Here is a 57,671-nt window from a genome sequence, read left to right as displayed (position 1 = left end):
AAATTGCTGCTGTGACGGAACTCTATAATCAGATTGGCGTAAAAGCCATCTGCGAGAATCAAATGTTGGAGTATAGTAATCGTGCGATGGAAAGTCTGGCAGCTGTCAGTGTTGCAGAAGAAAAGAAAGAAGAACTTAAAAGGATAATAGAGAATTTGATGCATAGAGAGGTTTAATAGTGTCTTTTTAGAATTATGCCTTATAGAAGATTACCAAATACAGATCAGGCGAGAATACGGGCACTGAAAGCAGTGGTTGCAAAAACTGATGTCCAGAACCTTTATGATTTGGCAGTTTCTCTGAAGACGTTGACAGAGGCCCGGAATTTTTTGACAAGATTTGAAGCAGCCCAGTCTTATTATTTGCAATGTTTTGAGCGTCAGTCGCAGGCTGGTCATAAACATCAGGCTAATGTAAAGATGGCGCGTTTGTATGTTTCTCATTTTATTCAGGTCTTGAATTTAGCGGTAATACGTTCGGAAGTGCGTGCTGCCCATAAAGCATATTATGGTCTGCCGGGAGATAGCACAAATGTTCCGGACTTATCAACGGAAACAGCATTGGTAGAATGGGGACGAAAAATCATAGACGGAGAAGCTAAAAGAACTTCGCAGGGTGGTATTCCTATATATAATCCCACAATTGCCAAGGTTAGGGTGCATTATGATATCTTTACAGATAGCTATGACCGACAAAAAAATCTGCAGACTTTGACTGCGCGTAGTTTAGAGTCTCTTTCTGCTATGCGAGCTACAGCAGATGAATTGATTTTGGATATTTGGAATCAAGTGGAAAAGAAGTTTGAAGATGTTTCTCCAAATGAGAAACGTTTGGATTTGTGCCGTGATTACGGTTTAGTTTATTATTACCGTACTGGTGAAAAACGAAAAGAAGAAGTAAACGAATGAGATTGATAGATACACATTCCCATCTTTTTTTAGAAGAATTTTCAGAAGATTTGCCACAGGTTATTGAGCGTGCCCGTTCTGCAGGAATCACTCATATCTTTATGCCTAATATTGACAGTACGACAATCGACTCAATGTTGTCTGCATGTAATACCTATAAAGGTTACTGCTTTCCTATGATAGGCCTGCATCCTACTTCTGTCGATGCTGGTTATGAAAAAGAGCTGGAGATTGTGGCTCGTGAACTTAAGTCTTCCAATAAGTATATTGCAATAGGGGAGATTGGTATGGACCTTTATTGGGATAAAACTTTTCTGAAGGAACAGCAAATTGTATTAGATAAACAGATTAATTGGGCTTTGGAATATGATCTTCCTGTTGTCATTCATTGCCGGGATGCCTTTGATTATATATATAAGGTGCTGGAACCTTACAAAAATACTTCTTTGAAAGGAATCTTTCATAGCTTTACGGGGACTTATGAGGAAGCTGTCCGAATTCTGGAGTTTTCAGATTTTCTAATTGGAATTAATGGTGTGGTCACTTTTAAAAAGTCGCACCTTCCGGAAGTTTTGACTAAAATATCTTTGAATAAGATTGTTCTTGAAACGGATTCCCCTTATCTTACTCCGGTTCCAAATCGTGGTAAGAGAAATGAAAGTGCCTATGTGAAGGATACTTTAATGAAGGTTTCTGATATCTACCGGATGTCTCCGGAGGCTGTTGGAAGCGTAACTTCCGAAAATGCTTTAAAAGTGTTTGGAATGCTCAAATAACATCGTAAAGATTTTAAAGTTTATTAATTTTGAGATTTTATTAAAGATAAAACGGAGAGAATGAAGGGCAAGAACGAAAAAAAGAATACATTTGTAGCTGAAAACGCTTGTGGTTCGCATTTTTTTTGTAATTTGCAGCCGTTTTTGAAAGAGGCGTCTATTGGAGAGATGCTCGAGTGGTTGAAGAGGCACGCCTGGAAAGCGTGTATACCTCTAAAGGGTATCCGGGGTTCGAATCCCCGTCTCTCCGCAGTATGAAAGAAGAAAACAAAAATAGTAAATGAATATAATAAACAATTTAATTAATTAATCTTAAAAATTAGACACACAATGAAAAAGTTATTTGCAATTGTTGCTGTGATGGGAGTCTTAACATTTGGCTCAACTCAACTTGCTCAGGCTCAAGATGCTCCTGCAGCTGAACAAACAGAACAAGCTGCTCCTGCAGCTCAAGCAGCTCCTGCTGGTGATGCTACTGTAGAGGCAGAAGAAGGTGGTATTCACAAGGAAATCAAAACTAAATTTATTGAAGGTACTGCATCTTTCATGAGTTTGGTTGCTATCGCTTTGGTTATCGGTCTTGCATTCTGTATCGAGCGTATCATTTATCTGAGCTTGGCTGAAATCAACACAAAGAAATTCTTGGCTGCTATTGAAGCTGCTTTGGAAAAAGGCGACGTAGAAGCTGCTAAAGACATCGCACGTAGTACAAGAGGTCCTATCGCTTCTATCTATTACCAAGGCTTATTGAGAATTGATCAAGGTCTTGACGTAGTTGAGAAGTCAGTAGTATCTTACGGTGGTGTACAAGCTGGTTACTTGGAAAAAGGTTGCTCTTGGATCACACTGTTCATCGCAATGGCTCCGTCTTTGGGATTCTTGGGTACTGTAATCGGTATGGTGCAAGCATTTGATAAGATCCAACAAGTAGGTGATATCTCTCCGACGGTTGTAGCAGGTGGTATGAAAGTTGCCTTGATTACAACTATCTTCGGTTTGATCGTTGCTTTGATTCTGCAGGTATTCTACAACTATATCCTGTCTAAGATCGAGGCTCTGACCAGCGAAATGGAAGATTCTTCTATCACTCTGTTGGACATGGTTATCAAATATAACTTGAAATACAAAAAATAAGAGAAATGGCTAAATTATCATATAGAGTATCATATTACGTACTGTATGTTTTGTTCGCCGCTATTTTAGTAGTATTGGGCATATTCTACTTCGGTGGAGATGCTCAGGGCGATGCAGTATTGGCGGGTGTTGATCCCGAAATGTGGCAGCCTGCCCAGACAGAAAGTCTGTTGTACTTAATGTATGGTTTGTTTGCTTTGACTGTTGTTGCGATGGTAGTTGCATTCATCCTGCAATTTGGTAGCGCATTGAAAGATAACCCTGTAAGAGCACTGAAATCATTAATCGGTGTTATTTTACTGGTTGTTGTAATGATTGTTGCATGGTCTATGGGTAGTGGTGAACAAATGAATATCCCAGGCTATAGTGGAACTGATAATGTTCCGTTCTGGCTGAAGGTAACTGATATGTTCTTGTATACTATTTATTTCTTACTGGGAGCAACTGTTCTTGCAATGCTTTTCAGTAGTATTAAAAAGAAATTATCATAATCGATTGAGGAAACTCAGTCTAATGGAGTAATTACAATGGCAAAAGGAAAAAGAAAAGTTCCTGATATAAACTCAAGTTCTACAGCGGATATCGCTTTCCTATTGTTGATCTTCTTCTTGATTACGACTTCTATGGATACGGACCGTGGTTTGGCAAGACGTTTGCCGCCGCCGCCTGAACAAGACCAGAAGAATGATGATTCAGATAAGGTTAAGGAGCGTAACGTGATGACAGTCTTCTTGAACATGAATGACCAACTCATGGCCAATGGAGAGTACATCAATGTAGATCAATTGAGAGATAGGGCAAAAGAATTTATTGCTAACCCGTATAATGATGAAACCAAACCGGAAAAGCATGCAAAAGAGATACCTTTCTTTGGCACTATGCAGGTTACGGAAAAGCATGTAGTTTCTTTGCGTTGCGACCGTGGATCTTCCTATAAGGCATATTTGGCGGTTCAGAATGAACTGGTAGCTGCTTATAATGAGTTGAGAGAAGAATTGGCTCAGGAAAAGTTTGGTAAGAATTATGCTGCTTTGGACGAAGACCAACAAAAAGCAATTCGTGATGTATATCCTCAGAAGATTTCTGAGGCAGAACCTAAAAAGTACGGAGAAAAGAAGTAATGGGAAAATTTAATAAGACTGGTAAACGCGAAATGCCTGCGTTGAATACTTCTTCTCTACCTGACCTTATCTTTACTCTGTTGTTCTTCTTTATGATTGTAACAACGATGCGTGAGGTAACATTAAAGGTTGAGTTTAAGGTTCCGCAAGCTACAGAATTGGAAAAACTGGAAAAGAAATCTTTGGTTACGTTTATCTATGTAGGAAAACCTACAGCTGAGTTTCGTAAGAAACTAGGTAATGAAAGCCGTATCCAATTGAATGATAGCTATGCTGAAGTTGCTGAAATTCAGGACTACATTATTGGTGAACGTGCCAGTATGAAGGAGGAAGATCAGCCTCAGATGACTGTTTCTTTGAAAGTTGACCAAGATACGAAAATGGGTATCGTAACAGATATCAAAGAAGCTCTTCGTAAAGCTTATGCATTGAAACTTAACTATTCTGCGCAACCGCGTCAGTAAAAAGTTAATCAAACTATAAAAAAATAAAGGGTGCTTATTCAAAATAGGCACCCTTTATTTTTTATCCCTTTACATTATATACTTCTCTGTATATAGAGTCTTTTACTGTTTCAAAATCCCTTTCACACTCTAAATCTCCATGGACCATAAGCAACATAGGAAGATATCCATCTGTAGGTCTGTATGGAGGTTGAAGATATGGTTTTTCCCAGAGCACGAATCCTTGGCGCTTATAGAAATTAATACGTCTTTGGGCCATTTCTTCTTCCGGTATTTCCACTTCCAGGACAATAGGGTGTTGAAGCAACTGGCATAAATGGTTTAAAACCTTCTTTCCATGTCCGCCATTACGCTGGGCTGGATCTACGGCGAAATGTTCGACATAGTAGAATTTGCCGAAATTCCAATAGGTAATGAATCCTACAGGAGTATCATGATGGAAAATAATATTGTTATAGAAGTGAGGTCTGCTATCGGTGTACAGGCGCAGCTCCTCTAACGGTCGGTGTTCTTCCGGTGGGAAGGCAGCGGTTATCAACTGTTCCATGTACTCATACAAAAATCCATCAGCGGTGCTGATACGTTGAAGTCTGATCATAATGTGGTCTTTAAAGTTTAGTTCTCTTATTATTTTGTATAAAAATCAATTAGTCTTTGCAATGCTCGTTGGCATACCGGACAAAATGTAGGATGTTCATTGGTACGCATGCGGCAGTTATCAGCAGGACGGAATATCCCTTTGGCAGAATATCCACCTCCTTCATACACTCCTACCGGATACTTTGCCTGTTCGTTGACAGGAGTAGGGACAGGAGTACCTTTGACAAGCATATCTTCCCATTTTGAAGCAAAATCTACACGAGTACTTATGTTTTGTTCCCAAGGTTCTGTATCCAATGGGTAAGTATCTGTCATAACGTCATCATCGTAGAAATATTCATCGGCCAATCCTCCGAAGCTGTGCCCAAATTCATGCACAACTACAGGGCGGAACATCGGATGGTGTGCAGTGGTCAAAGTATATGCATTATAGATACCGCCACCACCATATTCTTCAGTATTGGCGAGAATAATAATGTGTTCATAAGGTATTCCGGCTAAAGCATCGTGTATGGATTTGACACGGCGGGTAGTCAGGTAACGATCAGAATAGAATGTGCTGAAATGCGAGTTAAAAGCCGTATGCTTCCATTCTCCTAAGCGGGGGACACTTACACCACTGTCATCAGAAGGACTGGCAACTGCTACGATATTGAAGCGATCTTTCATACTCTTGAATGGTTCGTGTGAAAATAGACTCTTACAGGCGATTTCTGCATCCTGATAGAATACCTCCATCTCGGCAGGCATATATCCTTCGGCAAGGATGGCTACATCGATGCACTTGTCAGTTTCACCACTTTTTAACAGGTATTTATGCGGAGTGATATGTGCAGTTCCTTTTTGATGAATAAGTACATCATCCGGGCGAACAGTGTGTTTCAGACGTGTGCGCACTTCTTTTCTCGGACTTAACAGTGTTATTTCTATTTCCACAGGGCGGAGTGGGTAGGGGAGTAAGAATGTATTTTCAAATCCTTTGCTGATGACCTTAGCTTCATCTGTTTCCAGCCATTCTTGAAAGAGAGAAGAAAAAGAAGTCGTATAGATTGTCTTTCCGCTTTCCAAATCCTTCATGATAATTTGTCCGTTACCTTGCAAAGGTAGTTCGGCCAAATGATGGCGTCTTCCGGCCCATGATGGAAGTACGGATAGTTCATCCAGACAAACATTCTGGGAAGAAGCGTCTCCAGTAAAGATATAATCAACACGCAATGTCTTATCGGCAAAATACTCAGTGTAGTTTTGCGCATGGCCTACTGTTAGTATCAGCAAGCATAATGCAAGTACAAGATATTTTTTCATAACAATCTTATTTTATAGTTATAGGCAAAGATAATGCAAATTGAGCGCAGAACTTTCATGCTTGCATGAAAAAGTTATGCCGAGATGCAGCTTATCTTCTTTAAAGATAATGCAAATTAAGCGCAGAACTTTTATGCTTGTATGAGAAAATAATGCCGAGTGTGGGTTTATTCATTTTTTAGCAAGAAAAGTAATAAATCGTATTTTAATTGGGAAAGATTTTGCTAACTTTGCATATTACTGTATGAGAATACGGTAAAGCAATCGTTATTTATTAATCATAAATTAAGAAATGGGACATCATCAATTGGATACTTTAGACGAGCAAATACTGAAATTGATTGCAGATAATGCCCGTATTCCTTTTCTGGAAGTGGCAAGAGCTTGTAATGTTTCCGGCGCAGCCATACATCAACGCATACAAAAACTGACGAATTTAGGTATCTTAAAAGGATCGGAATACGTTATTGATCCGGAAAAGATCGGTTATGAAACTTGTGCCTATATTGGCATTTACCTGAAAGATCCGGAATCATTTGACGCAGTGACAAAGGCGCTTGAAGCTATTCCGGAAATTGTGGAATGCCACTTTACGACAGGTAAATATGATATGTTTATCAAACTTTACGCACGTAATAACCACCATTTGCTGAGCATTATCCATGATAAATTACAGCCATTGGGGTTAGCGCGCACTGAAACACTGATATCTTTCCATGAAGCCATTAAGCGGCAGATGCCGATCATGGTGGAGGTCGATGAAGATTAGGATTACTTACGGATATAATCCACAAATGCATAGGAGCAGGGATGTTTCTCGTCAACAAGATGAGATTCCCTGCTTTTTTCATGCCATATCGCAAGATCCACAGCCGGGAAATAAGCATCTACCTGAGGTGCTTCGGCAGCGATTTCTGTCAGACAAAGCATATCAGCCAATGGCATTGCCTGCTTATAAACACTTGCACCGCCAATAATATATACTTGTTCCTCCGGTTGACAGCTCTGCAAAGCTGCTTCGAGAGTGGGAAATACTTCTGCGCCGGGGCACAGAGTTGCAGGATTGGATGAAAGTACTACGTTCCTACGATTGGGCAGTGCACCTTTAGGCAGGGATTCAAATGTTTTTCTTCCCATGATTATTGTGTTTCCAGTGGTTAATGCCTTGAAACGCTTCAAATCATTGGGAAGCCAGAATAACAGTTTATTTTGAAAGCCGATCCCTAAGTTGCGGTCTACGGCGGCGATGATACTAACCATGATTGGATTTATGATTTGTTAAACAGAAACTTTACCGGCAATATGCGGATGCGGGTCGTAATTTACCAATTCGAAATCTTCATATTGGAAATCAAAGATACTCTTCACGTCCGGGTTTATTTTCATTTGTGGCAATGGGCGTGGTTCACGGGAAAGTTGTAGTTTCACCTGCTCCAGATGATTCAGATAAATATGCGCATCACCAAGCGTGTGAATGAAGTCTCCTGCCTTCAATCCGGTTACCTGTGCCATCATCTGCAACAGTAGAGCATAAGACGCAATATTGAAAGGCACACCAAGAAAAATGTCCGCACTACGTTGATAGAGTTGAAGGCTTAACCGTCCATTTGCCACATAGAATTGAAAGAACGCATGGCAAGGAGGGAGATTCATATTGTCAAGATCCCCCACATTCCAAGCACTGACAATGATGCGTCGGGAATCCGGATTATGAAGAATTGTTTCTACAGCCTCACTGATCTGGTCGATGGAACCACCTTTATAATCAGGCCAGGAGCGCCATTGATAACCGTAAATATGTCCTAACTCACCATTCTCATCCGCCCATTCGTTCCAGATACGAACGCCATGATCTTGCAGATACTTGGCATTGGTATCTCCATTCAGGAACCATAGCAATTCATATATAATTGATTTGAGATGTAGTTTTTTGGTAGTGAGGCAGGGAAAGCCTTCGTCCATATTAAAGCGCATTTGATGTCCGAATACGCTGATAGTACCGGTTCCGGTACGGTCTTCCTTGTGTACGCCTTCGGTTAATACCCGATTGAGCAAGTCTAAATATTGTTTCATGATTGCAGATTACGAATTATAAACAACAAAAGTGGCCATCTTTTTAGCCTCGCCAAAGGTAATTAAACTTCGGCAGATAGCATAAATTATTTCTAATTAAAGGAATGGTGTCATCAGGTTACCCACCCAACCTACAAACTTCTTCCATCCGGAACGTTTCTTCCAAACTTCGGGAGTCAATAGCGTACTATTCTTTTTGTCCCGTTCAAACATATCATTCAACTGATGAGTGACGGTGGGATCGAAAATAAATGCGTTTGTTTCGAAGTCATAGCGCAGGCTACGGCTATTCAGATTGGCTGTGCCTACAGTACAGAAGTTCTGGTCCACCATCATAATCTTGGAGTGGTGGAAACCTCCGTTGAAGAGATAAACTTTTGCTCCTTTCTTCATCAGTTTGTGCACAATGTAGAAAGACGCTTCCGGTGTAAAAGGAATATCAGAAACAGAAGGTATCATGATTTCAACTTCAGTACCTTTCTTTAATGCATGCTTGATGGCTTGCCGGATGGATTTGGTTGGTACAAAGTAAGGATTCACAATCTGTATACTGTGTTGCGCCGCTGCAATGGATGCTGCATAGGCGTGACTGATAGAACGGGGAGTCTCCCGTGGTGTACGGTCTACTATTGCTATTTCTTCAGATATACTGTCGGGCAGTTGCGGTATGTCCGGAAAGTAAACTGGTCCACCGATGTGCTGTTTAGTCTCCTGGTTCCACATAGTGAGGAAAATGCCTTGCAGATAACGTACTGCATCTCCTTCGATGCGCATGTGCATATCGTGCCATTGACCTATTTTAGGCCGCCCGGTGATGTAATAGTCGGCGATGTTCATACCACCGGTATATCCTATTTTCCCGTCAATTACTACAATCTTCCGGTGGTCGCGGTGCATGGCATGATTGATCCACGGGAAGGTAATCGGATCGAATTTCACAATTTCAATACCTCGGTCACGGATTGCTTTCAGATGGTGCTTCTTTAGCGGCTTATTATTCGACCAATTGCCGAAAGCATCGAAGAGGGCACGGACTTCCACACCTTCCTGCACTTTTACAGCGAGCAGGTCGAACAGGGCATTGGCAATGGAGTCATTGCGGAAATTGAAGTATTCCAGATGGATGTGATGTTTGGCGTGGCGTATTTCTTCGAAGAGGTCAAGAAACTTCTCCCGTCCGCTCATCAGTAGCTTTACTTCATTGTTGGCGGTGACCGGAATACCTTGTTGTTGTAGATAATGCATCACGAGCGAGTCACTGGTAGCAACTTGCGCGTGAATATTTCCTATAAAAAATAATGCAGATGATAATATGATGAATAATATTCTTCTCAAAACTTCTTACGCTTAGTTAGTTTTCTAATTGAGTCGACAAAGATACAATTTATTGGTGAGAAATGTTTGCTCAGTTAAAAAAAATTAGCCCTTGACCTGCAAAAAGCAGATAAGGACTAACTAAAATTATTGTAAGGGCAAACGGATTTATTGCAAGGGATAAGTGAACTTTATGCTAAAGAACAAATCTTGCGATATCCTAAGTAGACAAGTACTATTGCCGCTATGATCAGTGATTTAGGATCAAGTTCCGCTGCACCGCTTTCTACGGCACTGGTGAAAGTCTCGCGCAAAGCTCCCAGCACCAGTTGCAAACCATCGAGAACAAAGAACAACACCACGGCAAGTGTAAAGCAGAACAAGCTCCACAACTGCGAAATCCGGTAATACCGGTCGGGTAGGTGGTGCATCACGCGACGGCTGAAGCCGTTATCTTCCATCTCTTTCCGATTGTCAGAGAAGAATTGCTGCAAAAGTTTATCATCAGTTGTTTCCGTCATAACCATTTTGTTTTAAGTAGGTAGCCATTTTTTCTTTTGCCCGCGAGAGGTGGCTTTTGACTGTTCCCGCCGGGCATCCCGTGATACCTGCAATTTTTTCGATGCTCTGATCTTCCATGTAGAACAAGGTGATGCAAGTTCGTTCCATTTCTTTTAGTGTCGCCAGTGCTTGGTAAACGTCCATTTGTTGTCCTACGTCATCCTGACTGGTATTCCAGTGAGTATCCACTTCCCGGGTGTCGAGGTCGGCTGTATCCTTCCGACTGCGAAGATAATCATAAAATACATTATATGCAATACGGTAAAGCCAGGTGGAGAAATTGGACAGGTTTTTGAATGAAGCCAGGTTGGTGTAGGCTTTGATAAATGTGTCCTGCGCCAGGTCGTCACTCAATTCGTTGTCGCCGCAAGTTAAGTTGAGGAAGAACCGTCGCACGGGCGACTGGTACTTCTTCACTAACTGGTCGAAGGCCCTGGTGTTGCGAAACACCACGACCTGTGCGACTAACGATATGTCATTGAGTTGGCTCATCTATCCCGATTGTTCTTTTTATTAGAGTCTTGCGTATAGTAGATTACTAATTGTCCGAATCCGGTGAACATGATCAGTAGTCCGACACAGCCTACTCCGAAGTTCTCGGTGATGGCCCAGAGGAAGATGAATAATCCGACACCGATAAAGATGTTCTTGATGCCTTTGGTACGGATATCTTCTGTTTTCTCCGCATTCTTGAAGAAGTCTTCAGGCAATTGTTGACCACTGGAGAGTGCTTGCTCTGCAAGGCGGTATTTGGCTTTTCGATTCTTGTAGTTGAAGAAGAATACTGTAAAGACGATGAGTAGCGGCAAACCGAAGATGAAGACGATGGCAGTCACTGAAATAATGGTTTCAGAGGTTTTGCCGTCTAAGTCGAAGCCCCAGTCCCAACCACTGCTGTTGTGGTGTTTCCATCCCTTATCGCTTTTGCTGTCTGAACTACTGCCTTCGTAGGTCATGATGCTGAGCGTATCGGTTACAGTCTTTCCGTCGATGGTAGTATCGCGCAGTTCAATTACACGTTTTTTGTTCCCCAGACTGTCGTTTTCTGTAACCGTTCTGTTGCTTGCCTGTACCAGTGAGCATAATGTCATGGCGGCGACGAGTGCTAAAATTATTCGTTTCATAATCATATTTTGTTTTATCTTTTATTGTTTCTTTGTGTGTTAGACGTATCATGTTAGTTAGAAAGTTGCAAAGAGACGATATTTTTTTTAGAAAATCAGTATTATCTGAAATTATTTGCCGGATATTGTAGGTTTATGCAAGGTGGGGGATATTAAGTATTCATTTCTTTCGGGTTATGAACTAAAAAACAGGATAGTGGTGTATATTGTTTACAAATGATATATGTTCCTAAAATAGTCGTATACTGAACCTAATTCAGTCGTATAGTGAATGCCATTCAGTCGTATACTTAATAGAGTTCAGTCGTATACTGAATAGGGCATGGTTTAACAATGCTGATAATCAGAAAGTTACAAAAGTTCATGTTGCTATTGATAAATTCTGACAAATCCCTGCGATATATAGCGCAGCCACTTTATCACTTTATCACCCTATCACTCTTTTATTCCTTCCTTTTCCAATATGAGTCTGCTTTGCTTAATGCCAATGTAATATCGGACTTCTTGTACTCATCAGTTATAGGTATTTTACTCCATATCCGGTTAAAACACCTAAATCCGGTTGCTTCTTATTGTAATTAGTGTTACTTTCGCAAACTTATATTAAAAACGCTTTTGGAGAAGTTACGGAATATACTGAAATGGTTCCTTCCTTTATTATTTATTGCATATTTAGGGGGAATTACGCTGTTTACTCACTCGCATGTGGTAAATGGGGTAATTATTGTGCATTCCCATCCCTTCAAAGGTGAACATAGCCATACCGAAGCACAGGTTGAAACGATATTCTTCCTTTCTTCTTTTGTAGCTTCTTCTCTGCCTGCTATTCTTTTTGTCGCATCGGCTCTCCTTGTTTTATTGCGTGTACTGAGTGTTCCGGCTGTGGAACATATCAAGTGCGTGCGAGTTCGTTGCGGCATCAGCTTGCGTGCACCACCTGTAGTTCATTGACAATAGGAATCCCCCCTTTATTAAAATCCATTAAAAATTAGAACTACATGAAAAAATATATCTTTTTCGTGGTGGGAGTAATGTGTACATTGCTCTCCCACACCGTTTATGCCATTGATTTAAATAAATCCGATGCCAATATCATCGGCCACGTACTAGAGAAAAAAACAGGAGAACACCTTCCTTATATGACAGTAGCCCTGAAAGGGACCACTATTGGAACCATGACTGATGGCACCGGACACTACTTTTTGAAGAACCTTCCGGAAGGTGAGTTCATACTCTCCGTCAGTGCCGTAGGTTATAAGCCACAAGAACGAAAAGTAACCCTGAAACGAGGCAAGACACTGGAAGAAAACTTCGAACTGGAAGAAGACATGGTAGCTCTGGATGGCGTAGTTGTTACAGCCAATCGTAATGAAACTGCCCGCCGACTGGCACCTACCTTGGTAAAAGTCGTTACACCGAAACTATTCGATATGACCAATTCGCACACCTTATCACAGGGACTCGTATTCCAGCCGGGTGTACGTGTAGAAAATGATTGCCAGAATTGTGGTTACTCTCAGGTACGTATCAATGGTATGGACGGAAAATATACACAGATATTGATCGATTCCCGCCCTATCTTCTCTGCATTGGCAGGTGTCTACGGTCTGGAACAAATTCCCGCCAACATGATAGAGCGTGTGGAAGTGGTGCGTGGAGGTGGCTCGGCCCTATTCGGTTCTTCCGCCATTGCCGGAACGGTGAATATCATTACGAAAGAACCTCTCCGCAACTCCGGTTCGTTTGCCCACTCCATCTCCAATTTCAATGGCTCCGGTTCGTTTGATAATAATACCACGCTCAACCTTTCCCTTGTGTCTTCGGATAACAAAATGGGAGCCTACATCTACGGGCAGAACCGCCAGCGTTCGGCATGGGATTCCAATGGGGACGGCTTCTCCGAATTGCCCAAGTTGAAGAACCAGACAGTAGGCGTAAACGCTTATTATAGATTGAGCCCCTATTCCAAACTGAATCTGGAATATCATCACATGGAAGAGTTTCGTCGTGGTGGTAACCGCTTTGATCTGCCACCTCACATTGCCGAAGATGCCAATCTGAATGGTTCCGGCAAGCCCGGACTGGTGGAACAGATTGAACATTCCATCAATACGGGCGGATTGAAATTCAGTGCCTTTTCCAAGGATCAGAAACATTCGTTCAATGCTTATGCCTCTGCCCAGCATATCGTGCGCGACAGTTATTACAGTGCCTATGGGCATACCACAGACTTTACCGGCGTATTGGGTGCTCAGTATATCTATCATTTTGATAAGCTCTTCTTCATGCCTTCCGACTTGACGGGGGGTGTGGAATTTAATCATGATAATCTGGATGACAAGGCAACAGACATGCAAAAATACCGCGATGCTGCCCTGGCGGAAGATCCTACTGCAACAGGAGACCGTCTGCAACAGTTGATTGATAAGTATACGCCCGATCCCTTGAAGCAAATAGTGAACATAGCAAGTGCCTACGCGCAGAATGAATGGAAAAGTGAGCAATGGAGTTTCCTGATAGGCGGACGTCTGGATAAGAACAGTATTATGAATAAAGCCATCTTCAGTCCTCGTGCCAATATCCGCTACAATCCTACACAAGATATAAATATCCGTTTCAGTTATGCCGAAGGTTTTCGTGCTCCGCAGGCTTTCGACGAAGACCTGCATATTAGCAACGTGGGAGGCGAATTGATTTCCATCGTCCGTGCCAAAGATCTGAAAGAGGAACGTTCGCGCAGCGTGAATGCTTCGATGGACTGGTATCACTATTTCGGTGACTTTCAGGCAAATCTGTTAGTAGAAGGTTTCTTTACGAAACTCTCCGATCCGTTTGTACTGACAGCACCGGTAGAAGATCCGAACGGTAGCGGATATCTGATACAAACCCGTGTCAACGGTTCCGGTGCAAAAGTATATGGCGGTACATTGGAAGGAAAGATTGCCTGGCGTGATAAAATCCAGTTGCAGGCGGGACTGACCGTGCAACGCAGTCTGTACGACTCTCCCGAGGAGTGGAGCGCAGACAAAGAGCACCTGTCTGACAAAGAACGATATAGCGACCGGATATTGCGTACCCCCGATGTTTATGGCTATTTTACTGCCACTTTCAATCCCACAAAGGCATTGTCGGTGGCCTTGAACGGTAATTATACCGGGCGAATGTATGTGCCTCACCTGATGTCCGAAGTAGATGGTACGGCAGACTTATTGGTGAAAAGCCCGGATTTCTTTGAACTGGGTGCCAAAGTCGCTTATGATATAGATTTCTCCGGCATGTGCCTGCAATTCAACGTAGGAGTACAAAATATATTCAACTCTTATCAGAAAGATTTTGATAAAGGAGCCACTCGTGATTCCGGTTACATTTATGGCCCGGGAGCGCCCCGTTCCTACTTTGCGGGCGTCAAGCTTAGTTTTTAGTGCCCGGCGGGTTTGTCTTGTATTGCCTTTTTATGTTCCTTTGAAGAAGATAAGCTACATCTCAGCATAACTTTTTTATGCAAGCATGAAAGTTATGCATTCGATTTGCATTACCTTTGCGGACATAAAACAATTTGGCACATGGACTTACCCGTATCTTTTGCAGACCGTACCCGTCCCCTCTTGGGAGATGAAGAATATAACAAACTGGCTGATGCCTTGAATGACGAACAGCCCGTAAGCATCCGACTGAATGAAGAAAAACTACCCGGTTCTTCATTCAGTCTTTTTCATGCCTCTTCCGACCGTGTGCCTTGGTCGGCAACAGGTTACTATCTCGACCGTCGATTGACGTTTACCTTTGATCCGTTGTTTCATGCCGGATGTTATTATGTACAGGAAGCATCTTCCATGTTTGTGGAGCAGGCACTAAAGCAATATATCGGCGAAACACCTTCCGTAATGCTTGACCTTTGCGCTGCTCCCGGCGGGAAATCTACTCATGCTTGCAGTGTACTGCCCGAGGGTAGCCTGCTGGTAGCAAACGAAGTGATTCGTAACCGTTCGCAAATCCTGGCGGAGAATCTGACGAAGTGGGGGCATCCGGGTGTCGTGGTGACCAATAATGATCCGGCAGACTTCGCCGGTCTGGAAGACTTCTTCGATGTTATCCTGACCGATGTACCCTGTTCCGGTGAAGGCATGTTCCGTAAAGATCCTGTTGCCGTCAGCGAGTGGAGTCCGGAGAATGTGGAAATCTGCTGGCAACGCCAGCGACGTATCATCTCTGATATATGGCCCAGTCTGAAACCCGGTGGGTTGCTTGTCTATAGCACTTGTACGTATAACACGAAGGAAGATGAAGAGAATATCCGTTGGATGCACGATGAATTCGGTGCAGAGATACTTCCTGTAGATGCTCCGGTAGCGTGGAACATTACCGGAAACTTGCTTGCAGGTGAAGATTTTCCTGTATATCGTTTCCTGCCTCACCGTACAAAGGGTGAAGGCTTTTTCCTTGCCGTGCTTCGTAAACCGGAAGGAGAGGAAACACAAATCCGCTACAAATCCGTTTCTTCACAAGGAAAGAAAAAAACGGGTAGCTCTAAAGTTAACGCCGGAGCATCTAAGGAACAATTATTGGCTGCACGTGCCTGGCTCCTTTCGGCAGAGGACTATGAAGTTTCTGCAAATGGAATGAATATTACAGCTTTCCCTAAAGAATATATATCCGAATTATCCGTCCTCCAACAATCGCTTCGTGTTGTTCAGGCAGGTGTTACCCTTGCCGAAGTGAAAGGAAAAGACTTGATTCCCAATCATGCTCTTGCCATGAGTACTGTACAGGTTTCCGATGCTTTTCCCCGTGAAGAGATCTCTTATGAACAGGCTATTGCTTATTTGCGTAAGGAAGCCATTGTACTTTCCGGCACTGCTCCACGTGGTTATGTGCTGTTGACGTATAAGGATGTTCCTCTGGGCTTTGTGAAGAATATCGGTAACCGGGCTAATAACCTTTACCCGCAGGAGTGGCGCATCCGGAGCGGATACTTGCCGGATGAGATACTGATGCTACTGAAATCTTAATCAGATGTTTGCAAGCAACTGTTCAAAAGAATGATATTCGTTCTGTTCCTCTGTGTGTAATATGAAGTGGTCGGCAGCTAAAACCTGCAAACGCGGTGATTCGTTGGTTTCCGGTGAAGAAACAGGATGACAAGCGTATCCATGACGATTGAGTGCGTTTGTTGTCCAGTGCAGCAATACTTCATCATTGGCTTCTACACTGATACGGCGGTGGCTGTCCACTCTGGGATAATATACCCCGTGCGCATAATCAAACCGGATATCGTTACGGGAGAACAGGCCGTCCATCCGGTGACTCAGAATCATATCTTCTGTTACTCCGCATTGCAGTCCGTTTTCTTTGGAAAGTAACCAAAGTTTATCTGCCAGTACCAATGCCTGTTCTATATCATGAGTGGACAGCAGAATTGCTTTCTTTTGTTCTACTGCCAGACGATGAAGCAACGTCATAATTTCGATGCGACTTACTACATCCAGGAACGCTGTCGGTTCATCCAGCAGAATGAGCGGACACTCTTGTACCAATGCCTTGGCAATCATGACCTTTTGCCGTTCCCCATCTGATAGCTCTGCGGTATAACTGTGGGATTTATGGCTGATGCTTACGGCTTCCAGAGCTTCTTCAATGATAGAATGATCCGTTTTGCTCAGTCTTCCGAAGAAGCCCGTATGAGGTTGTCGTCCTAAGGCTACCAACTCATATACAGTCAGTCCGCCTGCCTGTGTTTTGTCTGTTAGTACTACGCCAATGGTACGTGAACGTTCTTTCTCGGAATAGGCTGACAAAGGCTTTTCCTGTACAAGTAATTCTCCCGACAGCACTGGTTGTGAAGCAGCCAAAGTGCGGAGCAGAGTTGATTTGCCGGTTCCGTTAGCTCCCAGCAGACAAGTCAGTTCTCCTGGGTAGAGCCGGAAGGAGAGATGCTCATGTATCCGTTTCTCTTGCTTTCCTTGGCGGTAGCCGATGCATAAATCGCTTGCGGTGATAACAGCTTTCTCCATCAGTTGAAGTATTGTATTTTACGTTGGTTGACAATGACATAAATGATAACAGGCGCACCCAGTACTGGGGTTACCGCATTGAGAGGAATAATACCTGCTTCGCCCGGAAGAATGCAGATCAGATTGCAGAGCAAAGCAATCACACCACCTGTCAGCAAAGTGACGGGAAGCAGTGAATTATGATTGGACGTGCCCAACATCAGGCGGGAGATATGAGGAACGGCCAGACCGATGAAAGCAACAGGTCCGCAGAAAGCAGTGGTGACAGCTGTCAGTAGTCCGGTAGCAATCAGTAGCAGATTTCTTGTGCGACGGATGTTTACTCCTAAGTTTTCAGCATAGCGCGTACCCAGTAGCAGGGCATTCAGAGGTTTGATAAGCAAGATGGAAAGTAACAAACCTGCCAGACAGAAAATAGAGAAATAGGGGAGTTGTTGCAACGAGACCCCTCCAAAGTTTCCCATGCCCCATATCATATAAGAATGTACCCCTTCGGCAGTCGCAAAGAAGTTGAGCAATGAAATAGCGGACGAAGTGATATAACCGATCATGATACCTGTAATCAGCAGCATGATATTGCTTTTTATCAGTGTAGAAAAGAAGAGGATAAGTCCCATTACCACCATCGACCCGATGAAGGCACCGAGTATCACGGAGAAGAAACCGGATAAGGTGAATACCCCTGTAGCAATGCTTCCTCCACCGGCCAGCATCACCAATGCGACGCCAAGGCTTGCCCCTGAGTTAATACCCAGGATGGACGGACCTGCCAGTGGGTTGTTGAATGCCGTTTGCAGCATTAGTCCCGAAGCTGCGAGTGCGGCACCACATAGTAGTGCCGTGACGGCTTGTGGCAAGCGAGACTCCCAGATGATAAAAGTCCAGCTGGCTTTTTCTACTTCATTTCCTGTGAGGGTATTCCACACTGCTCCGGCGGGGATATTGATTGAACCGAACCAGAGATTGGCAGCCATCAATACGAGAATGAGGACCGACAGTGCTATACCATATATATATCCTTTTGCTTTCATTCTGAAATAGAACGCAGATTTTACTCTGCTAATTTATTGTAATATCTCAGTTCATACCCCTCCAACAGTGAAGGATGAAATATCTTAATTAAATCTTTCAATAACCAGTCCGGATGGAAAGGTGTTTCTTCATAAAAAGGAACCCGGTTAGTATTGCATCCGTAGATATTCCGTTCTTTGAAGGGACGGAAACCTGCATAAGGGGCAAACTCTTTTTCAAGTTCTCCGTATGTTTTATCTACGGGTTGATTGTAGCGTATCAGCCAGAAATCCGTTTGTTGACCTTTCTCAAAGATAACTTCGAAAGGATAGGGGAGTGAGCCGCTATGTGTATCTTCTCTGAAAATATAGTTGGCACCTGCATCAGAGTATAGTTTGGCGATGGTACTGTTACCACCCGGAGTGTACCAGGTAGAGCTTGTTTTCAGATCACACATCACGGAGGGGGCAAAAGAGATAGGCTTTACTAATTCTTGCAAATCCTTATAGTTTCTTTCTACCGCAGCAAACATAGCATCTGCTTCTGTTTTCTTGCCAAATAATAAACCGTAGAAACGTATCCATTCGGCACGTCCCAATGAAGAGGTTTCCATATAGTCGGCACATTCAATGATGGGTACATTCAGTTTCTCTACGCGTCCGTATCCACCGCTGTTTTCAAAAGGAGAAAGGAGGATGGCATCGGGATGCAAGTCTATGATTTTCTCAATATTGGGATTCATTCCATCACCTACATCAGCGATGGTTCCGTTTCGACATCCCTCCTCTATTTCCGGTAGTTTGATATACTTCAAGTCGCATACGCCACCGATGCTATTCAAAGCACCAAAGTCTTTCAGCAAGCTGCAATGAACGGATGAGTAAATGATGGCTTTACTAAGTGGAGTTCGGACAAGGGTGCCTTGAGGCAGTTCTTGGGGTAACGGCTGGTTTTTGTCTACTAATACATAGGTGTGTAGTATCTTTGCTGTATCCCAGGGATTGCGTAGCTGCGCAACGATGTAATCTTCGTAATCTATCAGAGAAAGATTAGAGGAGTAGTGCAGCGGGATGGTGTCTCCTTGTGCAGAACCGGAAGCAGTGCTGTTCTTTCCGCCACAGGCGGAAAGAAGTAACACTGTCACCCAAAGGGTTAGAAAGAAAGAAATTTGTTTCATGCTGTTATTCAGTTACAAAGCGCATATTAGTGGTATAGTATCCGGTTTCCAATTTCTTTTTGAGTACGCCGTCACTACCATAAACATATATGTCGTTGAGAACAGAGAAAGGTTGATCGATGATAATTACATCTCCTGTAGCCGGGTCGACTACAATATTACCAGGATTGGAGAAATCGCTGTAGTTGGCAAACTGCGTAGTTTGTTTGGTATTCATGTCATATACAGAAATGCTTTTAGGAGCAGCATTTTCGTAATATTCTGCATAAATGATGTAAATCTTGTTATCCTTCATTGCCATTTTGCTGGCCGGACATATTTCCGTAACTTGATCTGTTTGCGGGTCGATGCATTGCAAGGTCTGAGCTGGATTTCCACTGAAATCTCCACATGAAATGAAATATACCTTTCCGTCTTCTCCGGTTGTACAAACATCATAAGGATTGAGAAGTACTTCTATGTTTTTTGTCTTCTTGAAAGTAGCGATATCGACAACTGCCACGTATTTGCCGGTGCCATCTCCGTTATAGTTTGACAGATTTACATAAAGTTTTCCATTTGCAGAAGTCAATGCTTCCGGATGATCTCCTATTTCTATCTTTCCGGTGATGGAGAGGCTCGTGGTGTCCAAGCGTGATACGGTGCCATCATATGCGGTGAAATAAACATTTCCTCCGGTAGCTGTCATGTATCGTGGATTGATGGGTTGTACGCCATTAGAGAGAGCCAAAGTCTGGATGCGGGTAAAGTCAGCTCTGTTTACCACTTCAATCTTGGCAGAATTGGTACATGTGATATAGATTTTAGAACCGTATATACACAAGTCTTGTGCATCGCCGATACCTGCTCCGTTGGCAGCTGCAAACAAGTCTGCACTAACTGTCTTTAGATCCCTGTCATACCATTGTATAGTACCATTATTCTCTCCCCAGTTTCCTGTATTAATAACATATGCTCCATTAACAGGCGCTATAGGTCCTTCCGGAATTTTTGGTCCGTCATCATCACTACATGCGGTAAATGCTCCTAATGCCATAACCAGCATGGCGGTTTTATACCAATACTTCTTCATAGTTTCTGTTTTTAGTTTATAATTTATAGTTGATTGTTACTTTGTAGTTGCGTCCGGGCATCGGGTAGAAGCGGACTATTTCGTAGTTCTTATCACTCAGGTTCAAGGCATCCAGCTGTATGCGTAGAGACTGCTTCTTCCATTTAAAGGTATGCGAGAGTGATATACTGTGGTCAGTGTAAGATTTAATACGATTTTCCGGAATGTTTTGGGCAATCGAATAGCGTTCCGAAGCGTACATTATGTTATAAGTCAGGTTGACATATGGGTTCTCAAAAGTCAGACTTCCTGAACCTGAATGTTTCGGAGTATATATAATCTGATTCCGCCATATTTTAGAATTACGGTCGGTAATATCTTCCGCTTGCATGAAGTTGTAAGTTCCTGTGAGATATAACTTATAATGTTCTGCTAATTCTTTTTCAATTGCTAGGTTAATGTCCGTACCAATGGTTTCGACTTTACCTAAATTCATCATCTTCCAGATAAACATAGTGGGTACTGCTACGATTTTATCTTTCACCCGATTATAATAAGCATCTACTGAAAGGCTTAGATAGTCGATAAATTCCAATGAAGTAGAACTCCACGTTATACCTACATTGAATTGTCGGGTAATTTCAGGCTTTAAATTATGGTTGCCAATTACCAGATAATACAAATCATTGAATGTCGGCGTACGGAAGATATCTTTGTATGAAGCTCTGAAACGTAGACCAAAATCAAAAGGTTTCCACGACAGGCTGACAGCGGGGGAAAGGCGTTTACGGTCTGCAGCAGCTTTTCCTGTCCGTACATTCTCTGTAATATAAGTATTCAGCAGGGAAGCGGTAGCAGAAAATCGGTTGCTTTTATAGTGTGTGGCTATTGCTGTTAAATAGGTGAAACGTTCCGGATATTGATTGTTCTGTAAAGTCGTTGACAAATAGTTATAGGCGAAATCCTGTGCTAATGAGAAAGATAACCCTTTCACTGGTTCGCTCCATAAGGTCGCGGATAAGTAAGTCTCAGTCTGGCGGAAACGATTGTCTGTAATACCGGAAGATTCATTATTATAGTCCCGGTTCCAGCTGAAGTTAAATTTTCCACTTGCTTGTAGCTTCCATTTCTCAGAGAATCGGTTCTCATACTTCAATTGGCCGAAGTAATTACGGTCATATAGTCTTTCGGCAGCATATGGATTGTCATAAATCACTCCGCCGGGTAACCCTCTTTCCGAATCAAAGAGATAAACTTTGGCTTTCAAATCCTGTTTCTCATTCAGAGTTACAAACAAATTTAATTCTGCCCGATAAGTCTCTATATCACTATTGTTTCGTTTAGAGTCAATCAGTTTATTCCCATTCCACATTTTGAAAGGATAGTTACCGTCAGCCCGTAAATAATCAGCATAGGCAGAAAGACTGAAACGGTTACTTAATTTCTGAGCATAAAATAGAGAAGGATTAGCAAGCCCGTAAGAACCGGTTTTCATATTTGCAAGCAACTGGAAAGGTCTATCACTGAAATCCGGACGTGCAGTTTCGATACTTAAAGCACCGGCAGAGGCGAACATCTTCGCTGTCTGGTAAATATTATCACTCTGACCAATGCTGAGTGCCAGTTCAGAAACATTGTCTAACGAGAAACGGGAGATATCTACCTGACCTGACTGACAATCACTGACAGTTACTCCATCATAGCTGACCGCTGTGTGTTGTGCTCCCAAACTGCGTACAGAAACAGTCTTTAATCCACCAATTCCACCATAATCCTTAACGCTGACTCCCGAGAAATGACGAACTGCATCGGCCACATCCGATACTCCCAAACGTTCCATATCTGTTTTCTTCATCTGTTGGAGCGGGGCGGTTGCTGAGAGAGCCGGTGGCACACGCCGCCCTTTTATCCTCACTTCCGGAATGGCATGCACTTTTCCAGTAATGGAGTCTCCCACTTGTTGTGCTTGCAGGCTGACACAAAGCCAACATACAAAGCAAGACAAATAAAACCGTAGCCGGGCATACCGACATAGATTATCTCTTATCATAAACAAAATGCTATAAAAACTATATACATCTCATGTCCTTTCCTCGAAGACATAAGGAATGATAGGTTTTGCAGGTCTTCTGACTTACTCCTGATTTACCGCCTTCCCACCGTGCGAATACCGGCAGTGGCATAGGTGTTTGGTAAATCTTTGACTTTGAGTTCACAGCAGCGGGACTGTTTGGGAGTTACACCCAATTCCCTTTTCATGAAGCATACTGAAAAGCATACTCCAACAAAACCGAGGGGCAAAGATAGAAAAGATTTATGTTTTATTTATTATAGGATGCAGTATTTCATAAATTTATGCATTTATTCTAACAGAGTAACTTAATAGAAAACTAATACTATAATGCTTATGCTAAAGAAAACTATTGTTGCGCTAAGCCTACTCGGTATCCTCGCAGCCTGTCAGAATGATGAGACCCCTTCTCAACCTGAACCTAAACCACGTAAAGACATCAATCTCACCCGTGCAGAGCAAGATTTAATGGACAAAGGTACAGACTTTGCTTTCCGTTTCTTCTATCAGGTGTGCAGTACCGAAAAGGAGAAACCTAATGTTTTTGTATCTCCATTGAGTGCATCCCTTTGCTTATCCATGATTACGAATGGGGCCACTGATAATACGCTTGCCGAGATGCAGGATGTATTAGGCTTCCCTGCTACTACTTTCTCTCTTGATGAGCTGAATAACTATAATCAAAAATTAACTTCAGTTTTATTGGATCTGGATAATACTACCCAACTCGGAATAGCCAATTCTATTTGGATAAAGGAAGGTTTTAAGGTTTACGACTCTTTTATTGATGTGAATAAGAAAATGTACGATGCCCAAGTACAGGAACTTGATTTTACATCTCCGACAGCCAAAGATGTGATAAACCAATGGTGCGCGAATCAGACTAATAATTGTATAAAGGAGGTTATTCAGGAAATGCCTGTGGATGCTCGTATGTATCTGATTAATGCACTTTATTTTAAAGGTATCTGGAAAAGCCAGTTTGATAAGTCGGCTACTGGACAAGAGAACTTTACCAATACTGACGGCGATCAACAGAAAGTAGCTATGATGAACCAGACCGCAACATTCAATTACACTCAGACTGATGATTTCTCTATTGCAGAATTACCCTATGGTAACGAAGCTTTTAGTATGGTGATATTGTTACCATCCGGAGATAAGATCTTGGATGAAAGTTTATCCAGCCTGAATTATGAGAATTGGAAACAGTGGAGTAAGAATATGACAGGAAAAGAGTTACAAGTTAAACTTCCTCGTTTTAAAGTAGAATATGACAAAAAGCTGGAAGAGGACATGATAACTATGGGGATGAAGGATGCTTTTGATCCCAATAAAGCAAAGTTTACCAATATATCCGATGCAGAGTTATATATTGGTCTTCTACAACAGTTTACTTATATAAATGTAGATGAGGAAGGTACCGAAGCCGCTGCGGTTACAGTGGGAGGAATGTTCGAAAATTCTGTCGGTCCTTCTTCTCCCATTCCCTTCTTAGTGAATCGTCCTTTTGCTTTTATGATTAAGGAAAAAAGTACGGGAGCCATACTCTTTATGGGAAAGATTACGAAACTATAATTTATTATGCTATTCATAAAGAAAGCGAAGAATCAACTCTAACAATTGAAGGAATTGATTCTTCGTTTTACTTTTATAATGCAAGAATATATTCTTACAGTTTACTCTTGTATATCTGCGCCATCACCTTCTGATACTGATTTTCCAAAGTAAGCAGATTCTGCTTGCTTTGATAAATCACAGAAACTTCTACAAAATATTCTATCACGCTGATCTGTCCACCTGTAAGGGCTTGTTTCAGCAATGCAAGATCTTGTTGTGAACTGAATGCTTCCCTATATTCCTGTATGGAGGTTTGCAATGATTGTGCTTCACTGTACAGTTTTGCTAAGGTCGCTTCAGCTTGGAAAGTAGCGTTCTCTTTCTGATAATCGAGATTCAGAGATTGTGCTTTGGCTATCTTCACCTTATTGCGGTTCTCAAACAGTGGGAAAGAAAAACCCACTACAATCCCATTGAACGGAGTACCGGATTCAGTATTACGGCGATATCCCAGTTCCAATTTAGGCAACCAGCCTTGCTTGCTTGCAGAAATCTGTTTGCGGGCAGCAGCACTTTCACTACTCAATGACAGCAAAGTCTGATCGGCTGCCAGCACTTCCGAACGTAACTGTTCATAGTTGTTAGGAAGAAGCGGCAACGGATAATCATTGATGGAGCGGAAACTGCTCAGTTCATTGTCTTGCAAAGACTGGTCTCCATTGAGTGCAAGGAGGGATTTCCAGGCATTATCAAGTGCAGTCTGATTAGCACGGAACTCTGTACGTACATTCAGTAATTCCAGATTGATCTTGTTTGTTTCCAATACATTGGCATCACCTGTTTCCAGACGCTTCTTGTAGTATGCGGAGAGTTCCTCAGCCTGTTTCATACGCTCATCCAGAATCACTTGCTGATGCTGTAACATGATGATATCGAAACAAAGCTCCTTAGCCTGCAACAGCAATTGTTGACGGAAAGCGGCAGACTGTGCATCAAGCGCACCGGTTTTTAGTCGGTTTACTTTTCCGCGTGTGGCATATAAGGTAGGGAAATCAAAGCTTTGGGAAACAACAAGTTCACCTATCGTCTCACTCTTATCTTCCGAACCCCATAAATGGGCATACGAGAGAGTGGGATCAGGCAAATTGTTCTCTGATTTGTTTTCCAATTTCTGTGAAGTGATAAGTTGCGCATTGGCCTGCAGCTCCTTATTGTTCGCTTCAATGCGGTGCAGCACTTCGTCTATGTCGACCGACTGGGCACGCATTTCCGCATATAGGAAAAAAGTGATAAAACTAAATATAAGAATTCGTTTCATTGTTTGATATTGTTAATGGTTGTTTTTGGGGGTGCATCATCAGATAAACAATCGGAATGATGAAACCGTTCAAGAAGGTGGAAGTTAAAAGACCGCCAAGGATAACTTTAGCCATCGGGCTTTGAATTTCATTACCCGGCAAATCACCTCCCAGTGCCAGCGGAATAAGTGCAAGAGCAGAAGACAATGCTGTCATCAGAATCGGATTCAAACGGTCCATTGAACCACGAATCACGCTGTCGTACACATTCATTCCCTCTTCCTGTTGTAAATGATTGTAGTGGCTGATCAGCAGCATACCGTTTCGGGTAGCGATACCGAATAGTGAAATGAACCCGATAATAGCCGGAATACTCACCTCTCCGGTTGTCATCAGCAAGGCAAACACACCACCAATCAATGCCAATGGCAGGTTGATAAGTATAATTGCACTCTCTTTGACACTGCGGAATTCATGATAAAGCAGTAAGAAGATCACTGCAATACTCATCAGCGATGTGAGTAATAAGGTGCGGCTTGCCGCCTGTTCACTTTCAAACTGACCGCCATATTCCAGGTGATATCCTTCCGGTAACTTGATGTCTTTGTCCACGCGAGCCTGAATGTCATTCACCACACTGCGCAAATCACGGTCGGCAACATTGGCAGAGATCACAATTTTACGTTTCACGTTCTCGCGGCTGATAGTATTCGGTCCCATTGCAGAACGCACTTCGGCGATGTAGTTCAATGGTATTTTCTTTCCGTCGCTGGTATCTATCATCAAGTTGCGTATCTTCTCCATTTCGTCGCGAAGGTCATCACGTACACGTACAGTGAGGTCAAAACTTTTGCCTTGTTCGTAAACCTGTGATACGGTTTCGCCTGCAAGGCAGACATTCACGAACTCAGAGAATTCCGGTAATGAGATACCAAACTTAGCCAACATTTCCCGCTTGGGCGAAATGATAAGCTGAGGACGTTCTATTTGTTGCTCCACATTCAGGTCGGCAATGCCCGGGATATCCTGGATGGCACCTTTGATTTCATTACCCAAAGTAAACATGCGGTTCAGGTCATCACCAAACAGTTTAATAGCAATGTTTGCTTTCGTACCGCTAAGCATAGCATCGATACGATGACTGATAGGTTGTCCGATTTCTATGTTTGCTCCTACGATAGTACCCAACTTCTCACGTACTTCAGCAACCATTTCACTACGTGAACGGTCTTTCAGTTCGAACGGAGCTTCTATTTCGGAAACATTCACTCCAAGTGCATGTTCGTCCAGTTCGGCACGTCCGGTCTTGCGGGCAACGGTTTGTATTTCAGGAATACTGAGTAGCAATTCCTCTGCACGATGTCCCATCTTGTCACTTTCTTCCAGCGAGATACCCGGCAAAGAAGATATGTTGATAGTAAACGAACCTTCGTTGAAAGGTGGCAGGAACGAACGGCCTAATGTGAAGAAACATACCAAGGCTACTACGAACAAACCGATAGTACTGCCCAATACAATCTTCTTATGTCCCAGTACGAAAGCCAGTGCAGCGCCATACCATTGTTTCATTTTACGTGCTACATACGAGTCACTGCTTTCTTTCTCTTCCTTCTTCTTGTCTTTTCCCAAAAGATAAGAGCAAAGTACCGGTGTAACCGTCAGTGCCACTACCGTAGAAGCAGCCAATGCTACAATAAACGCAATACCCAGCGGAACCAGCATGCGGCCTTCCATACCTGTGAGGAAGAATAACGGCACGAAACTAACTACGATAATCAGCGTAGAGTTCAGGATAGGCATACGTACTTCTTTCGATGCGTTGAATACCACTTCCAATATGGAAAGTCGTTCTTCCACAGGTTTCAACTTGTTTTCGTGGAGTCGTTTATATACGTTTTCCACGTCCACAATGGCATCATCCACTAACGAACCGATAGCGATGGCAAGACCACCGAGACTCATTGTGTTGATTGTGAATCCCATATAATGCAGCGTCACCAGTGAAGTAATCAATGAAAGTGGTAGTGTAACCAATGAGATCACTGTTGTACGTACATTTGCAAGGAACAGGAATAGTACAATCACCACGAAGATACCTCCTTCGAACAAGGACTTCTGTACGTTTCCGATGGAGCTTTCGATAAAGCGACTTTGTCGGAAAATATCTGTGCTGACCTTTACATCCGGTGGCAGATTTTTCTGTAAATCTTTCAGGGATGCTTCCAGTTTATCCGTTAATTCCAACGTGCTGGTGGCCGGCTGCTTGGTTACAGTCAACAATACGGCAGCTTTACCCCGTTCCGATGCTGTACCCAGTTTGGGTAATTTTGCTCCGATGTGTACGTCTGCAATGTCTTCCAACAGAATAGGAGCACTGCCCGAAGCGGTTCCACCACGTACCACAGCACGTGCCAGTTGATCTACCCGATCGGTAGAAAGTACTCCACGTACAATGTATTCGTTGCCATATTCATATAGCACACCACCGTTTGCGTTCAGATTCATTTCACGGGTCACGGTCATAATCTCATTCAACGTAACGCCGTAATGCCGCATCCGTTCCGGATCTAATTGTATCTGATATTCCTTTATATCACCACCCAGTACCGCTACCTGTGCCACACCGCCTGTAGAGAGTAAGCGTGGACGGATGGTCCAGTCAGCTATTGTACGCAGGTCAAGCATAGAGGTAGAGTCGGCAGTCAGACCGATAATCAGCATCTCGCCCAGAATGGACGATTGTGGACCCAGTGTTGGTTTACCTACACCGGTAGGTAAGCTTTCGCTTACAACAGCCAGCTTCTCGCTTACAATCTGTCGGGCCAGATAAATATCCGTATCCCAATCGAATTCTACCCATACTACTGAAAATCCATTGGTAGATGAAGAACGTACGCGGCGCACACCTGTTGCACCGTTCACTGCTGTTTCAACAGGAAATGTGACGAGTTGTTCCACTTCTTCTGCCGCCATACCGTTTGCCTCAGTCATGATGACAACCGTAGGTGCATTGAGATCTGGAAATACGTCCACTTCCGTGTGCATGGCGGTGTAAGTTCCGCCTATCAGTAACAACACCGAGGCCACAAGCACCAGGATGCGGTTATGAAGTGAGAAATGTATAATCTTGTTTAACATGTGATTTAATTATTAATTATGAATTATTAATTATGAATTACCTCACGGCGTGATGGCGCGGTCAATTCATAATTCATAATTTATCATTCATCATAATCTTTAGTGTTCGTGACTGTGTGCCGGTATCGCATTTGTAGCGCTTGCCAGTTTCACCTGATAAGCTCCTTCGGTTACCACGCGGTCTCCTGCTTTTACACCTGAGAGAATTTGTACGCTTTCACCGTTATCGGCTCCAAGAGTGACGAGTTGTTTCTTATATCCTTCTTCATCCAGTTGCAGGTAGACAAAGAAACTGCCTTGCTCTTCAGTCAATGCTGAATGGGGCAGGGATATTACATTTTCTATAGGGGAAGACAATAAGAAGATTTCTACAAACGAACCGGGGATGATATCACCTTTGTTGTCAAATTCAAAGGTTACAGGTACATAATATCCACCGTCTCCGCCCGAAGCCTTGCCATAGGAGAGAAGACGTCCGTCTAAGTCTTTCAATGTGTATACCTTATTATTGTAAGGAGTGCAGAAGTTAGCAGAACCGATAGTACGAAGATATTGGTAATATTTCTCTGAAACGTCAGCACGCAAGAATAATTTGCGGTTTTGCGTAATGCTGACTAACGGTTGTCCCACCGCTACGTAATCGCCTTCTTTCACTAACAGGCTTTTTACATATCCGCTGATGGGGGAAACCACGGCTTGTCCGCTTGCCGAACTGTTTTTGGCTACGGCTTCGTAGCTGATACGTGCATTCTCATACGCTTGTTCAGCCTGAGCGAAATCCTTTTCAGAAACAATCTTATTTCCTACAAGGGATTTCATACGCTCGTATTCTTTTTTGGATACTTCATAAGCGATGCGTGCCCGTTCTACAGGGTCACCATCCGCCATATTTTTAGAAGACAATATAACCAGCGGTGTACCTTTGCTGACACTCATGCCCTCGATAACTTTTCCACGGAAAGTTACTACACCTGCCACTGTTGCTACAGCAACGCTTTCGTCTCCTTGTGCTGCCATTACCTGGCCGCTGGTTTTTATAACTTGATGGAAAATTCCCGGTTCTACAACATTGGATTTTACTCCGGCAGCCTGCGCCTTGGCGGGCGGCAGAATGATTTCGTCACTATGTCCGGCTGCTGCTACTTCACCGTGGTCATGTCCATCGTGGTTGTGTTCGTCACCTTCGTGATTGTGGTCTTCGCCCTCATGATCATGATCACAACCTTCGTGCTCATGCTTTTCTGTTTCATGATTATGACCTTCGTGTCCGTCGCCGGATTTACTATTGCAGGAACCCAATAGGAATAGACCCATGACTCCCATAAAAAGAATTTTTTTCATGATGATATTTTTATGTTCTTACTTTTATCTGTGTGCAAAATTAGAGATAAAAGCCTGCAATAAAGTTGCAGACTTTACGATAAAGTAAGAACACACGGAGGTGCGCGAAGTCCTGTGGCACGTGTAAGATACGTGCCATGAAGTGACTCCTGATATATGCAGTCCTGTCTTTGCCCGCTTTCTTCGGGCAGGACTAATAATCTGAGGAGTGGTTCGGAAAACAGTGTAATAACCAGCGGAAAGTCCGGATGTGCCCATCCATTGTCCGAACTGGGAGTTTGCTGGAAGAAATGAGTCGTTACACATCCCGTATCGCAACAGCAATGTTCGTTATCCGAGTTGTGTTGTTGTCCGCAACAATCGGGAGCTATATCATTCTTCATGCATATCAACCCGTTGTTGTGGTGGTGGTGAGGAATAACCGGTACTACCAGCATAACCATGCTGATGAACATTAGGAAAAATGTTATATACCGTTTCTTCTGCATCTTAATTTTCTAATTGCGGACAAAGATAGAGGTTAACGACTTAATTACCAAATGTTAGTTATTAAAAAGCCTTGAATAATCCATTTAAACCTTCACTCATACTGGGATGGGTGAATATAAAGTTACGTAAAGCAGAAGATTTCTGTCCGGTCTTTATGGCAAATGCTACCAGATTGATAAGCTCCGGTGCATTTATACAGAAAAGGGAACAGCCCAGAATTTTCTCTGTATCCGTATTTACGATAGCTTTTAGCATTCCATCCATATTCTGCAAAGTACGTGCCCGCGGAATAGCTGAGGCTGGCAAACGTGAAATCTTGATGGGATAACCCCGTTTCACAGCATCTTCCTCTGTCAGACCGATATGTGCCATCGGGGGATCTGTGAAGATGGCGTAAGGCACAGGATTGCGGTCGTCGATAGAGCGTTCCTTGTTACCGAATAAATGGTTCAGGATAATGCGGGAGTCATCGATGGAAAGGTAATCATACATTTCTCCACCTCTCACATCTCCCAAAGCCCAGATATGTGGTACAGTAGTGCGTAATTGTTCATTTACAACTATTGCTCCCTGTGCATTGATTTGCACTCTGGCTTTTTCCAGATGCAGATCATCCATCATCGGTTTACGGCCTGTTGCAATGAGCAGGGCATCTCCTTCCAGAAAATAGGGTGTACCGTCCGAGGCATCCGTATAGGCGGCTGTAATACCGTCTGCTGTATCATGCAATGACTGCACACGGGCATTCAGGCGTATCTCTATATTTTTCCTTTTTAAACTTTCCTGCATGTATTCGGCAATCTCCCGGTCTGCTTTCGGCAGAAAACGTTTACCGGCTTCCAGGATAGTGACCTTACTGCCGAATCCGGCATACATGGTTGCGAATTCCAGTCCGATGGCACCACTGCCTATGATTAGTAAATGTTGGGGAAGAACATCTGCATGAAGCAGTGTATCACTGGTATATACATATTTACTATCTCTTAATCCGTCTATATCCGGCAGGATAGGTGTAGAACCGGTATTGATAAATATTTCTTTTCCTTCCAGTTCGAAAGACTCTTCATCCTTTCCGGGTGTAAGAGTTACTTTCACCGTATCTTCGCATACAAAAGAAGCGGTTCCGTCATACAATGTGATATTAGGGTTACCTGTCAGATTCTCGACATTCTTCTCCCGTAGGAACGTGACCAACTTATCTTTGCGTTTCAGGGCAAGGGAATATAACTTGGATTGTTTTATATAGTCGTCCTGATAGATACGTTCAGCAAACTCTGCTTCGTGTATCATGGTTTTAGTAGGGATACATCCTACGTTTATACAAGTTCCACCATACATTTCAGGGGAACGTTCTATAACCGCCACTTTCCAGTTGCGGTTGGCTAATTCGGCTGCCAGTAATTTCCCACCTTTGCCAAATCCTATTATTATTGCGTCATATCGCTTCATTATTCTCGTAGTTAGAGGTTTATGAAAATAAAACAATATGACGCAAGAAAAGTTGCAGAAGCCCTGTTAAGGAACGTTTACCTTTCCAGTTCGCGGAGCGACTCCATTTTCTTCTTTTCCAGGAATTCGTAGATGCCACTCAGGTGTTCTTTCACTTGCTTGTTGCCGAATTCATAGACCTTCGTAACCAGTCCGTCCAGGAAGTCACGGTCGTGGCTTACAACGATCAGTGTACCGTCAAAATCCAGTAAAGCTTGCTTCAGGATATCTTTAGTTTTCATGTCCAGGTGGTTCGTCGGCTCATCCAGAATCAACAGGTTCACTGGTTCCAGCAGTAACTTAATCATAGCAAGTCGCGTACGTTCTCCACCGGAAAGCACTTTCACCTTTTTCATGGATTGTTCAGGGCCGCCAAACATAAAAGCACCCAGCAAGTCGCGTATCTTGTTACGTATTTCTCCTTTTGCCACATCGTCAATCGTCTGGAATACCGTAAGGTTCTCATCCAACATAGACGCCTGGTTCTGTGCAAAATAACCGATCTGTACATTGTGCCCGAGCGTCAGTGTACCATCGTGCTCAATCTCTTTCATGATACACTTCACCAGCGTAGACTTACCCTCACCGTTCTTACCGACAAAGGCTAATTTGTCTCCCCGTTCCACAGTCAGCGTAGCATTCTTGAATACTACATGGTCACCATAGGTTTTACCTACGTTTTCCATGGTTACAGGATAGTTACCCGAGCGTGGTGATGGCGGGAATTTCAATCGCAATGCCGAAGTATCTTCTTCATCCACTTCCAGAAGTTCCAGTTTCTCCAGCATCTTTACGCGGCTCTGCACTTGCAGAGTTTTGGAATAAGTGCCTTTGAAGCGTTCGATGAATTCCTTGGTTTCGGCTATAAACTTCTGCTGTTCGTCATACGCCTTTTGCTGTTGTTCGCGACGGTCTTTGCGGAGTTCCAGATATTTGGAATAATTTACTTTATAGTCATAAATCCGTCCCATTGTCACTTCAATAGTACGGGTAGTGATGTTATCCACAAATTTGCGGTCGTGGCTGATGACGATGACAGCCTTACCATTATTGATGAGGAAATCTTCCAGCCACTGGATACTTTCAATATCGAGGTGATTGGTAGGCTCATCCAGTAACAACACATCCGGTTTCTGCAGCAGCAACTTGGCAAGTTCGATGCGCATACGCCATCCGCCGCTGAAGTCACTGGTCTGGCGGTCGAAATCTTCGCGCGTGAAGCCGAGTCCTAACAAAGCTTTTTCCACATCTTCCTCATAGTTGGTGGAGTCGATGGAGTAGAATTTCTCACTCAGGGCAGAAACTGTTTCAATCAGTTCCATATAACTGTCGCTTTCGTAGTCGGTACGAGTTTCCAACTCCTTGTTGAGGCGTTCTATTTCTGCTTCCATCTCATGCAGATGCGAAAAAGCCTGTGCTGTTTCCTGAAACACAGTCCGTCCGTCTTCCGTCATCAGGTGCTGCGGCAGATAAGCGATTACACTGTCTTTGGGTGCTGAAATTTTGCCCCGGGTAGGTTGGCGTACTCCTGCCAGAATTTTCAGTAAGGTACTTTTCCCCGCTCCGTTTTTTCCCATCAGGGCGATGCGGTCTTTCTCATTAATAACGAAGGAGATATCACTGAATAAGGTGGTGCCGCCAAATTCTACGGCCAGTCCGTCTATTGAAATCATACTCTATTTTTAAATTGAGGCACAAAGATAGTACATTTATATTATTTTTTATATCTTTGCCTCATTAAACAAAAATACATTGGTCATGGAAACAGGGAATTTGTCAGAAGATTACCGTCCGCTGATACTGGTAGCGGAAGACGATGATAGCAACTTTAAACTGATAAAAGCTATTATTGGCAAGAAATGCGAGATATTGTGGGCAAAGAACGGTGAAGAGATGGTTAATCTGTTCAAAGAGAACCGTGGAAAGACAGCTGCTATCCTTATGGATATCAAAATGCCTATCATGAATGGTCTGGAAGCGACTAAAATTATCCGCGAAGAAGAGAAAGAACTTCCTATCATTATGCAGACTGCCTATGCTTTTACGGCCGACCGTGAAAATGCAATGGCTGCCGGTGCCTCGGAAGTATTGGTGAAACCCATTACGTTGAGTGCATTGCGTACTTGCCTGAGCAAGTTCCTGCCGCAATTACAGTGGTAAGTATAAGAAACCCTTTAAGGATTTTATTTATAATATAATAGAAAGCGGAACAACTTCGTAAGAGGTTGTTCCGCTTTATGTTATAAAATTCGGAAATTCTTTATTCCATTTCCTTGTTTTCTCTTTCCTGCATCTTCCGTTTCACGAACTCTACCTTCAGATTCGCCTCTTCCATTTCTTTCTTTATCTGAGTGATGGATGAAAGTATCTGTGCCAGTTCATAAACCCCTGCCAATGCCTGGCGGTCTGCCGGAGTCATCGTGGTGGAGTAGGGGCGTTCGCCCTGATAGTTCACTTTGATATTCTTGTCCTTATTCAAGTAGAGGAATCCCATTACATTACCATCTTCTCCCATTTTGAAGTCCGCCTTTTCTATTTTCTCTCCCAAATCGGTGGTCTCATAACTATCCTTGGAAGCAGGAGTCTCAGCAAAACTGCCATCAGGAGCGACTACTTTTACACTTATATGGTGAATATTGCTGGGACCGCAATAAATGGAAGTCATGCTCATTTGCCCGGTTTCGTTTACCTGAAAACGGAGGTATGAACGGTGCAGGTTCTTTTCTATTACCTGTGATGGATGCAGATAGTTACCTATCTTCTGGTATTCTGCATCTTTTTCAAGAGTGAATTTACCCTTCAGGGCATCCAGTTCTCCTTGTTTTTGTTGAAGTAGGCTATCCAGGTAAACAAGTGTTTTTTCCTGCTCCTTCAGTTCCACCTGCTGCATTAATCCAATGCCCTCCCGACGGGCTTCAAAAGCCTTGGGATATAGTATCTTAATGCTGTCTATTTGCATTTTCGCTTCGCTAAAGTCTCCCCGTTCGAAGGCTGCGCGGGCTGTTTGCAGTTTCTCACTTGCTTTCTTCTCTACATTCTCACAAGATAAGAGCGTGCAGCAGAGGCACGCAAGAAGTGTCACTTTCTTCATAATTACTGTTGTTCTGTTAGTGAGGACAAAATTAGAAATAATATCCGTATCTTTGCACTCTGAAAATATATAAATAGTATTTTAGTTTTCCGGAAATATCGGAAATTTAGAACAATCTAATATCCGGGCCGTACCAACTCCGTATTAAGTCCGTACCAACTCCATACCAAGTCCAAGTGTATAGACACGGAGCTACTACGGAGATGATAGGGTTCAGATAAGGATTGGGAGAGGAGAAGCTGGGAATATAGACCAAAAACAGGGATGCTTTCTCCGATGAAAACTAAATAATTATTTTAAAAAGTATAGTATGATAGAATTGACGGCAGAAGAACTGAAACAGCATTTCAGCGACGATATATTCAAACGGATATCCGAGACAGCAGATGAATTAGGATTGGAATGTTATGTAGTCGGTGGATATGTGCGCGATATTTTCCTGCAACGCCCTTCTAAGGATATTGATGTTGTAGTAGTAGGTAGTGGTATAGAGATGGCCGAAGCGTTGGGTAAACACCTGGGACGTGGAGCACACGTAGCCCTGTTTAAGAATTTTGGTACCGCACAGGTAAAATACCGTGGTATAGAAGTGGAATTTGTTGGTGCACGCAAGGAGTCTTATCAACGCGATTCCCGTAAGCCCATCGTTGAAGACGGTACATTGGAAGATGACCAGAATCGGCGGGATTTTACGATCAATGCATTGGCTGTCTGCCTGAATCAGAGCCGGTTCGGAGAATTGGTAGACCCCTTCGGTGGTATAGAAGACCTGAAAGAGAAGACGATCCGTACTCCTCTTGACCCGGATATCACGTTCAGCGATGACCCGTTGCGCATGATGCGGTGTATCCGTTTTGCCACCCAGCTGAACTTTTATATTGATGATACTACATTTGAGTCTTTGTGCCGTAACTGTGGGCGTATATCCATTATCTCCAAGGAGCGTATTGCCGACGAACTTAATAAGATAATACTTTCTCCGGTTCCCTCTAAAGGGTTTATAGACCTGGATCGTTCCGGTTTGTTGTCCCTTATTTTTCCGGAACTGGCTGCCCTTCAAGGTGTGGAAACACGTAATGGGCGGGCACATAAGGACAATTTCTATCACACATTGGAAGTACTTGATAACATCAGTCGTAAAACGGATAATCTTTGGTTACGATGGGCTGCACTGCTGCATGATATAGCCAAACCCGCTACTAAACGTTGGGAACCTCGTGCAGGTTGGACTTTCCATAATCATAACTTCATTGGTGAGAAGATGGTTCCTGAGATTTTCCGGAAGATGAAGTTGCCGATGAATGAAAAGATGAAGTATGTACAGAAGTTGGTGAGTCTGCATATGCGTCCTATCGTGATAGCAGACGATGTGGTGACCGATTCTGCTGTGCGTCGCCTTCTTTTTGAAGCCGGAGATGATATTGATGATTTGATGACATTGTGTGAAGCTGACATTACTTCTAAAAACATGGAGCGTAAGCAGCGATTCCTGAATAACTTCCAGTTGGTACGCCAGAAATTGAAAGACCTTGAAGAGCGTGACCGCGTCCGCAATTTTCAGCCGCCTGTCAGTGGAGAGGAGATTATGGAAACTTTCAATCTGGAACCCTGCCGGGAAGTAGGGGCTTTGAAAAGTGCCATTAAAGATGCTATTCTGGATGGAGTGATTCCCAATGAATACGAAGCAGCACGGGCTTTTATGATGGAACGGGCAGCAAAAATGGGATTAAAACGTCCTTAACTTCTGAGTTGATAAAAATAAAATGAGCCCTGCAAAACTAACGTTGCAGGGCTCATTTCGTTATGTCTGAAATTGATATTCTGTTATTCAGCCAGTTGGAACTTACGGCTTACCTTCATCAGGTTAATAGTGTAAGTAACAACATTTTGTGCTTCCTGTATCATAGTCAGGTATACCATGCTGACTTTGATACTGCCGGACTGGCTCTGAATGCGTTGCAATTCTTCCCGTTTCAGGTGCGATAGCTGTCCGTTCAGGTCATTCGCTTTCCGGAGTTCATTCTCAAAATCTTCATAATCATTATTCTCCATCTTATGGCGGCAGACTTGTAACAAGTAGACGATGTCTTCCGTTACATCAGAGAATTCTCCTTTCTGAATGGCATCCAGCGGTTTGAAGTTATTATCGATATGTTCGAGGCACGGTTCGCAGAGGCGTCCGATGCTATATACCAGTTCGCTGGCAAAATCGTTGCCTTGATAATAGTAAAGCCCTTTCTCCAATACTGTATTGTTATCCAGGCGGCACATGGCAAGAGTGCCGGTACGTTTCATTTGCTTGATGAGTTGTTTCTCAAATTTCACAGACCCCATGGAACGACGTAATCCGCGCAGGTTCTCGTGTAAGAATGCGGTTACGGTACGTTCTAGGTTTTCTTCGGTAAACGCCAGTATCTTTACTAACTCTTCACGGGTATGTTTACGCAGCAGTTCCAGAATTTCTTCGTTACTGCTACTCTGCATCAGTTGCTTGATGGTTTCGTTACCTTTTTCTTTAGCTTTGCGTTTCTTGTACATCACCTGACTGCGGATCAGAGAGAATACCGCCAGGCCAATCAGGGCAACGATGGCAACCGTGCCGCCGAAATGGATAATCAGAGCAACAAAGAAACAGATGGTAAATGCAGCACCGGCCGTAATGAACCAGCCACCGATAACGCTCAGCACACCTGTTATACGGAATACGGCGGTGTCACGTCCCCAGGCACGGTCGGCGAGAGAGGTACCCATGGCAACCATGAAAGTTACGTAAGTAGTAGAAAGAGGAAGTTTCAGTGAAGTACCCAGTGCAATGAGCAAGCCTGCCAATACAAGGTTTACCGAAGCGCGTACCAGGTCGAATGCGCCACCGTCTGCGATGATAGCTTCATCTTTGCGGAAACGGGTATCGAGCCACCGTTTGCTGCGTTCAGGCATTATTTTGGAGATACCATTGGATAATGTAAGGCTAAATCTTACCAGGGTACGGGCGATAGGGGTACTACCGAAGTTTTCTTCACCTTCATCCTGGCGGGAGAGATCAACGGAAGTCTTAATAACGTTATGCGCTTTTTTAGAAGTGCAAAGGGCGTAAACCATGATGGCACCTGCACCGAAGAGGAAGTACCAGGGTGTTTTAGCCGGACCGAGAAGCGAAGTCATCAGGAAGCCGTCCGGTCCTGCACCTGCTCCATTGGCTGTATAATCTATAAATGAAGAATATCCGGCAAGAGGTACACCGATAAAGTTGACCAGGTCATTGCCGGCAAAGGCGAGGGCAAGGGCGAAGGTACCCAATAACACAACAACTTTGAAAACATTTACCTTCAACCAGTGAAGCACTTGCATCAGTATGGTGAAGAATATAAAGAAACAGCTGATAAGCATTCCAGTGTTGTCCTGTATCCAATGCTTGTTATCAGCTGTCATGAATGAACTGTCTTTTAATCCTTTGATGAGCATGAAGTAAATGATGGAAGTGGCGGCGATACCACCGAAGATTCCGATGCTGTACTTCATCTTTTTGGTATAGTTGAAAGTGAAGATGACACGTGCCAGCCATTGTACCAGCATACCGAAGAAGAAGGCGATGGCTACGGAAAGGAAAATACCCATGATAACGGATAGGGCTTTGTCCGTATTAATCAGATCGCCCAAGCCGATTGCATCATTACTGTGCGCTTTGATAAGTGCCAGGGCAAAGGTACCACCCAGTAACTCGAATACCATGGATACTGTAGTGGAAGTAGGCATCCCCATAGTATTGAAGACATCCAGCAGCACAACATCGGTTAACATGACTGCCAGCAGGATACACATGATCTCGGCAAAATAGAAATGTTGTGGTTGGTAGATGCCGTGCCGGGCAATGTCCATCATGCCGTTGGACATTGCTGCCCCGATGAATACGCCCACTCCGGCAATAAAAAGCATGGTTTTGAAAGAAGCTGCCTTTGCTCCGACAGCGGAATTCAAGAAATTGACCGCATCATTACTGACGCCCACGATGAGGTCGAACACCGCAAGGACGAACAGGAAGATGACAATGCATAGATAAATAGTTTCCATAATGATGTATTTTATTTCTGGCTGCAAAGGAACGGAAACCGTGTTGCAGAGAAGTGTCATACATATTACAGAAATGTTACAATGTTATTCAAGTTTCTCTTTCAAGTATTCATAAAAGGTATACTGCGAACGTACTTTTTCTTTCTGCGGATGGGCCGATTTCCAGCAGTTATGTAGGTTTTCATCTACGAAACAGGCCTTGCGCTTGTCCGAAAGCTGGATGGAAAGCATATCTATCAGCTCCTGCTTGGCATCGGGGTCCAATATAGGAGTGATGGCTTCAATGCGGCGGTACAGGTTACGCCGCATCCAGTCCGGTGAACCGAGGAAGAGCTTCGGATTGCCACCATTACCGAAGTACCATATACGGGCATGTTCCAGAAATGTATCCACAATACGTGTTACACGAATGTTACGACTGTATTCTTGTCCCGGTATCAGGCAGCAAATGCCGCGTACGATCAGGTCTATTTCCACACCGGCCTGTGAGGCTTCATACAGGCGGTCTATCATGGTGGGGTCCTGCAGCGCGTTCATTTTAAGAATGATCCGGCCTTCCTTACCTTTCCTTGCCAGTTGTATTTCATGATCGATGAGGCGGTTCAGTTCCGGTATAAGGTTGAAGCGTGCCACCAGTAACCGGTGGAATACAGGATTCTCTTTCCCCCGCAAGGTGCGGAACAGATTGTGAAGGTCGTTGACGATGATGGGATTGCAGGTGAACAGTCCGCTGTCGGCATACAGTGTGGCAGTCTTTTCATTGAAATTCCCGGTGCTGATGTACGCATAGCTGGTCAGTTTCTTATCCTCTTTGTCACGGCGCAGGACGAGGGCGACTTTGGCATGTACTTTCAATTTGGGTATACTATATATAATATTGATACCCGATGCTTTCATCATTTCGGCGGTGGTAAGGTTGTTCTCTTCATCGAAGCGGGCTTTCAGTTCCACGAAGACCGTGACTTTCTTCCCATTCTGGGCGGCAGCTATCAGGGTATTGATAACAGCGGAGTTTTCCGCCACCCGGTATTGGGTTACCATGATTTCGCGTACGGTAGGTTCGTGCACCGCCTCGTACAGGAAGTGGATGAAGTGCTCGAAGGAGTGGTAAGGGTAATGTAATAACAGATCCTTCTTCTCTACATATTGGAAAATGGACTCCCGTTCGTTGAGGCATGTCAGCTTCATCGGTTGCGGTTTCCGGATGGGATGGATATTCGGATTCGGATTGGGCAGATGCCGCAAGTCTTCCAGGTTCAGGTGTTTATCACCCGGAACCAGTTCACGGCGGTCAATATGGAAAGCGTCTATCAGGTAGTCGAGGAAGTCCTGCGGCATGGCACGGTCGTACACAAAGCGGCAGACATCTCCTATCTTGCGCTTTTTCACCTTGGTCTTCACCTGTTCTATGATTTCGGAAGTATTGGCGGCATCGTCTATCAGTATATCCGCATCGCGCGAAATCTTGATACAATAACTGCTGTCCACATCATAACCGGGAAAGATCACATCCAGATTGGCCTTGATGATATCTTCGATGAACATCAGGTAATAGTTGTTCCCCACTTTGGGCAGTTCGATGAAACGGGGTACTTTGCTGTAGGGCTGCTTCATCACAAAGTACTGAGGGGAGAGTTGACAAGGAGATTCTCCCTTGTCTCCTTCTTCCCTTGTCTCCTTGTCAACTTTTTCCCTTGTTACCTCCTTCCCTTTCGGAAACAGGCGTACGGCCAGATACAGGCGGTTATCTCTCAGGAAAGAGATTACCTTATCTTTGGAAACAGGTACGGGCTGCAGGAAAGGGAAGATTTCTTCCCGGAAAAAGCGCCGTACAAAGTCACGATGAAACGGTTCTACGTTGCGGCTCTGATAAAAGATGATATGGTTTTTCTTCAGGGCAGGAAGTATTTTCTGTTCATAGATGCGGATACGGTCCTCCATCTGGCGGTTCACTTCAAGATTGATTGCGTCTACCAGTTCGATGGTCGATTGTACTGTTTCCTCGTCACTTTGCGCGGCACCGGTAGCTATTGCCTTATGGTCGGCAACGCGTATTTTGTAGAATTCTTCCAGGTTGGAAGAATAAATGGATATAAAGTTAATGCGTTCATATAGTGGAAGAGTATCATCTTCCGCTTCCAGCAGGACACGGTAGTTGAATGACAGCCAACTGATGTCCCGTTTAAAATATTGATATTGGTTTTCCATGGTTTCATCAAGATTTGCCCAAATATAGTTACCTTTGCACAGATAAACAAAAGAAAGATGACAAAAGTTGGTTTATTATCCGATACACACGGCTATTGGGATGAAAAATATCTGCAATATTTCGAGACGTGTGACGAAATCTGGCATGCCGGTGACATCGGCTCGCTGGAGGTGGCCCGGAAGCTGGAGGCATTCCGGCCTTTCCGTGCCGTGTATGGTAACATCGACGGGCAAGACATCCGTCAGGTCTATCCGCAAATCAACCGTTTCACGGTCGATGGTGCCGAGGTATTGATAAAGCATATCGGCGGTTATCCCGGTAATTATGATCCTTCCATACGGGGCAGTATCCTGGTGCGTCCGCCTAAGCTTTTCATCAGTGGACACTCCCATATACTAAAGGTAAAGTATGACAAAACGCTCGATATGCTGCACATCAATCCCGGTGCTGCAGGTATCTCCGGATTCCATAAAGTACGTACCATGGTACGCTTTATTGTGGACAATGGGGTGTTCAAGGATCTTGAAGTGATAGAACTCGCAGGGTGAGAAAGCTCCTAAAAATAATTTAAATTATTTTGTACTGCATTCCGTTTGCATTATCTTTGTAGCCTGAATAGATCACCGAGAGCCGTGGGGCGTTGTCCTCCTTCTTATTTTATTCTATATTTGTATCAACCGAAAAAAGAACTGAAATATGAAAGGAATTATTCTTGCCGGTGGTAGCGCCACCCGTCTTTACCCCTTATCTAAGGCTATTTCCAAGCAGATTATGCCGGTTTATGACAAGCCAATGATTTATTATCCGCTTTCCACGCTTATGTTGGCGGGGATACGCGAAGTGCTGATTATCTCCACTCCACGTGACTTGCCCATGTTTCGCGAATTGCTGGGTACGGGTGAAGAGCTTGGAATGTCCTTTGCTTATAAGATACAAGAGCAGCCTAACGGACTGGCTCAGGCTTTCGTGCTGGGGGCCGAGTTTCTGAACGGTGAGCCGGGATGTCTCATTCTGGGTGATAACATGTTCTACGGACAGGGCTTCTCTGCCATGCTGAAACGTGCTGCCTCCATTGAAAAAGGTGCATGCATCTTCGGATATTATGTGAAGGACCCTCGTGCTTATGGTGTGGTGGAATTTGATGCCGACGGAAAAGCGATTTCCCTCGAAGAGAAACCTGCACAGCCCAAGAGCAACTATGCAGTGCCCGGTCTGTATTTCTACGACTCTACCGTTACTGCCAAGGCTGCCGCCCTGAAACCTTCCGCCCGTGGCGAATATGAAATTACGGATTTGAATCGTCTGTATCTGGACGAGGGCACGTTGAAAGTCGAAATCTTCGGTCGTGGTTTTGCATGGCTCGATACCGGAAACTGTGACAGCCTGCTGGAAGCAAGCAACTTTGTGGCTACCATACAGAACCGTCAGGGCTTCCGCGTCAGCTGCATCGAAGAGATAGCCTGGCGTAAGGGTTGGATAGATGCCGACCAGCTTTACCGTCTTGGTGAACAACTTGGCAAAACGGAATATGGCACCTACCTGATGGAACTCGCCAACTCCCACCGATGAACAATTAATAATTGATAATTAAAAATTAAGTACATGAAGACTTATCTTGTAACCGGTGCTGCCGGATTTATCGGCGCGAACTATATCAAGTACATCCTGGCAAAGCATGATGACGTGCAGCTTGTGATACTTGATGCTTTAACCTATGCCGGAAACCTTGGAACCATCGCTAAAGACATTGATGACGAACGCTGTTTCTTTGTAAAAGGTGACATCTGCGACCGGATACTTGCCGACGAACTGTTTGCCAAATTTAAATTCGACTACGTGGTGAACTTTGCTGCCGAGAGTCACGTAGACCGCAGCATTGAGAACCCGCAGCTCTTCCTGGTTACTAATATTCTGGGTACGCAGAACCTGCTGGATGCAGCCCGCCGTGCCTGGGTGACGGGTAAGGATGAGAATGGCTATCCTACCTGGCGCAAGGGTGTGCGCTACCATCAGGTGTCTACGGATGAAGTGTACGGTTCGTTGGGTGCCGACGGCTACTTCACGGAGCAAACCCCGCTTTGTCCGCATAGTCCGTACAGTGCTTCCAAGACCAGCGCCGACATGGTGGTTATGGCTTACCATGATACCTATAAAATGCCGGTGACCATTACCCGCTGTTCCAATAACTACGGCCCGTATCACTTCCCTGAAAAGCTGATCCCGCTTATTATCAAGAATATTTTGGAAGGAAAGAAACTTCCTGTCTACGGTGACGGCAGCAATGTGCGCGACTGGCTTTATGTGGAAGACCATTGCAAAGCTATCGACCTGGTGGTTCGCGAAGGTGTGGAAGGTGAAGTGTACAACGTAGGTGGCCATAACGAAAAGACCAACCTTGAAATCGTGAAGCTGACTATTGCCACCATCCACCGCCTGATGACGGAGAAGCCCGAATATCGCGAAGTCCTGAAGAAGAAGACGAAAGGCGAAGATGGCCAGATTGACATCAGCTGGATTAATGAAGACCTGATTACTTTCGTGAAGGACCGTCTCGGTCATGACCAGCGCTATGCCATCGACCCGGCAAAGATTACCGCTGCTCTGGGCTGGTATCCCGAAACGAAGTTCGAAGACGGTATCGTGAAGACCATTGAGTGGTATCTGAATAACCAGGCGTGGGTGGAAGAAGTAACCAGCGGCGACTACCAGCACTATTACGAGAAGATGTACGGTAAAAGATGATAATTTCATCTCATGAGACGATCTTAAATAGTCTCATGAGATGATTTTTTTTATCCCGTGAGACGGAATTTTTCGCCTCACGGGATGATTTTTTTTGTCTCATGGGATGAATCCGGATGCCTGCTGCGTTTATGCAGCCAGTGCTACGGCCAGCAGTATGCCCAGAAATAGCATGTTGCGTGAAGTCTCGCCCAGGATACGGTTCAGCCCTTTACCACTGCGGATGTTCACCATCTTGCGCCACGTCAGGGCGTGCATGCAGAGGTAGACGCAGGGGGCCCAGATAAACTCGATCAGCGTCAGTCGGCCGGTATTTACAAACCAGAGACAGAGCAGCGTGGCGGCAATGCCCAGCCCCAAATACATATTTTCACCGAACTTCCGGCCATAGCGCACCACTAGCGTGCACTTGCCACTCACGGTATCTTGCTCGCGGTCGCGATAGTTGTTCACCATCAGCAGGGTGTCTATGGCCAGACCGCTGACGAGCGACAGTACCAACACGTCCATATTCAGCGTGTAGGCTTGCACGTAGTAGGTGCCGCATACGGGCACGAAGCCGAAGAAGACCAGCACCAGCACATCGCCCCAGCCCAGATAGGAGAGCAGCGTGGTGTAGAGGAAGGCAAACAGGATACATACTACTCCCAGTGCCACCAGTTCCCAGCCTCCGTGGGGCAGTTGTCCCCAGACGGTGAAGAGCAGTGCCAGTCCTGCCAGGCACGACAGCAGCAATGCGCAGCCGATGCCAAGTTTCATGGCTCCCGGAGTAATCCAGCCTTCGGCGCAAGCACGTGGCGGACCCAGACGATCTTTACGGTCGGTGCCTTTCTGAAAGTCGAAAAGGTCATTGATGAAATTTGCGGCAATTTGCATGCCGCAGGCGAAGAGGGCGCACAGCAGGGCGGGCAGGGTCTTGAACTCTCCGTCGCTGAAAGCCAGGGCACTACCCAGCAGTACGGGGATGATGGCTCCCGTCAAGGTCTTGGGACGGGCGGCGAGAAACCAGGCATAAGGTGAATTCAGTTTAATCTCTTTCATATTCCGTTTTTAGTTTAGGGTGAATGCTTGTTTACCGATTCTTGCAACAAAGATACTGAAAATGCCTATCTTTGTGTCTGTGTTATGAAGAAAATACTGCTTGTATATGATGAAGAAATTCCTCTATGTGATTCTTGGAGTACTGTTTCTCTCTTCTTGTAGATCGAACCAGTACGTGCTTCCTTCTCTGCCGCCGGAGACTTCGGCAGCGGACAGTATCCGACTCGTCGATACAGAAATAACCTCTTCAAAGGCAGGTTCCGGCTACCGGGGCATCAGCCGGGTGCGGACGTACCAGTTCAGCCACCCCGACGTGCCTGCCGCTTTCGACGGTTTCCGCATTGCTTTCATTTCGGATTTGCACTACAAGAGTCTTTTCAAGGAGAAGGGTCTTGAGAACTTGGTCCGCTTGCTCAATGACCAGCGGGCAGACGTGCTGCTGGTGGGTGGCGACCTGCACGAGGGATGTGAGTATGTGGCGCCCGTCATCTCCGCCCTGGCTGCGGTGAAGGTGCCGATGGGTACTTACGTGGTGCTGGGCAACAACGACTATGAGGCTTGCTACGCCGACATTGTGCGCCAACTGGAGGCACACAACATTCATTTGCTGGAGCACCGCGTGGATACACTGAAGCGGGACGGGGCGGAGATTCTGATAGCCGGCGTTCGCAATCCTTTCGATCTGCAGAAGAATGGTGTATCTCCTACGCTCGCCCTTTCACCTGATGATTTCGTGATTCTGCTGACGCATACGCCCGACTATGCCGAGGATGTTGCCATAACGAATACCGACCTTGTCCTCGCTGGACATACACACGGTGGGCAGGTGACGCTGTTCGGGCTTTATGCTCCCATTCTTCCTTCGCACTACGGACAGCGGTTTCGTGGCGGACTGAAGCGCAATTCCCAAGGAATACCGATGATTATTACCAATGGTCTGGGGACTTCCAATAAGAATATCCGCATGTTTGCCCCCAGCGAGGTGGTGGTGATAGAACTGAATGTCCATCACTAATCATATTCTCTTTGAATGAGAACAGAAATTATTCTTCGGGCATCAGTACTACTCCCAGCTTCTTCTTGCCATCCATCTTTACTGTTACAGGTTGTTCGAAATGTACGTGCCGCAGGTATTTCGTCTCGTGCACGGCAGGTTGGGCATTCAGGAATTCCTGGTTGTATACACCGTCGTTCATAAATGCATTGATGGTGAAATACCCTACGCCGAATGACGTTAGGTTCTGGAAGAAATGGGTTCCCTGACTGGGGTCTACACGGTAATTCGTCAGTCCGGCTTCCACAATGACGCGGGCGGCGCTGATGTGCGGCCACTTCACGGGGATGCCAAGCCAGGTGTCACTACTTCCCCAGCGTCCGGGACCGACGAGGACATAGTTTCGCCCTTCGTCCAGGAATTGCTGGTTCAGCTTCTCTATCTCCCAGGCAATCTCCTGATTGTGCGATGCACTGTAGTCATCCGTCTTCACGTAGACGACGTCATAGATATCATTCATAATGCCATGACCCAGCGAGTTGTTGGAGCGGAGTAGGGTTTTCTCATCCGGTATGGCGGTGAGGTCTTCGTCCAGCATTTCTTTGGTGTCTACGATAGGACGTATTTGCAACAAGTAGAAAGTGCCCGATTTATCTTGTTCGCGGCTCATGGTGGCGGCAAACTCTATCTCGACGGGGCGGCGCATTTCCTGCTCACCGTACTTCAATACCAGTTGCAGGATACGTGCCAACGGGAAAACATCATGTTGCAGGATGTTGGCGAAAGTGATTACCTTGCGCCCACCGGGATAAAGACCGTCGCGGATAATCTGGTCGTAAGGGTCGTAGGTGGAGGCTATGTAGTTCAGTGCTCCATCCTTTTCCGCCTCTTTCACGTGTAGTTTCAGCAGGTTAAAGCCATCGTCCATAGAGAAATCGTGTCCGGCATTGCGCAGGTCGAGGGCGTAGAAACGGGTTTGCGTCTCTTTCAGGGCTATCTCCATTTCGCTGGTTTGCAGAATCTGATGCGGATGATAGGGAGAGAAACGGAGCGTCATGCCACCGTCTACGATGTACTTGCCAAGACCGAGGGCGAGGTTTACTGTACCTTCTTCGGCCTTTTCATCACCGATGGGGTAATAGTTGAGTGAACGTGCCACGCCGGACATACTGGGATAATAACGGTCGCCATATTGGTTGCCGACTACCTCTTGCAGGATGACAGCCATCTTTTCCTGGTCGATGACATTGCTTGTGGCCTGCATATACGCCTTGCTATCGCGGAAATAGACCGAAGCATATACACCTTTGATGGCGTCGGACAGCATCCGGAGCATTTCGTATTTATCATCCAGATACGGAATCATATAAGTATTATAGATTCCGGCGAAGGGCTGATAGTGCGAATCTTCGAGCAAGGAAGACGAGCGGATGGCAAGCGGTGACTTCACTACATCGAAGAAGGTGAAGAAGTCTTCCACCAACCGATCGGGTAGTTTGGCTTTCAGGAAGTAGCGCAGGATTAAGTCGTCATCAGCATCGGAGAGGGCTACCTGATACAGGTTGTTTGTCTCCATGAACTCGTCGAAGACATCGGTACAGAGTACCACTGTCTTAGGGATGGCAACGCGGGCATTATCGAACTCTTCAAATTCGGGATGATGCTTCACCATGTTGTCAATAAAAGCCAATCCACGACCTTTGCCTCCCAATGAACCATCGCCGATACGGGCAAAGTTGGAGTAACGGTCGAAGCGGTCACGCTTGAACACAGCTACCACACCCTGGTTCTTCATCTTGCGGTATTTTACGATGGCTTCGAAGATGATCTTGCGGTGGGCATCCACGTCTTGCAGGCTGTTCCAAGTGATAGGTTTCAGGAACTCTGCCACCGGGAACATGGCGCGTGAGTAGAGCCAGCGGCTGACGTGGTTACGGCTGATATGGTAGAGGAACGACTCTGCAGGTACGGCAAAGAGGATATTCTGCAATTCTTTCAGATTCTTTACGCGGGCTATCTCTTCCAGCGTATCGGGATTGCGGAAAATGAAATCGCCGAAACCGAAGTTGTCCGATACGATGCGGCGCAGGTCCACATCCATCTTCTTGGAGTTCTTGTCGATGAAGGCGGCACCGTATTTGGATGCATACAGTGCATTTTCCGATTCGGACGACTGGATGATGAGCGGCACGAACGGATCTTCCTTACGGATGGCGGCGCACAGCTTGATACCTGCCAGTCCATCCTTTTCGCCACGTTCCACACGCGGGAAGCGAACATCGGTAATCACTCCTAATATATTATTCTTGTATTTCTCGTAGATACCGGTAGCTTCTTCATAGGTACGCGCCAGCACGATCTTCGGACGTCCACGCATACGCAGTGTCCGTTGGTGGGCATTCAATGCTTCGGTACTGAATTCCTGGCTTTGTTTCAGTACGAATTTATACAGGTTGGGCAAGATGGATGAGTAGAACCGGATACCATCTTCCACTACCAGAATCACTTGTACACCGACTTCGTTTACATCGTGTTCCAGGTTCATTTTATCCTCTATCAGTTTGATGATAGACACCAGCAAATCGGTATTTCCCAGCCAACAGAAGATATATTCGAAGGGGCTCAGGTCTTCATTGGCAATACGCTTGGTGATGCCGTGACTGAAAGGAGTCAGTATCACCATGGGGATATGCTCGTACAGGCCCTTGATGTGGCGTGCTACATCGAAACTGTCGTTATCTCCCGTACCCGGCATGCAGATGATGAGGTCGAACGGTACGGTGGAAAGTTGTGCCAACGCTTCTTCACAGGTGGATGCCTGGGTAAAACGTGGTGGATAGCGCAGGGAGAGCGATGTGTATTCGTTAAAGATTTTTTCATCTATACGTCCGTCGTCTTCCAGCATGAAAGCATCATAGGGGTTGGCTATCAGAAGAATGTTGAAAATGCGGCGCGTCATCAGGTTGGCGAACTGCGTATCTTTAAAATAAAGCTGGTTTAATTTAAGCTTGCTGAGCATGGCCTATCACGAATTATTGGTTTGGATGGACAAAAGTAATAAAAAAAAGCCAACCACGATGAGGTGATTGGCTTTAATCCAGGTTGATAAGAGAAATTTATTTCATCAGTTGCTGCCACCCGTATGTTGGCGGTTGTAGGCTCTGGTTGTGACTGAAATATTTCCATATTTCTTGCCCGAAACTGAGCGTTTCAGTGCAGAAACCGTATAAGTGGTTGCAGACTGTGTACCACTGATGCTCAGTGCTGTTCCTATGGATAAAGTTACATTGATAGGATAGTTTTTCTCAATTGTTGTAACGCTTGCGCCTGCCAGACGGGCCAGAATTTCAATCAGATATGCGGTAAGTTTGGTTGTTCCGGAGGAGGTAATTTCCGTACCCACCTTATATTGATAAGAAGAAGTGCCTACAGCCATATCGCCGCTACCATACAAATTGTCAAAAGTGTTTGGATTGAATGTTAAAACTTCGCTGGATGTCTTGGTTGTAATACTTGCGTTCAGGAACAGGGAGTAGGATGTGAAAGAGTCTGCTGTCACGGAAATAGTTCCTTCATTAACTTCAAACGGAGCATTTACCCATAAACCGTTGACCAGCTTCTTGGCAGAAACGCTGCCTGTTATCTCAGCATCCACATTGTATGTCAGGGTCATCGGTGTAGCAAGGGTGGCTGATGCATTAGAGCACTTCAGGTTTGTTCCTACCAGAAGTACGGATTCTTCACTCGCCCGTGTAGATCTGGATTTAGCGGCATCGTCTACACTATAAATCGGAGTTAGTGTAATAGTCGCGGTCTTGTCTGATACGGCATTCTCCGGCACTGTTACGGTAATCTCAATTTTTGCCTTCTCATTACCTTTCACGGTTTCGGTCTCCACTTTGGCTTCACCCGCAACGTCTTCTTTGGTGGTTATGGTTATGCCTTCATTGGCAAGAGTGGCATTCCAGAGGACAATGCTTCCCTTTTCACTGTTTTCCACGCTCACACTCTCTTCTTTGGCAATTTTGCCGTTGGCTTCCGCTTTCAGAGTGTGACTTCCTGCTTTGACGTCTTCAAAGGCATATGTTCCGTCGGCAGCGGTTTTTAAAGTGGTGGTTCCGTCCATTGTGACGGTAGCTCCATTGATACCTTCTCCACTGACACCTGTAATCACACCGCTGATACTGTTGGTAACGGGCACTTCCGGCGGCGTTACGTTCTCGTAGTCCGGATCATCGTCTTTACAATTTGCCATACCTAAAGCGAGGAAGGCAACAAGGAGCATGAAAGCTCCTTTCTTTACAAATTTTCCCATAAAATAAAAGTTTAATGTTATTGATGATGAAAAATAAATAACTATCACAATAGATTCATGCAGAAGCAGATGCCTCCGGTAAAATATCTTCCGTCCTGTAAGGAAGATTGTAGCAGCAGATGCTTCCACAACTTCCAGTCAAAGCCTACATTTACCTCATTACCGGTATATTCTGCTATCAGGCGCAAGTTTTTTTGGAAAGAAGGTTGAAAAGTGATGCCACCAACAGGTCCGTTCCACTTGCTATTGTAGTTGCGCTTCCATTTGCGGTAAGCCAGATGGATGCCTACAACTTGATTTTGTAGAGAGAAATGTTTGGTGGCGGCAATGTAGAAGTTGGCGAATATCTGATTTCGATTCTTTTCCGGTAGATCTGTCCTATCCTTTTTATTGCTAGTAGTAACAGGGTCGTTGCTACCGATAGCAATGCTTGGCCACCACTTGCCTTCATGTTCCCTGATGGGTTGCACTTTGATGGAGAAATAACGATCTTTATGGTAATAGCCATAATCATCCAAGTCCTCATTGTTCTTATATCCCTTCATCAGTGTACAGGTATATGCCAGCTCTATCCAAGAAAAAGGAGTTATACTCAGATAATGGGTGTTTGTATGATACTTGCTTCCGCGAAAGGCAAACGCTTCATTAGGCACAAATTCTTTGTTCAAAAAATGTCCGCCTATACGTGCTTCCCCCATATCATTCATATCCGCAGTAGGCACATGGATAAGTCCGCTCATTCCGGTGTATTGCTGGGCGAAAGCCAAAGAAGACATTCCTACGAAAAGCAGAAAAAGGATATGTCTCATTACTGATTTTGTGCTTAGCATCATTCACGCCCTCCTTTCTTCTTTATCACAAAGTCTGGGTGCATCGTATTCGCACCCCAGTCTAACCGTTCACGGTCAAACCAGCCTTCACGTTCGTTCTCTTCCGGGTCGGTATTGTATGTTTTCACCGCATAGCCTTGTCCTTGTATGTTGTAGGTTAGTCTGAAATTCGATGCCGGGCGCACCTGCACCTTGCGAGTCTTACGCTTGTAGGGTGGAATCATCATCACCACCTTGAATCCACCATTTTCTTTCCATTGGTCGCTATACTGTGCATACACACCCACCGTACAATGCTTAAAGTGCCGCATTGCCTCGGCATACATGCCATAGTCTTCATATATAAATCTGCCACCCTTCAGTCGCATTTCCGTATTCACCTTTTCCAAGTAAACTCTTACACCAGCCCATCCGCTTACGCGCGTCATCTTGCTGCATTCCCAGCCCGCAGCCATAGAGCAGAAGCCCGTCAGTCCCACTTGCGCATCCAGTGCTAACCAGTGGTTCACGGGATACATCCACTTCACATCCAAGCCATAACGCTCCATACCGAACAGACCGCCACTCATCTTCAAGAACTGCTTTCTGTTCCAGTCCCATTCCTTGGAAAGAACCGCCATGTTCAGCCTCACCTTCTTGTATCGGCTTCCATAGTCGTTATATACTGGGATGATAGCCTGTCCCGCCAACATCCACTGCCTGCCCATGTTCCATTTCACTCCCGGAGTGAAGTTCACCAGCACTTCGTAAATCTTTCCGTAGAACAAGTCGCGGTAGTGTAACTCCGCTCCGGTAAATATTTCCACTTTCGACTGTACCAGAGTGGAAGCTTTTTGTGCATAGAGTGAGGATGCCACCATAAACAGCAAGATAGCTATCCATAGCACCATTCCTACCTGTCTTGTCTTCATTTTACCTTCGGGCATTTCTATAGCTCTCTCACTTCTTGAATATTCCGCAGAAGTCCAATATCACCTTGTCGCAACTCCACTCCAATGTCTTAAACTCGTTGTGCGCAGTGAGGAACGCCACGATGTCAGCTTTATTGTATGCCTCGCGGTAGTCGGTCAGTTTAAACACGTTGTGTTCCTTCACATTTGGCTCCACCACAAGGATATTAGCATTGTTACAGCTCTGCATCACTTTGGTCGTGATATACTTCGACGGACTTTCGCGCAAGTCATCGATATTCGGTTTAAAAGCCAGTCCCATCATAGCCACAGTAGGCTTACGATGGTTCTTCAGTTCAAACTCCAGCATGGCATTCTTCACACGCTCTGCACACCAGAAGGCCTTGTAATTGTTAATTTCGCGTGCATTGGCAATCAACTTGCTCTCGGCGGGGAAGTCCGAAGTAATGAAATAAGGATCCACCGCAATACAATGACCACCTACACCGCAACCCGGTTGAAGGATGTTCACGCGCGGGTGCTTGTTGGCAAGATTAATCAGCTCCCATACATTGATACCAGCCTTGTCGCAAATGATGGAAAGTTCGTTGGCGAAAGCAATCTGCACGTCACGACTGGAATTCTCAGTCAGTTTACACATCTCCGCCGTGCGGGCATTGGTCTTGTGTAGAGTACCTTGTACAAACCGGGCATAGAACTCTATCGCTTTATCGGTTGAAGCCTCATTCATACCGCCAATCACCCGGTCATTGTGTACCAATTCATAAATCACATTTCCTGGCAAAATACGCTCTGGGCAGTATGCGATGTAGATTTTATCCTTCAACTCTGGTCGCTCAGCAAAGATGATATTTGCCATCACCTCAGTAGTACCTACCGGCGAAGTTGATTCAATCACATACAAGTCGCCCTCTTTCAAGAACGGAAGCACCGCACGTGTAGCAGCTTCTACGTAGCTCACATCCGGTTCATGATTGCCCTTAAACGGAGTGGGCACCACCATGAAGTAGGCATCAGCGGTTTCAGGAGTAGTCGATGCTTTCAGCATCCCCGAGGCCACCACCTCTTTCAGCATCTCTTCAATACCCGGTTCAATGATGTGCAGACGTCCTGCATTTGTCATTTCCACTACTTTGGGGTTGATGTCAACACCCGTAATCTGAATGCCGTGCTTGGCGGCAATGATGGCTGTGGGCAAACCAATATAGCCCAAGCCCATAAAACAAGCTTTCATACCTTATTTTTATTTTGTTATAATTTCCACAATTCTTCTACAAGCCAGTCCGTCACCATAAGGGTTCACCGCCTTGCTCATTTTCTCGTAAGCGGTTTCATCATCAATCAAAGATGACACTTCACTTACAATCTTATCATAATCCGTACCTACCAGTTTCACCGTACCTGCGTCCAAAGCCTCGGGGCGTTCCGTCGTGTCACGCATCACCAATACAGGCTTGCCTAATCCCGGAGCTTCCTCTTGGATGCCACCGCTATCGGTCAGTACGATGGTCGATTTTTCCATCAGATACACAAAGCTCAGATACTCTAATGGTTCAATGAAGAACATATTGCCCAAGTCTGATAAGTCCTCACCAAACACCTCATGTATTGGCTTGCGCACATTAGGATTCAAGTGCATCGGATATACAAAGTCCACATTTGGGTACTTCTCTGTCAAATCATTGATGGCTGTACACATATTAATGAAACCGTTCCCAAAGTTCTCGCGGCGATGGCCGGTAATCAGCACCAACTTCTTACCATTGTTCAAACGGTTCACATCATAACCTGCTTTGCTTAGTACACTTTCCAGTTCATTATCCATTGCCTTGTTGCTCTTTATTTTCTCCACCACCCAGTAGAGCGCATCAATTACGGTATTACCCGTCACATGAATTTGTTCCGTTTTTACCCCTTCATCCAAGAGGTTCTGACGACTCAATGGGGTTGGTGAAAAGTGATACGTAGCGATACGCCCCGTGATCAGTCGGTTCATCTCTTCCGGCCACGGACTATATATGTTATGTGTACGCAGTCCCGCTTCAATATGCGCCACCGGAATCTGCTGATAGAACGCCGCCAAGGCAGAAGCCGTGGAAGTGGTGGTATCACCATGCACCAGTACCACATCAGGTTGTGCTTCTTTCAGCACGTCACGCATACCCGTCAGCACACGAGCCGTCACATCATAGAGGTCTTGCCCTTGCTTCATAATGTTCAAATCATAATCAGGCTTGATGTCAAATATCTCCAGCACTTGGTCAAGCATCTCCCGGTGTTGTCCGGTCACGCATACCACAGTCTCCACCCGTTCCGACTGCTTCTGGAATTCTTTCACCAGCGGAGCCATCTTGATTGCCTCCGGACGGGTACCGAAGACCAACATTACTTTCTTCATCTTTATTTACTTATAGTTTTTTAGCCATCAGCCACCAGGCATACTTCACCAGGTAGATCTGACGCTTGATTCTTTTCGGTTCCTTTATTAGCCGGTAGGCAAACTCAATATTATGATCCACCCACCATTTCGGCGCACGTTGCACGTGTCCGGTATACACATCGAAGCTGCCACCCAATCCTTGGAAAATGGCGCGGTGCTTCTGCTGTATTTCTTCCATCAGCAGTTCCTGCTTGGGAGAGCCCATCGCCACGAACACCACATCGGGCTTCTTTTCCGCAATGTCGGCTATCAGCTGTTGTTTCTTCTCCTCAGTCTTGATATATCCGTCACGATAACCTACAATACGAATACCTTTGTATTCATGGCAGAGCTTGTCTATAGTTTCCTCTATCACCTGCGGCTTGCTGCCTACCAGATAGAATGTTTTTTCCCGGTAGAAACAGGCTACAATTTTCAGCCATAGTTCACATCCGGGAACCTTGCATGCACTCTCGTATCCTTTTTGTTTCAAAGCCATCTGCACACCCGCTCCGTCACAATATCCGATGTTCCGGTTGATGATGGCACGTGTCTGTTCCGTGGCGTGCAGTATCTTTTCGGCATTGATGGCCACAAGGATACCTTTATGTGTGTCCACATAATGCAACAACTGCTCTTCAGAGGCGAAAGGGAAAATTTCGACCCCGTTCAATGAGACTTTATACATAAAAGATATATTTGGTTATTTATTGGTTAAGCAGGTAATGACTTAGTGCATTGAACATAAACGCATTACTCCAGCGCATATACGGAATCTTGGAACTGATGCCCGGTTTCAGTTGGTAATAGAAATAGGCTTCCTTGCCCTGTCTGTTCTCACCACCAACCGGCACAGGGCCGACTTCTTCAGAAAAGGAATGGCTTGAAATAAACGGGAATTCAGTCCGGCATACGAATCCCATCCCTTGAAATGCTCCCGTTCGCAATAGCTCTTCAACGACAGGAAAGAATCTATCACGTCAGGCAGCATATCTGTGATTTTTTTATTGAATAGTGTTAATTGGGGGAGTAATTTGTCTTATTTCTTGTTCTATGATTCGTTTATATTGTATAATCATATTTCCTTCAGTAAAAAAGCGTTCATAACGTAATCTGGCATTGCATGACAAATGTTGATACGCTTCGCTATCCGGCATAGGCAGTTCATTCAAACCCTTTACAAGTGCTGTGAAATTTGGAAAAACGAAACCGGTCTCTCCGGCTTTATTCACATCGAGCACGGCTGGCAAATCATTTGTTATCAGCGGCTTGCCAAACATCAATCCTTCGATTAGAGACAAACCTAATCCTTCATTCTTTGAAAACAGACATACATAGTCATATCTGTTCAGATTCTCTGTCATATTCAGGAAACCTACATAATGATACTGTGTCTCGCCCTCTATTTCTTTTTTCAGCAATTCTACTTCTTCACCTGCTCCAGCAAAATAAATATGGATGTGAGGCAGCAATTTGTCACGAGTCATCCTTACTATATCTACCTGCTGTTTCACACCGCATATTCTTCCGGGCAATAAGATATGTATTTCCCGATTGTCAGTCTTTACGTTCTGATTGTTCCGGCAGTCTTCTTTACCATTGAATATGACAGTAATCCGCTCTTCCGGCACGCGAAAATAGCTCATCAAATTCTCTTTTACGCCATTGGATACGGCCACAATCCTTTTCGGAAAGGAACTGAGACACCTCAAATTCGTAAATGTGTTGTGAGCCACGTGTAAAACATATGTTTTTTTGCCAGATAAGAGACTGAAAAGCATTAATAGCGATGTACTTTTCCGATGATGCGAAAGAAATACGGTATGCCCGTCAGCCAGATTATGAACCGACCGCCAACTAAACGGCATGAATCTTGCCCTTTCCCTATAATCGGGTACAATATCCGCAAAACAGGTTTCTGTCAAGACAATAGGTTCCGTTCCTTCATTCAGCTTTTCTGCCAATTGCAAAGCCACGTCCTGTGCTCCGCCATGATTGGCAAAATTAGGATAAACCGATATCACCCTTATTTTGTCCATAATGTTTTACTATTAAAAAGGCATGTAGAAACCAAGCCTGAAATTCGATATACGGAATTCTGTTTTTCCCATAAACAAACCGTTCCGGTATCATATATCCTCTTTTCTTATCATAAAATTTGTCGTAAGCATATCGAAGTAATCGATTTACCATCTCTTTTTCCGATGTGTATAAAGTAAAGAACACCAGTGCTTCGGCAACATCACGTCCGTCCACTTTCACGAATAGCCAGGTGTTATGCGGCGTATATCGTTTGTCATAACGCACAGGATGCAGATAGCCTCCTTCCTCAACGAACAGTGTCTTATAGAATGCAGTACCTTTTGTTATCACTTCGACAGTATCGAAAGGAAGATAATCCTTTACAGAACAAATGGCCTGCAAAATATAGGACTGATGGAAACAGTCGATAGTGGAACGCTCGGGCTTTCCGGCATAGAACCAGCTTCCATCTTTATTTTGCTTGTTGCAGATATATCTAATCCCCCTTTTTCCTAATTCTATATACTCATTTATTTTATACTTTATCCCTAATCTTATCAAAAACGCACTGATGATGGCACTGGCATTATAGACCTCCTTTTTCAAGGTAGGCCCATAATAAAAATACACTCCTTGCTCTTTATGGTCTGCGTATCCCAATTCCTCAGTCAAGTAAGCTGCTATTGAGAGCAACAACTCTTTTTTTTCTGTTTCTTTGAATATGCCGGAATGTTCGTCTAACAGGAATTGCCCAAACCATACTGTATTCAATGGTGTTGGATCGTCCGCCGAATTCTCATATAAATTAATAGCTATTCTTATTCCTTGTTTTAATGCAAATTTTTTGGTTTGTGGGGAACGTAATGTCAAGATACGCTGATATAATTTGGTAATTACCTCCAGATTATTGCTTATTGCAAAAGCTTTTAACATTGCTACCAGACATTGTGGAGTCAAAGGATATAATCCGGATTCTGGTCTGGTCATATTCCTAAAATTGTAAGGAAACAATCT

General features: G+C 44.6%; 51 protein-coding genes, 1 tRNA gene, 1 pseudogene and 1 riboswitch (1 of these 54 cut by a window edge). Of the genes and pseudogenes, 19 read left to right on the top strand and 34 right to left on the bottom strand.

Features of this window, described 5'->3' with window-relative positions; all coding sequences use genetic code 11:
- The 8 genes from DWW10_RS07510 to DWW10_RS07470 form a co-directional block, all read left to right on the top strand.
- Positions 1 to 176 carry the 3' portion of a polyprenyl synthetase family protein gene (locus DWW10_RS07510; protein ID WP_118421253.1) on the top strand. It extends 799 nt beyond the left edge of the window, so 176 of the gene's 975 nt are visible here — the last part of the coding sequence; its start codon lies off the left edge, out of view; it ends in the stop codon at positions 174 to 176.
- An 18-nt stretch (positions 177 to 194) separates the two neighbouring features.
- The gene (locus DWW10_RS07505) at positions 195 to 908 is read left to right on the top strand and encodes a hypothetical protein (protein ID WP_118421254.1); all 714 of its coding nucleotides are present in this window, start codon (positions 195 to 197) and stop codon (positions 906 to 908) included.
- On the top strand, positions 905 to 1,684 hold the full coding sequence (locus tag DWW10_RS07500; RefSeq protein ID WP_118421255.1) for a TatD family hydrolase: 780 nt from the start codon (positions 905 to 907) through the stop codon (positions 1,682 to 1,684). The genes DWW10_RS07505 and DWW10_RS07500 overlap by 4 nt, the downstream gene beginning before the upstream one ends.
- Positions 1,685 to 1,846: 162 nt before the next feature.
- Positions 1,847 to 1,934 (top strand) — tRNA-Ser (locus tag DWW10_RS07490).
- A gap of 80 nt (positions 1,935 to 2,014) precedes the next feature.
- Positions 2,015 to 2,818 (top strand): MotA/TolQ/ExbB proton channel family protein, encoded by an 804-nt coding sequence (locus DWW10_RS07485; RefSeq protein WP_007210397.1) that lies wholly within the window; start codon positions 2,015 to 2,017, stop codon positions 2,816 to 2,818.
- Positions 2,819 to 2,823: 5 nt separating this feature from the next.
- Positions 2,824 to 3,309 (top strand): hypothetical protein, encoded by a 486-nt coding sequence (locus DWW10_RS07480; protein WP_022391405.1) that lies wholly within the window; start codon positions 2,824 to 2,826, stop codon positions 3,307 to 3,309.
- Between the two features lie 36 nt (positions 3,310 to 3,345).
- Positions 3,346 to 3,939, top strand: a complete 594-nt coding sequence (locus DWW10_RS07475; protein WP_022391406.1) for an ExbD/TolR family protein — start codon at positions 3,346 to 3,348, stop codon at positions 3,937 to 3,939.
- Positions 3,939 to 4,403 carry an ExbD/TolR family protein gene (locus tag DWW10_RS07470; protein ID WP_007210400.1) on the top strand — a complete coding sequence of 155 codons (465 nt, stop codon included), beginning with the start codon at positions 3,939 to 3,941 and terminating at the stop codon, positions 4,401 to 4,403. The genes DWW10_RS07475 and DWW10_RS07470 overlap by 1 nt, the downstream gene beginning before the upstream one ends.
- Before the next feature lie 61 nt (positions 4,404 to 4,464).
- Here DWW10_RS07470 and DWW10_RS07465 read toward each other — a convergent pair whose 3' ends face one another.
- Positions 4,465 to 5,001: a GNAT family N-acetyltransferase gene (locus DWW10_RS07465; protein WP_022391407.1), complete on the bottom strand. Its 537-nt coding sequence runs from the start codon at positions 4,999 to 5,001 to the stop codon at positions 4,465 to 4,467.
- A gap of 29 nt (positions 5,002 to 5,030) precedes the next feature.
- Positions 5,031 to 6,308, bottom strand: coding sequence for an IgA Peptidase M64 (locus DWW10_RS07460; protein ID WP_022391408.1), 1,278 nt, complete (start codon positions 6,306 to 6,308; stop codon positions 5,031 to 5,033).
- Positions 6,309 to 6,600: 292 nt separating this feature from the next.
- On the opposite strand from DWW10_RS07460, the gene DWW10_RS07455 reads away from it, so the two are divergent.
- Positions 6,601 to 7,077, top strand: a complete 477-nt coding sequence (locus tag DWW10_RS07455; RefSeq protein WP_007667933.1) for an Lrp/AsnC family transcriptional regulator — start codon at positions 6,601 to 6,603, stop codon at positions 7,075 to 7,077.
- Between the two features lie 2 nt (positions 7,078 to 7,079).
- Here the strand turns inward: DWW10_RS07455 and DWW10_RS07450 are convergent, their stop codons facing one another.
- The 6 genes from DWW10_RS07450 to DWW10_RS07425 all read right to left on the bottom strand — a co-directional run bounded on the left by DWW10_RS07450 (position 7,080) and on the right by DWW10_RS07425 (position 11,380).
- Positions 7,080 to 7,568, bottom strand: coding sequence for a dihydrofolate reductase (locus DWW10_RS07450; protein WP_022391409.1), 489 nt, complete (start codon positions 7,566 to 7,568; stop codon positions 7,080 to 7,082).
- Between the two features lie 18 nt (positions 7,569 to 7,586).
- The gene (locus DWW10_RS07445; protein ID WP_022391410.1) at positions 7,587 to 8,381 is read right to left on the bottom strand and encodes a thymidylate synthase; all 795 of its coding nucleotides are present in this window, start codon (positions 8,379 to 8,381) and stop codon (positions 7,587 to 7,589) included.
- Positions 8,382 to 8,477: 96 nt separating this feature from the next.
- On the bottom strand, positions 8,478 to 9,662 hold the full coding sequence (cls, locus tag DWW10_RS07440; RefSeq protein WP_259320447.1) for a cardiolipin synthase: 1,185 nt from the start codon (positions 9,660 to 9,662) through the stop codon (positions 8,478 to 8,480).
- 224 nt (positions 9,663 to 9,886) lie between these two features.
- Positions 9,887 to 10,216: a DUF5056 domain-containing protein gene (locus tag DWW10_RS07435; protein ID WP_022391412.1), complete on the bottom strand. Its 330-nt coding sequence runs from the start codon at positions 10,214 to 10,216 to the stop codon at positions 9,887 to 9,889.
- Positions 10,200 to 10,748 (bottom strand): RNA polymerase sigma factor, encoded by a 549-nt coding sequence (locus tag DWW10_RS07430; protein WP_022391413.1) that lies wholly within the window; start codon positions 10,746 to 10,748, stop codon positions 10,200 to 10,202. The genes DWW10_RS07435 and DWW10_RS07430 overlap by 17 nt, the downstream gene beginning before the upstream one ends.
- A complete protein-coding gene (locus tag DWW10_RS07425; RefSeq protein ID WP_022391414.1) occupies positions 10,745 to 11,380 on the bottom strand; it encodes a DUF6249 domain-containing protein in 636 nt (211 codons plus the stop codon). The genes DWW10_RS07430 and DWW10_RS07425 overlap by 4 nt, the downstream gene beginning before the upstream one ends.
- 615 nt (positions 11,381 to 11,995) lie before the next feature.
- Between DWW10_RS07425 and DWW10_RS07420 the strand changes: the two genes are divergently transcribed.
- From DWW10_RS07420 to DWW10_RS07410, 3 genes are all read left to right on the top strand, one after another.
- Positions 11,996 to 12,331, top strand: a complete 336-nt coding sequence (locus tag DWW10_RS07420) for a hypothetical protein (RefSeq protein WP_118221303.1) — start codon at positions 11,996 to 11,998, stop codon at positions 12,329 to 12,331.
- Positions 12,332 to 12,378: 47 nt separating this feature from the next.
- Positions 12,379 to 14,802, top strand: coding sequence for a TonB-dependent receptor (locus tag DWW10_RS07415; protein ID WP_118421256.1), 2,424 nt, complete (start codon positions 12,379 to 12,381; stop codon positions 14,800 to 14,802).
- Between the two features lie 141 nt (positions 14,803 to 14,943).
- Positions 14,944 to 16,389 carry a methyltransferase RsmF C-terminal domain-like protein gene (locus tag DWW10_RS07410; RefSeq protein ID WP_022391447.1) on the top strand — a complete coding sequence of 482 codons (1,446 nt, stop codon included), beginning with the start codon at positions 14,944 to 14,946 and terminating at the stop codon, positions 16,387 to 16,389.
- Here the strand turns inward: DWW10_RS07410 and DWW10_RS07405 are convergent, their stop codons facing one another.
- From DWW10_RS07405 to DWW10_RS07385, 5 genes are read right to left on the bottom strand one after another with little or no spacing between them, the layout of a single operon-like run.
- Positions 16,390 to 17,391 carry an ABC transporter ATP-binding protein gene (locus DWW10_RS07405; RefSeq protein WP_022391446.1) on the bottom strand — a complete coding sequence of 334 codons (1,002 nt, stop codon included), beginning with the start codon at positions 17,389 to 17,391 and terminating at the stop codon, positions 16,390 to 16,392.
- Positions 17,391 to 18,422 (bottom strand): iron ABC transporter permease, encoded by a 1,032-nt coding sequence (locus DWW10_RS07400; RefSeq protein WP_007667916.1) that lies wholly within the window; start codon positions 18,420 to 18,422, stop codon positions 17,391 to 17,393. Before DWW10_RS07400 ends, DWW10_RS07405 begins: the two co-directional genes overlap by 1 nt.
- Positions 18,423 to 18,442: 20 nt before the next feature.
- Positions 18,443 to 19,579, bottom strand: a complete 1,137-nt coding sequence (locus DWW10_RS07395) for an ABC transporter substrate-binding protein (RefSeq protein ID WP_022391337.1) — start codon at positions 19,577 to 19,579, stop codon at positions 18,443 to 18,445.
- A gap of 4 nt (positions 19,580 to 19,583) precedes the next feature.
- On the bottom strand, positions 19,584 to 20,651 hold the full coding sequence (locus DWW10_RS07390) for a YncE family protein (protein ID WP_022391336.1): 1,068 nt from the start codon (positions 20,649 to 20,651) through the stop codon (positions 19,584 to 19,586).
- Positions 20,652 to 20,667: 16 nt separating this feature from the next.
- Complete coding sequence (locus DWW10_RS07385) at positions 20,668 to 22,680, bottom strand: TonB-dependent receptor plug domain-containing protein (RefSeq protein ID WP_022391335.1); 2,013 nt, start codon at positions 22,678 to 22,680, stop codon at positions 20,668 to 20,670.
- A gap of 52 nt (positions 22,681 to 22,732) precedes the next feature.
- A riboswitch (cobalamin riboswitch) is annotated at positions 22,733 to 22,935 on the bottom strand.
- 102 nt (positions 22,936 to 23,037) lie between these two features.
- On the opposite strand from DWW10_RS07385, the gene DWW10_RS07380 reads away from it, so the two are divergent.
- Positions 23,038 to 24,279 (top strand): serpin family protein, encoded by a 1,242-nt coding sequence (locus tag DWW10_RS07380; protein WP_118421287.1) that lies wholly within the window; start codon positions 23,038 to 23,040, stop codon positions 24,277 to 24,279.
- A gap of 94 nt (positions 24,280 to 24,373) precedes the next feature.
- On the opposite strand, the gene DWW10_RS07375 is transcribed toward DWW10_RS07380, so the two are convergent.
- The 6 genes from DWW10_RS07375 to DWW10_RS07350 form a co-directional block, all read right to left on the bottom strand.
- On the bottom strand, positions 24,374 to 25,579 hold the full coding sequence (locus DWW10_RS07375) for a TolC family protein (protein ID WP_022391403.1): 1,206 nt from the start codon (positions 25,577 to 25,579) through the stop codon (positions 24,374 to 24,376).
- Positions 25,557 to 28,697 (bottom strand): efflux RND transporter permease subunit, encoded by a 3,141-nt coding sequence (locus DWW10_RS07370; protein WP_118421257.1) that lies wholly within the window; start codon positions 28,695 to 28,697, stop codon positions 25,557 to 25,559. The genes DWW10_RS07375 and DWW10_RS07370 overlap by 23 nt, the downstream gene beginning before the upstream one ends.
- A 99-nt stretch (positions 28,698 to 28,796) precedes the next feature.
- Positions 28,797 to 30,038: an efflux RND transporter periplasmic adaptor subunit gene (locus tag DWW10_RS07365; RefSeq protein ID WP_022391970.1), complete on the bottom strand. Its 1,242-nt coding sequence runs from the start codon at positions 30,036 to 30,038 to the stop codon at positions 28,797 to 28,799.
- A gap of 74 nt (positions 30,039 to 30,112) precedes the next feature.
- Entirely contained in the window at positions 30,113 to 30,526 is a 414-nt protein-coding gene (locus DWW10_RS07360; RefSeq protein ID WP_021967327.1) for a DUF6769 family protein, read from the bottom strand.
- Between the two features lie 61 nt (positions 30,527 to 30,587).
- Complete coding sequence (locus DWW10_RS07355; RefSeq protein ID WP_022391969.1) at positions 30,588 to 31,976, bottom strand: FAD-dependent oxidoreductase; 1,389 nt, start codon at positions 31,974 to 31,976, stop codon at positions 30,588 to 30,590.
- A gap of 77 nt (positions 31,977 to 32,053) precedes the next feature.
- Entirely contained in the window at positions 32,054 to 33,688 is a 1,635-nt protein-coding gene (locus DWW10_RS07350) for an ABC-F family ATP-binding cassette domain-containing protein (RefSeq protein ID WP_118221318.1), read from the bottom strand.
- An 85-nt stretch (positions 33,689 to 33,773) separates the two neighbouring features.
- Between DWW10_RS07350 and DWW10_RS07345 the strand changes: the two genes are divergently transcribed.
- Entirely contained in the window at positions 33,774 to 34,175 is a 402-nt protein-coding gene (locus DWW10_RS07345) for a response regulator (RefSeq protein ID WP_022392932.1), read from the top strand.
- A gap of 100 nt (positions 34,176 to 34,275) precedes the next feature.
- Here the strand turns inward: DWW10_RS07345 and DWW10_RS07340 are convergent, their stop codons facing one another.
- Positions 34,276 to 35,106, bottom strand: a complete 831-nt coding sequence (locus tag DWW10_RS07340; RefSeq protein ID WP_022392933.1) for a hypothetical protein — start codon at positions 35,104 to 35,106, stop codon at positions 34,276 to 34,278.
- 310 nt (positions 35,107 to 35,416) lie between these two features.
- On the opposite strand from DWW10_RS07340, the gene DWW10_RS07335 reads away from it, so the two are divergent.
- The gene (locus DWW10_RS07335) at positions 35,417 to 36,847 is read left to right on the top strand and encodes a CCA tRNA nucleotidyltransferase (protein ID WP_022392934.1); all 1,431 of its coding nucleotides are present in this window, start codon (positions 35,417 to 35,419) and stop codon (positions 36,845 to 36,847) included.
- Positions 36,848 to 36,930: 83 nt separating this feature from the next.
- Here the strand turns inward: DWW10_RS07335 and DWW10_RS07330 are convergent, their stop codons facing one another.
- Positions 36,931 to 39,174 (bottom strand): inorganic phosphate transporter, encoded by a 2,244-nt coding sequence (locus tag DWW10_RS07330; protein ID WP_022392935.1) that lies wholly within the window; start codon positions 39,172 to 39,174, stop codon positions 36,931 to 36,933.
- 84 nt (positions 39,175 to 39,258) lie between these two features.
- A complete protein-coding gene (locus DWW10_RS07325) occupies positions 39,259 to 41,382 on the bottom strand; it encodes an RNA degradosome polyphosphate kinase (protein WP_022392936.1) in 2,124 nt (707 codons plus the stop codon).
- Positions 41,383 to 41,439: 57 nt separating this feature from the next.
- On the opposite strand from DWW10_RS07325, the gene DWW10_RS07320 reads away from it, so the two are divergent.
- From DWW10_RS07320 to rfbB, 3 genes are all read left to right on the top strand, one after another.
- A complete protein-coding gene (locus DWW10_RS07320; RefSeq protein WP_007667884.1) occupies positions 41,440 to 41,931 on the top strand; it encodes a metallophosphoesterase family protein in 492 nt (163 codons plus the stop codon).
- A gap of 148 nt (positions 41,932 to 42,079) precedes the next feature.
- Positions 42,080 to 42,952 (top strand): glucose-1-phosphate thymidylyltransferase RfbA, encoded by an 873-nt coding sequence (gene rfbA, locus DWW10_RS07315; protein WP_007667881.1) that lies wholly within the window; start codon positions 42,080 to 42,082, stop codon positions 42,950 to 42,952.
- A gap of 33 nt (positions 42,953 to 42,985) precedes the next feature.
- Positions 42,986 to 44,125: a dTDP-glucose 4,6-dehydratase gene (gene rfbB / locus DWW10_RS07310; RefSeq protein WP_022392937.1), complete on the top strand. Its 1,140-nt coding sequence runs from the start codon at positions 42,986 to 42,988 to the stop codon at positions 44,123 to 44,125.
- A 129-nt stretch (positions 44,126 to 44,254) separates the two neighbouring features.
- On the opposite strand, the gene menA is transcribed toward rfbB, so the two are convergent.
- Positions 44,255 to 45,166, bottom strand: coding sequence for a 1,4-dihydroxy-2-naphthoate octaprenyltransferase (gene menA / locus DWW10_RS07305; protein ID WP_022392938.1), 912 nt, complete (start codon positions 45,164 to 45,166; stop codon positions 44,255 to 44,257).
- Positions 45,167 to 45,272: 106 nt separating this feature from the next.
- On the opposite strand from menA, the gene DWW10_RS07300 reads away from it, so the two are divergent.
- Positions 45,273 to 46,181 carry a metallophosphoesterase gene (locus tag DWW10_RS07300; protein ID WP_022392939.1) on the top strand — a complete coding sequence of 303 codons (909 nt, stop codon included), beginning with the start codon at positions 45,273 to 45,275 and terminating at the stop codon, positions 46,179 to 46,181.
- A 28-nt stretch (positions 46,182 to 46,209) separates the two neighbouring features.
- On the opposite strand, the gene DWW10_RS07295 is transcribed toward DWW10_RS07300, so the two are convergent.
- The 11 genes and pseudogenes from DWW10_RS07295 to DWW10_RS26005 all read right to left on the bottom strand — a co-directional run bounded on the left by DWW10_RS07295 (position 46,210) and on the right by DWW10_RS26005 (position 57,644).
- Positions 46,210 to 49,179 (bottom strand): PEP/pyruvate-binding domain-containing protein, encoded by a 2,970-nt coding sequence (locus tag DWW10_RS07295; RefSeq protein ID WP_022392940.1) that lies wholly within the window; start codon positions 49,177 to 49,179, stop codon positions 46,210 to 46,212.
- Positions 49,180 to 49,284: 105 nt separating this feature from the next.
- Positions 49,285 to 50,475: a carboxypeptidase-like regulatory domain-containing protein gene (locus tag DWW10_RS07290; RefSeq protein ID WP_022392941.1), complete on the bottom strand. Its 1,191-nt coding sequence runs from the start codon at positions 50,473 to 50,475 to the stop codon at positions 49,285 to 49,287.
- A gap of 44 nt (positions 50,476 to 50,519) precedes the next feature.
- On the bottom strand, positions 50,520 to 51,284 hold the full coding sequence (locus tag DWW10_RS07285) for a YjbH domain-containing protein (RefSeq protein WP_022392942.1): 765 nt from the start codon (positions 51,282 to 51,284) through the stop codon (positions 50,520 to 50,522).
- A 20-nt stretch (positions 51,285 to 51,304) separates the two neighbouring features.
- A complete protein-coding gene (locus tag DWW10_RS07280) occupies positions 51,305 to 52,165 on the bottom strand; it encodes a YjbH domain-containing protein (protein ID WP_409012352.1) in 861 nt (286 codons plus the stop codon).
- Positions 52,166 to 52,244: 79 nt separating this feature from the next.
- Entirely contained in the window at positions 52,245 to 53,450 is a 1,206-nt protein-coding gene (gene wecC / locus DWW10_RS07275) for a UDP-N-acetyl-D-mannosamine dehydrogenase (protein WP_022392944.1), read from the bottom strand.
- Between the two features lie 9 nt (positions 53,451 to 53,459).
- Entirely contained in the window at positions 53,460 to 54,614 is a 1,155-nt protein-coding gene (gene wecB, locus DWW10_RS07270) for a non-hydrolyzing UDP-N-acetylglucosamine 2-epimerase (RefSeq protein WP_118421258.1), read from the bottom strand.
- Between the two features lie 10 nt (positions 54,615 to 54,624).
- Positions 54,625 to 55,323, bottom strand: coding sequence for a WecB/TagA/CpsF family glycosyltransferase (locus tag DWW10_RS07265; protein WP_022392946.1), 699 nt, complete (start codon positions 55,321 to 55,323; stop codon positions 54,625 to 54,627).
- A gap of 19 nt (positions 55,324 to 55,342) precedes the next feature.
- A pseudogene (locus DWW10_RS26665) lies at positions 55,343 to 55,471 on the bottom strand (delta-aminolevulinic acid dehydratase); the annotation flags it as partial.
- Complete coding sequence (locus DWW10_RS07260; protein WP_022392947.1) at positions 55,432 to 55,626, bottom strand: hypothetical protein; 195 nt, start codon at positions 55,624 to 55,626, stop codon at positions 55,432 to 55,434. The gene DWW10_RS07260 and the pseudogene DWW10_RS26665, both read right to left, overlap by 40 nt.
- A 13-nt stretch (positions 55,627 to 55,639) precedes the next feature.
- The gene (locus tag DWW10_RS07255) at positions 55,640 to 56,674 is read right to left on the bottom strand and encodes a glycosyltransferase family 4 protein (protein ID WP_022392948.1); all 1,035 of its coding nucleotides are present in this window, start codon (positions 56,672 to 56,674) and stop codon (positions 55,640 to 55,642) included.
- The gene (locus DWW10_RS26005) at positions 56,640 to 57,644 is read right to left on the bottom strand and encodes a prenyltransferase/squalene oxidase repeat-containing protein (RefSeq protein WP_182021366.1); all 1,005 of its coding nucleotides are present in this window, start codon (positions 57,642 to 57,644) and stop codon (positions 56,640 to 56,642) included. The genes DWW10_RS07255 and DWW10_RS26005 overlap by 35 nt, the downstream gene beginning before the upstream one ends.
- Positions 57,645 to 57,671 lie beyond the last annotated feature (27 nt).

Origin of the sequence: Bacteroides intestinalis, assembly GCF_003464595.1 — a bacterium.
Classification (GTDB): Bacteria; Bacteroidota; Bacteroidia; order Bacteroidales; family Bacteroidaceae; genus Bacteroides; species Bacteroides intestinalis_A.
The sequence above is the reverse complement of the archived record's forward strand: the minus strand, read 5'-3'. Positions and strand labels throughout refer to the sequence as shown.

Excerpts from the sequence above, each read along its gene's own strand:
- DWW10_RS07350 (WP_118221318.1), bottom strand. The coding sequence starts at position 33,688 with ATGATTTCAATAGACGGACTGGCCGTAGAATTTGGCGGCACCACCTTA.
- DWW10_RS07475 (WP_022391406.1), top strand. The coding sequence starts at position 3,346 with ATGGCAAAAGGAAAAAGAAAAGTTCCTGATATAAACTCAAGTTCTACA.
- wecB (WP_118421258.1), bottom strand. The coding sequence starts at position 54,614 with ATGAAGAAAGTAATGTTGGTCTTCGGTACCCGTCCGGAGGCAATCAAG.
- DWW10_RS07470 (WP_007210400.1), top strand. The coding sequence starts at position 3,939 with ATGGGAAAATTTAATAAGACTGGTAAACGCGAAATGCCTGCGTTGAAT.
- DWW10_RS07450 (WP_022391409.1), bottom strand. The coding sequence starts at position 7,568 with ATGGTTAGTATCATCGCCGCCGTAGACCGCAACTTAGGGATCGGCTTT.
- wecC (WP_022392944.1), bottom strand. The coding sequence starts at position 53,450 with ATGAAAGCTTGTTTTATGGGCTTGGGCTATATTGGTTTGCCCACAGCC.
- DWW10_RS07285 (WP_022392942.1), bottom strand. The coding sequence starts at position 51,284 with ATGAGACATATCCTTTTTCTGCTTTTCGTAGGAATGTCTTCTTTGGCT.
- rfbB (WP_022392937.1), top strand. The coding sequence starts at position 42,986 with ATGAAGACTTATCTTGTAACCGGTGCTGCCGGATTTATCGGCGCGAAC.
- DWW10_RS07340 (WP_022392933.1), bottom strand. The coding sequence starts at position 35,106 with ATGAAGAAAGTGACACTTCTTGCGTGCCTCTGCTGCACGCTCTTATCT.
- DWW10_RS07325 (WP_022392936.1), bottom strand. The coding sequence starts at position 41,382 with ATGGAAAACCAATATCAATATTTTAAACGGGACATCAGTTGGCTGTCA.
- DWW10_RS07415 (WP_118421256.1), top strand. The coding sequence starts at position 12,379 with ATGAAAAAATATATCTTTTTCGTGGTGGGAGTAATGTGTACATTGCTC.
- DWW10_RS07370 (WP_118421257.1), bottom strand. The coding sequence starts at position 28,697 with ATGTTAAACAAGATTATACATTTCTCACTTCATAACCGCATCCTGGTG.
- DWW10_RS07390 (WP_022391336.1), bottom strand. The coding sequence starts at position 20,651 with ATGAAGAAGTATTGGTATAAAACCGCCATGCTGGTTATGGCATTAGGA.
- DWW10_RS07255 (WP_022392948.1), bottom strand. The coding sequence starts at position 56,674 with ATGGACAAAATAAGGGTGATATCGGTTTATCCTAATTTTGCCAATCAT.
- DWW10_RS07465 (WP_022391407.1), bottom strand. The coding sequence starts at position 5,001 with ATGATCAGACTTCAACGTATCAGCACCGCTGATGGATTTTTGTATGAG.
- DWW10_RS07500 (WP_118421255.1), top strand. The coding sequence starts at position 905 with ATGAGATTGATAGATACACATTCCCATCTTTTTTTAGAAGAATTTTCA.
- DWW10_RS07480 (WP_022391405.1), top strand. The coding sequence starts at position 2,824 with ATGGCTAAATTATCATATAGAGTATCATATTACGTACTGTATGTTTTG.
- DWW10_RS07410 (WP_022391447.1), top strand. The coding sequence starts at position 14,944 with ATGGACTTACCCGTATCTTTTGCAGACCGTACCCGTCCCCTCTTGGGA.
- DWW10_RS07435 (WP_022391412.1), bottom strand. The coding sequence starts at position 10,216 with ATGACGGAAACAACTGATGATAAACTTTTGCAGCAATTCTTCTCTGAC.
- DWW10_RS07400 (WP_007667916.1), bottom strand. The coding sequence starts at position 18,422 with ATGAAAGCAAAAGGATATATATATGGTATAGCACTGTCGGTCCTCATT.
- DWW10_RS07405 (WP_022391446.1), bottom strand. The coding sequence starts at position 17,391 with ATGGAGAAAGCTGTTATCACCGCAAGCGATTTATGCATCGGCTACCGC.
- DWW10_RS07425 (WP_022391414.1), bottom strand. The coding sequence starts at position 11,380 with ATGAAACGAATAATTTTAGCACTCGTCGCCGCCATGACATTATGCTCA.
- DWW10_RS26005 (WP_182021366.1), bottom strand. The coding sequence starts at position 57,644 with ATGACCAGACCAGAATCCGGATTATATCCTTTGACTCCACAATGTCTG.
- DWW10_RS07320 (WP_007667884.1), top strand. The coding sequence starts at position 41,440 with ATGACAAAAGTTGGTTTATTATCCGATACACACGGCTATTGGGATGAA.
- DWW10_RS07360 (WP_021967327.1), bottom strand. The coding sequence starts at position 30,526 with ATGCAGAAGAAACGGTATATAACATTTTTCCTAATGTTCATCAGCATG.
- DWW10_RS07280 (WP_409012352.1), bottom strand. The coding sequence starts at position 52,165 with ATGGTGGCATCCTCACTCTATGCACAAAAAGCTTCCACTCTGGTACAG.
- DWW10_RS07430 (WP_022391413.1), bottom strand. The coding sequence starts at position 10,748 with ATGAGCCAACTCAATGACATATCGTTAGTCGCACAGGTCGTGGTGTTT.
- DWW10_RS07330 (WP_022392935.1), bottom strand. The coding sequence starts at position 39,174 with ATGGAAACTATTTATCTATGCATTGTCATCTTCCTGTTCGTCCTTGCG.
- DWW10_RS07345 (WP_022392932.1), top strand. The coding sequence starts at position 33,774 with ATGGAAACAGGGAATTTGTCAGAAGATTACCGTCCGCTGATACTGGTA.
- DWW10_RS07300 (WP_022392939.1), top strand. The coding sequence starts at position 45,273 with ATGATGAAGAAATTCCTCTATGTGATTCTTGGAGTACTGTTTCTCTCT.
- DWW10_RS07505 (WP_118421254.1), top strand. The coding sequence starts at position 195 with ATGCCTTATAGAAGATTACCAAATACAGATCAGGCGAGAATACGGGCA.
- DWW10_RS07455 (WP_007667933.1), top strand. The coding sequence starts at position 6,601 with ATGGGACATCATCAATTGGATACTTTAGACGAGCAAATACTGAAATTG.
- DWW10_RS07485 (WP_007210397.1), top strand. The coding sequence starts at position 2,015 with ATGAAAAAGTTATTTGCAATTGTTGCTGTGATGGGAGTCTTAACATTT.
- DWW10_RS07380 (WP_118421287.1), top strand. The coding sequence starts at position 23,038 with ATGCTAAAGAAAACTATTGTTGCGCTAAGCCTACTCGGTATCCTCGCA.
- DWW10_RS07295 (WP_022392940.1), bottom strand. The coding sequence starts at position 49,179 with ATGCTCAGCAAGCTTAAATTAAACCAGCTTTATTTTAAAGATACGCAG.
- DWW10_RS07445 (WP_022391410.1), bottom strand. The coding sequence starts at position 8,381 with ATGAAACAATATTTAGACTTGCTCAATCGGGTATTAACCGAAGGCGTA.
- DWW10_RS07385 (WP_022391335.1), bottom strand. The coding sequence starts at position 22,680 with ATGATAAGAGATAATCTATGTCGGTATGCCCGGCTACGGTTTTATTTG.
- DWW10_RS07395 (WP_022391337.1), bottom strand. The coding sequence starts at position 19,579 with ATGAAACAAATTTCTTTCTTTCTAACCCTTTGGGTGACAGTGTTACTT.
- DWW10_RS07260 (WP_022392947.1), bottom strand. The coding sequence starts at position 55,626 with ATGCTGCCTGACGTGATAGATTCTTTCCTGTCGTTGAAGAGCTATTGC.
- DWW10_RS07375 (WP_022391403.1), bottom strand. The coding sequence starts at position 25,579 with ATGAAACGAATTCTTATATTTAGTTTTATCACTTTTTTCCTATATGCG.
- DWW10_RS07355 (WP_022391969.1), bottom strand. The coding sequence starts at position 31,976 with ATGAAGCGATATGACGCAATAATAATAGGATTTGGCAAAGGTGGGAAA.
- rfbA (WP_007667881.1), top strand. The coding sequence starts at position 42,080 with ATGAAAGGAATTATTCTTGCCGGTGGTAGCGCCACCCGTCTTTACCCC.
- menA (WP_022392938.1), bottom strand. The coding sequence starts at position 45,166 with ATGAAAGAGATTAAACTGAATTCACCTTATGCCTGGTTTCTCGCCGCC.
- DWW10_RS07365 (WP_022391970.1), bottom strand. The coding sequence starts at position 30,038 with ATGAAAAAAATTCTTTTTATGGGAGTCATGGGTCTATTCCTATTGGGT.
- DWW10_RS07460 (WP_022391408.1), bottom strand. The coding sequence starts at position 6,308 with ATGAAAAAATATCTTGTACTTGCATTATGCTTGCTGATACTAACAGTA.
- DWW10_RS07290 (WP_022392941.1), bottom strand. The coding sequence starts at position 50,475 with ATGGGAAAATTTGTAAAGAAAGGAGCTTTCATGCTCCTTGTTGCCTTC.
- DWW10_RS07265 (WP_022392946.1), bottom strand. The coding sequence starts at position 55,323 with ATGTATAAAGTCTCATTGAACGGGGTCGAAATTTTCCCTTTCGCCTCT.
- DWW10_RS07335 (WP_022392934.1), top strand. The coding sequence starts at position 35,417 with ATGATAGAATTGACGGCAGAAGAACTGAAACAGCATTTCAGCGACGAT.